The sequence below is a fragment of the Flavimobilis rhizosphaerae genome (genome assembly GCF_014852685.1).
In the GTDB taxonomy this organism is placed as follows: Bacteria; Actinomycetota; Actinomycetes; order Actinomycetales; family Cellulomonadaceae; genus Flavimobilis; species Flavimobilis rhizosphaerae.
The window spans coordinates 1-57,671 of record NZ_JACZDF010000006.1 but is presented as its reverse complement, the minus strand read 5'-3'; the positions used below and the strand labels follow the sequence as shown (position 1 = coordinate 57,671).

Genomic DNA, 57,671 nt, shown 5'->3' with positions numbered 1-57,671 from the left:
CTCGGCGGAGGACTCGTGACGATCGGCCGTCACGTCCTCGTCGGCCCGTCGGTGCGGATCTACACGCCCCAGCACGCGCTCGACGTCGACGACCGGCGCGACGGGTGGGAACGGGTCGAGCCCGTGACGATCGAGGACGACGTGTGGCTCGGCGGGAACGTCGTCGTCCTGCCGGGCGTGACCATCGGCGCCCGCTCGGTCGTCGGGGCGGGATCCGTCGTCGTCAAGGACGTGCCCTCGGACGTCGTCGTCGTCGGCAACCCCGCACGCGTCGTGCGCGAGCTCGCCTGACGACGGCCGTCGCAGCGTCCGCGGACACCGCGACGTCCGCGGCCCGGGGTAGCGTGGTCGACGTGACCGCCCACCACTCCCCCGCCACGTCCCCCGCCGCCCCCGAGACCTGCCGCGTCGGTGACTCGGGCCTCGCCGTCTCCGTCGTCGGGCTCGGCTGCAACAACCTCGGCCGCACCGGCACCGCAACCCTCACGCAGGAGGGAACCGACGCGGTCGTCCACGCTGCACTCGACGCCGGCATCACGTTCTTCGACACGGCGGACAACTACGGGCACGAGGGCGGGCTCTCCGAGCGCATGCTCGGCGCCGCACTCGGACGCCACCGCGCCGACGTCGTCGTCGCGACGAAGTTCGGCATGGCCAACGGCCACCTCTACGGCGACGACCGCGGCGCGCGCGGGTCGCGCCGCTACGTGCGTCGCGCGATCGAAGGCTCCCTCACGCGCCTCGGCACCGACTACATCGACCTCTTCCAGCTCCACACGCCCGACCCGCTGACGCCGGTCGAGGAGACGCTCAGCGCGCTCGACGACCTCGTACACGAGGGCAAGGTCCTCTACATCGGCCACTCCAACCGCGCGGGCTGGCAGATCGCCGACGCCGAGCACGTCGCACGCCGCACGGGGCTCACCCGGTTCGTCTCGTCGCAGAGCCACTACAACCTGCTCGACCGCCGCGCCGAGCTCGAGGTCGTCCCCGCGGCCCAGGCGTACGGCCTCGGCATCCTCCCCTACTTCCCCCTCGCCAACGGGCTGCTCTCGGGGAAGTACTCGCGCGGCACGACGCCGTCCGAGGGGCGGCTCTCGCACACGCGCCAGCACATGCTCGACGAGGCCCCGTGGGACGCGCTCGAGGCGCTCACCGAGCTCGGCCGTGCCCGCGGCCTCGGGCTGCTCGAGCTCGCGTTCTCGTGGCTCGCCGCGCAGCCGCAGGTCGCGAGCGTCATCGCGGGGGCGACCCGGCCCGAGCAGGTCCGGCAAAACGCTGCAGCCGTCCACCCGCTCACGGCCGACGAGCTCGCGCAGATCGACGCGCTCTTCCCGCCACCCGCGAAGGTGGCGCTCTTCTAGGCGCCGCTCTTCCAGGCACTGCTCGCTCGCCCCGGCAGCGCCGGCGGTCGCTAGGTGCGCGACGCCCGGGCCCGCGGCAGACGCACGCTCGCGTCCGTGCCGTGCTCACCGTCGGACTCGAGCCAGATCGTGCCGCCGTTGCGCTCGACGAGGTTGCGGACGAGCGCGAGCCCGAGGCCCACGCCCGGCACCTGCCGTTCCTCGGCGGTCGTGCTCCGGTAGAAGCGTTCGAACACCCGCTCAAGCTCGTCGGGGGCGATCCCGGGGCCCGTGTCAGAGACGCGGAGCACGACGGCGTCGCCGTCGGCCTCCACGCCGATCGTCACGGTGCCGTCCGGCGGCGTGAACTTCACCGCGTTCGAGACGAGGTTCGTGAGGATCCGCGTGAGATCGTCCCGCACGACGTGGGCCGAGAGCCCGGTTCGCTCGCCGACGACGAGGCGCACGCCGCGCGCCGACGCCTGCGGGACGTGCTCCTCGACCGTGTGCCGCACCACCTCGTCGAGCGCCGTGACGGCCGGTGTGACGGCGTCGTGACGACCGGCGCTCGCGCCGAGCTCGAGGAGGTCCTCGACGAGCACACCCAGACGCCGGGCGTTGCGCTCGACGACGTCGAGGTAGCGCCGTTGCTCGTCGTCGACGTCAGTGTCGTCGACGAGCAGCTCGGTGTACCCGACGATGCTCGTGATGGGGGTCCGCAGCTCGTGGCTCACCGCCGAGAGGAAGTCGTCCTTCTGCCGTCCGAGGTCGCGCAGCCGGGCGGCCGCGTCACGTTCGTCCGCGAGCGCACGCCGCATTGCTGCGTCCGCGAGATGACGCTGCGTGACGTCGATGAGCTGCGCCGTGACGATCGCCGGGCCCGAGGAGCGCTCGACACGCGTGAGGAAGACCTCCGCCCGGCGGAACCCCGCGACGTCGATCTCGTCGAACCACTCCCCGAGCGGGGAGTCGAGCGTCGCGAGGACGGCTCGGACGAACGGCGACGACTCGTCGAGCCCGAGGTGACGCCGCTCGGCCTCGTCGGTCGCGTCGACCGCGTCGTCGGTCGTCACGACGACCTCGCCCGCCAGCATCTCCGCCGCGCGCACGTTCGCCTCGACGACACGCAGGTCCCGCGGGCCGACCTGCTCGAGGACGACTAACCCGACCTGCGCGTCGATGAGTCCGCCGCGCAGGACCTGGTCCCTCTTGGCGAGGCGCATCGTCACCGCGACACGCTCGTCGCGCGCGACCGCGAACGCGAGGACGGTCGTTGCGTAAACGACGATGAAGAACTGCGCGGAGATCGTCGACGCCACCGGATCGGTGATCCGCGAGAACGGCCCTTCTCCCTGCGCAGTCGCGGTCGCGACGACGATAGCGACGAGGGCAAGCTCGGCTGCGACGAATCGCGTCGAGAACAGGAAGCCGGCCCAGATGAGCATGGGCATCGGCAGGAAGGTGATGGGAAGGTCCTTGCCCGGTCCGACGACAAGCGCGAGGACGACGACGAGCAGCACGACCTGCACGACGCGGTGCCACGTCGCCACCGCGACGCCGGACCGCGTCCCGGCGATCCCCAGGGGAATGATGACGAGCAGTGCCGAAGCGTGGCTCGTGAGCACCGTCGGCGCGATCTCGACGAACCGAGCCCCCGCCATCGACGCGGTGACGCCGACGATGACGGCGGCGGCCGCGGCACCCGCGAGCGACGCGACGAGCACCAGCGACATGTCGCGCAGCTGAGCGAGCCGCGCCCGTCGTCGTCCCCTCGTGAGCAGCCTCGCGACGATCACCGCCTCCACCGCGTTCGCGATGCCGTACCCGAACGCGACTGCGGCTGTCCGGCCCGCCAGGTAGTTCGCGACGAACATCCACACGGCGACGGAGAGCACCGCCCAGCCGTACCAGCGTCGCGGGACCGCGAGGAGCGCGAGGACGCACACCGCAACCGCCGGCCACCAGACCGCCACACCGTTGGAGGAGTGGACGAACGATCCCGCACCGCTGCCGAGCGCGAGCGCGATCGCCACGAGCGCGAGGTGCACGAGGAGGCCGCGGACCCAGCTGGGCACCCCCGGTTCTGTGACCTGCAACATCGACAACCTCCCACGGGCTCGACCAATGTCGGCACCTCATGATGAGGTTGACCGACAACATGCAACCATGCTGAGGCACATTCCGACACGACGTGCCCGCACGGTCGACCTGCTCGCCCCTGGGCAGCCGACGGGCGCGCTCGGGCACAACTTCTGGAGGGACCCCGGATGGCGAAGATCCTCGTGGTCGAGGACGACCCCGATATCTCGGCGCTCGTCGTCCACAAGCTGCGCGGGGCCGGTCACACGGTGCTCGACGCGTCCGACGGCGAGGCGGCGCTCGCGGCGATCCGCTCGGAGCAACCCGACCTCGTCGTCCTTGACTGGATGCTGCCCCGCATGAACGGGCTCGAGGTGTGCGAGGCCGTGCGCGCCGACGCGGCTCTCGACGGGACGCGGATCCTCATGCTCACCGCAAAGGCGCAGGAGGCCGACCTCGAGCGCGCGTTCGCCGCGGGCGCCGACGAGTACCTCCAGAAGCCCTTCAGCACGCGTGAGCTCGTCGTGCGCACCCAGGCGCTGCTCGCGCGCCCATGAGGTACGACGTCGCGGGGTGGGTGCTGGTCGCGGCGGCGGGCGCGACCGTCCTCCTCCTCGTCGTCATCACTGCGGTGCGTGCGTCGACGATCGTCGCGAACCGCCGCCACGAGCGTGAGCGTTCCGAGGTGCTCCCGCTCCTCCTCGAGATCACCGACGGTGCCGACGTCCCCCTGCCCGGCGACCGGCGTGCGGCACGGGCGCTCGGCACGAGCGCCGCCGCCCTCGTCCACAAGGTCCGGGGCGCGGACCGCGCCGACCTTGCCGGCTGGCTCCGGCGGAACGGTTTCCGCGAGGAGGCGCTGCGCGGTCTCCGCGCGCGGCGCCCGGCCCGGCGTGCCGCGGCCGCCGAGCTCTACCTCGCGCTCGACGACGACCCGGGCCCCGTGCTGCCCCTCCTGTCCGACACGCACGCACGCGTCCGCGCGACCGTCGTCCGCGCGCTCGGCGAAGCCGGCGCCGTGACCGCGATCCCCGCGATCGTCGAGGCCGCGGTCGCCCCGCGCGGCGTGTCGACGAGCACCGCTGCGATGGCCGTCGTCCAGGCCGGACCGAGCAGCGCCTCAGCGTTCGGTCCCGTGTGGGACTCCGCCGACCCGCGGGCGCGCCGGCTCGCCGCCGACGTCGCCGGGCACCTCGGGCTCGCCGACGCCCGGCCTCACCTCGAGCGGGCACTGCGCTCCGAGGACCAGACGCTGCGCACCCGCGCCGCCGTCGCGCTGGGACGCGTGGGCTCGCCCCTGTCCGTGGGTGCGCTCGAGACCGCGCTGGTCGGCGTCGTCCGCGGCTCCGTCGAGGAACGTGCGATCCTCGACGCGCTCGCGGCGCTCGACTCCCCCCGGGAGGCACGATGACCGTCCTCGAGAGCGTCGTGTGGTGGACGACCGCAGTCCTCGTCGTGTACTACCTCGCGTACAACGTCCTCTACATCCTGCTCGTCGCCCGGGCCGGACGTGCGATCACGTCCGAGCTCGCGTGGCCCGCGACGCTCACGCGCGACCTCACGTTCGCCAATCCCCTCTCGCCCGGCGTGTCCGTCCTCGTGCCGGCCCACAACGAGGAGGTGGGCATCCTCGCGGCCGTCACTGCGCTGCTCGACCTGCGCTACCCGACGGTCGAGATCGTCGTCGTCGACGACGGGTCGTCCGACCGCACCGCGCAGATCCTCACGGACGCGTTCGCCATGACCGACGTCGACCTCACGACCGACGACCGTGTCGAGCAGGAGGGGGCGACGTTCGCGACGCTGCGGTCCCGGAGCCACCCCGGGCTCGTCCTCGTCCGCAAGGCGTCCGTCGGTCGTCGGTCCGACGCGATCAACGCCGCGCTGCGCGTCGCGACGCAGGAGCTCGTCTGCATGATCGACGCCGACTCGCTCCTCGAGTCCGACGCGCTCCTCCACGTCGTGCAGCCGTTCATCGACGACGACCGCGTCGTCGCCGCAGGCGGCGTCGTCCTCCCCTCGAACGGTTCGCGCGTCCACCGCGGCCGCATCGTCTCGACGCGCATCCCGCGCAACCTCGTCGTCCGCACCCAGGTGCTCGAGTACCTCCGGGCGTTCCTCGTCGGACGCTCCGGCTGGTCGAGCATGAACGGGCTGCTCATCATCTCGGGAGCTTTCGGCCTCTTCAGGCGCGAGATCGTCGTCGAGCTCGGCGGGCTCGACCCGACGTCGCTCGCCGAGGACGCCGACCTCGTCGTCGGCATCCACCGCATGATGCGCGACCGCGGCGAGGACTTCCGGGTCGTGTTCCAGCCCGAGCCCGTCTGCTGGACCGAGGTGCCCGCAACCCTCGATGTCCTCGCGAAGCAGCGAAAGCGCTGGTCGCAGGGGCTCGGCGAACTGTTGTGGAAGTACCGGAAGATGATCGGCAATCCGCGCTACCGCACGCTCGGTGTGCTCACGCTGCCGTACTTCGTGCTCTTCGAGTTCATCGGACCGTTCATCGAGGTCGCCGGACTGGCCATCGTCGTCACGGGCTTCCTCTCGGGCACGCTGCCCTGGCAGATGGCCGCGATGTACGCGGGAGCGTCCGTCCTCCTCGCCGCGCTCGGTTCGCTCGCTGCGGTCCTCGTCGAGGAGGTGTCGTTCTCCCGGTACCCCCGACGGCGCGACGTGCTCTCGCTCGTGACGACCGCGCTCCTCGAACCGTTCTGGTTCCACTTCCTCCACTCGTGGTGGCGTGCCGTCGGGATGGTGCGCGCCCTGCGCGGCGCCGACTCCGGGTGGGGCGTCATGACGAGGGCGGGGCACGACGAGGAGTGACGCGGCCCCCCGCACGCTGCCGCACGACGGCACTGCGCACCGCAGGCCTGGCACGCTCCAGCACAGGTCGGGCACGCCCTTGCACGCAGGTCGGGCGCCCCGCAGGACCGCCAACGCAGGACGACGGCGCGCCCGGCCGCTACGCTCACCACCTGGCAGGCCTGACGTCGAAGGAGCACCGATGAGCGCCGCACCCACCCGCCGGCGTCCCGCATGAGGGCCGTCGGGCTCGTGCCCACCCTCGTCGGCATCGTCCTCGTCGTCGCCGCGGTCGTCGTCGCTCGCGTCGGGCGGCGCACGCCTGCCCGACGCGTCGTCGTCACCGGGCAGATCGTCCGGCAGGTCGGCTTCAGCCGGACCCCGCTCTACGAGGTCGCCTACCCGCTGCCCGACGGCACGTGGGCGACGACCGTGACGCGTGCGCCGCTGAGCCCGGGCGGGATCGCCACGCTCGGATGGTCGCAGGGCGCGCCGGTCCCCGTCCACGTCAACGTCGACGACCTGCGCGACGCGCGGCTCACTCCCGACGGCAGCCTCGGGGTGCCCGGATTCGTCGGCATCATCCTCGGGAGCGTCGGAGGCGTCTTCCTCGTCGTCGGGCTTGTGCTCTCCGCGGTGGCGCTCGTCGGGTAGCGCACGACCGTCGTAGGCTCTCTGCGTGCCCGCCACCGTCCTCCCCGCCGACGAGTGGCGCGCCCGCGCAGCCGTGCACGCGGAGCGGGCCGACTCGCTCACGGCGGGCCACCGCGCCCGCAGGGCCGCGGGCGAGACCCACGCGATCGAGGACTTTCTCCACACGTACTACGCGACGCGACCCGGCCAGCTCCGTCGCTGGCACCCCGGGGCGGACGTCACGCTCGAGGGCGCCGGAGCCGACGTCGACGAGCGCCTCACGTGGCGCTGGTACACGCCCGACGGTCACGGTGCCCGCGTCGACGTCGACGCGTTCCTCGCCGACCGCGGCCCAACCGTCCGGTTCGTCCGCGAGCTTCTCTCCCGCACCGCGCAGCGGCCCGCGAACGTCGGCTGCTTCGGGCTCCACGAGTGGGCGATGGTCTACCGCGCCGGCGACGGCATGCGGCACCCGCTGCCGCTGCGCCTCGGTGCCGCAGCGACCGACGCGGTCGTCGAGAGCCACCAGATCCGCTGCTCGCACATCGACGCCTTCCGGTTCTTCACGCCCGACGCCGTGCCGCTCAACCGCCTCCGGCCGACGCGCGAGACGCAGGCCGACATGGAGCAGCCGGGGTGCTTGCACGCCACCATGGACCTCTACAAATGGGCGCTCAAGCTCGGCCCCACGGTCGAGTCGTCGCTCGTCCTCGACTGCTTCGACCTCGCGCTCGACGTGCGCTACCTCGACATGCAGGCGAGCCCCTACGACGTGTCCTCGTACGGGCTCCCGGCCGTGGCGATCGAGACGCCCGAGGGGAAGGCCGAGTACTCGGCGCTTCAACGCTCGTTCGCCGGGCGGGCAGGCACGCTGCGTGCCGCGCTCGTCGCAGCGTGCGACACCGTGCTGGCACGAGACCTCGGCGCGCGGCCGGAGGCCGATCGGGGATGATGGTCCCCGCCGACCACCCTCCCGACCGGAACGACGATGCCGACCGAGACGCCCCGCAACAGCCACCCCCACCGCCCGGACCTGCGCGAGCACACGAGCTTCGTCCTCACGTTCCTGCCTGACGACTCCGGCCGCACGACGCCCGACGAGCTGGCGAACCTCCTGCGGCAGCGGTCGGTCGTCGCTGCCGTCGCCGACGGCGACGACCTCGGGACGCCCGGTGCGACCGTCGCGATCATCGCCGTCGACGACACCGGGCGGGTCCTCCTCGACGCGGACGGTCGCGTCGTGCCCGGGCAGCCCGTCGAGCACCTCGTCCCCGGGCTCGCGCACCTCACTGGCAGGCACGTCGTCGTCGACGACGAGCTCGTCGTCGCCCCCGACGGGAGCGAGTCCGAGCCCAACGAGGATGCCCTTGCCGCACGCACCGCGACGACGCTCGTCGCGTGGCGCGCATCGATGCAGTCGCCCGGGCTCGTCCGTCACATCGCGCACGGCGCTGGCGCGCCCGTCGAGCACGTCAACGTCGACGGCTGGACGCTCGTCGCGCTCCCGCGAGGGATCACCCTCGACGCCGAGACCTTCGCGAGCACGCTCGTAGGAGCGTCCGAGCGCCCCGTCGTCACGCTCCAGCGTGCCGGGGAGTCCCGGGCCGTCACGTGGCACCACCGCGATCGCCTCCGCGCGGTGACGGTCGAGCTCGCCGCACCACCGGCGACGACGCCGATCGTCCCCGAGGGCGCGCCGGGCAGCTCGGCCGCCATGCTCGCCGAGGCTCTCGGGGACGGCACGCTGCGCGTCGTGCCCGACACCCGACGCCTCGACGCCACGACCCTCGCGGCGCTCCGCGCGGTGCCCCTCGAGCGGGACACGCTCCTCGTCGGCGCTGCCGAGATCCTCGGTCTGCCCTCGGAGGTCGCGGCGCTCGTCGAGCGCAGCGGGACGGCCGCACCGTCGGGGTGGCTCGACCTGCCCGGGGCGACGACGCTCGCGCCCGACCCGAGCCAGCGCGCCGTGGTCGTGCGCGGAATCCTCGACTCGGTGCTCGACGAACCCGTCGGGGACCGTCCGTACGCACGCTTCCGCCGTTGGCTCTGGCACCGCCCCGTGGTTCTCGTCGCCCTCGCGCTGCTCGAGGCGCTCCTCGGCGTGGCGCTCGCAGTCTCGGCCGCGTCGGGCGGTGACATCCTCGGGCACGCATGGCCGCTCTGGACCGCGGCGGCGTTCCTCGTCATCGACGGGCTCTCCGACCTCGTCGCCGGGATCGTGCTGCTGCGCCGGCGGCGGCGCCCGCGGCGCTGAGGCTGTCGAGCGTTCCGGGCGGTTGGACAGACCGTGCTGGTGGGGCCGGTCTGGCTGCGGGCAGACCGGGCGTGGGGCGCCGACACCGAGCGACCGCCGGGGTGTCCTCCGCCGATGTCTGTCGCACCTGAGACGATGGACCCATCATGAGCACCCGCACCGCGTCACTTGCCGCAGCCCTGCCCGGATCCACCGACCCCGACGCCCTCTTCGAGGCGTTCGAGGAGTGGGCCGCCGGGCGCGACCTCGAGCTCTACCCGGCGCAGTCCGAGGCGCTCATGGAGCTCGTCTCGGGGCAGCACGTCATCCTCGCGACGCCGACGGGCTCGGGCAAGAGCCTCGTCGCGATGGGCGCGCACTTCGCGGCGCTCGCCGCGTTCCAGGCGGGGCGCGGCGGACGCACGTACTACACGGCCCCGCTCAAGGCACTGGTCTCGGAGAAGTTCTTCGCGCTCGTCGAGGTCTTCGGCTCGGAGAACGTCGGGATGATGACGGGAGACTCCTCGGTCAACCCTGGCGCGCCGATCATCTGCTGCACCGCGGAGATCCTCGCGAACGTCGCGCTGCGTGACGGCGGCTCCCGGACGGGTGCGGACGCGATCAGCCAGGTCGTCATGGACGAGTTCCACTTCTACGCGGACCCGCAGCGCGGCTGGGCGTGGCAGGTGCCGCTTCTCGAGCTGCCCGGCACGCAGTTCCTCCTCATGTCGGCGACGCTCGGCGACACGTCGTTCTTCACCGAGGATCTCGAGAAGCGCACGGGGCGTGACGTCGCGCTCGTCACGAGCGCGCAGCGCCCCGTTCCCCTGAACTTCGAGTACGTGCTCGAGCCGCTCGGGGAGGTCGTCGAGGACCTCGTCCACACGCATCGTGCGCCCGTGTACATCGTCCACTTCACGCAGAAGGACGCGGTCGACCGCGCGCAGTCGCTGCTGAGCATGAACGTCGCGACGCGCGAGGAGAAGGCCGCGATCGCCGACGAGCTCGGCGACTTCCGGTTCTCGTCAGGCTTCGGTCGTATGCTGTCGAAGTTCCTGCGCCACGGTGTCGGCGTCCACCACGCAGGCATGCTGCCGAAGTACCGGCGCGTCGTCGAGCGGCTCACGCAGCGCGGCCTGCTCAAGGTCGTCTGCGGCACCGACACACTCGGTGTCGGCATCAACGTGCCGATCCGCACAGTGCTCTTCACGTCGCTCGTCAAGTACGACGGTGAGCGCATGCGCCACCTCACGGCACGCGAGTTCCACCAGATCGCGGGGCGCGCGGGCCGCGCCGGCTTCGACACGGTTGGCGACGTGCTCGTCATGGCGCCGGAACACGTCATCGAGAACCGCAAGCTCGTCCAGAAGGCCGGTGACGACCCGAAGAAGCTCAAGAAGATCGTCCGCAAGAAGGCTCCCGAGGGCTCGGTCAACTGGACCGACAAGACCTTCGAGCGACTGCGCGACTCCGAGCCTGAGGCTCTCACGAGCCACTTCACCGTCAACCACGCGATGGTCCTCAACGTCCTCGCGCGCAGCGAGCACGGCGAGGACCCCGTCGGTGCGCTGCGGCACCTGCTCACGGCAAACCACGACAACGAGACCGCGAAGGCCAAGCACGTCAGGCAGGTGTTCCGCATCTACCGGTCGCTGCGCCAGGCGGGCATCGTCGAGAAGATCCGCGTGCGCGGGGACGACGGGATCGAGCGGCCGGGCGTGAGGCTCGTCGTCGACCTGCCGCGCGACTTCGCACTCAACCAGCCACTGTCACCGTTCGCGCTCGCTGCGCAGGAGCTCCTCGACGTCGAGAGCCCGACGCATGCGCTCGACGTCGTCTCGGTGCTCGAGGCGACGCTCGACGACCCGCGGCAGGTCCTCTACGCCCAGGAGCGGGCGGCCCGCGGCGAGGCGATCGGCGCGCTCAAGGCGGAGGGCTACGAGTACGAGGAACGCATGGCGATGCTCGAGGACGTCACGTGGCCCCGGCCGCTCGAGGAGCTCCTCACGCCCGCGTTCGAGTCGTACAAGCGCGGCAACCCGTGGGTGTCCGACCAGGAGCTCCGCCCCAAGGCTGTCGTGCGGGACATGGTCGAGCGCGCCTCGACGTTCTCCGAGTACGTGTCGCGCTACCAGCTCGACCGCACCGAGGGTGTCCTCCTGCGCTACCTCGCCGACGCCTACCGGGCGATGCGGCAGACAGTTGCCGCCGAGCACCGCACCGAGGAGGTCGAGGAGCTCACCGAATGGCTCGGCGAGCTCGTCAAGGGCACCGACTCGAGTCTGCTCGACGAGTGGGAGCGGCTCGCCAACCCGGTCGACGACGACGCTGACACGCTCGTCGGTGACGGTCCTCTCTCGGGGGCGGGCGCGAGCGAGCAGGTCCGGCCGGTCACGGGGTCGCTGCGCGCCTTCCGGGTTCTTGTGCGCAACGCGATGTTCCGCCGCGTCGAGCTTGCCTCGCGCGAGGCGTACACGGCGCTCGGCGCGCTCGATGCCGCCGACGGCTGGGATGCCGACGCGTGGGCCGACGCGCTCGACCCGATGTTCGAGGAGTACGGAGACGACGCGATCGGCATCACCGGCGCCGCTCGCTCTCCGCGGCTCGTCGAGATGGCCGAGCAGGTCGACGGCAACTCGCGGCGCTGGGCCGTGCGCCAAGTGCTCGACGACCCGGACGGTGATCACGCCTGGCACATCCGGGCCATCGTCGATCTTGACGCGAGCGACGAAGCTGGCGAGGTCGTGCTGCACATCACGGAGGTCGGCAGCCTGTAGGCCCCGCGCACCCCGTGCCCACGGCGGAACACCCAGCAGGCGCATCCGACCTGCGGGCAGTGTCGTGCGGGCACAGTCGTGAGGGCACAGCCGTGCGGGCACGGCCGTGCGGGACAGCCGTGCGGGTAAGGCTGTGCACGCAGGCCGCGCGGCCGCGCGCGGACGCGGGTCTCGGTGGCACTGACACGTGCGCTCGACCTCGCCATTGCGGCCCGGACGTCACCCATCGGGGTAGGGCTCCTCGTCGTCGATCTCGGGGAACCCTGGGTCCCACGGCCTGTCGTAGCCGCCCGGGTCGGAGAAGACCCAGCCGCCTCGCCACGCCATGGCGATGCGTTCGCGGTCGACGTGACGGTGATGGAACCAGCAGAGCAGCGCGGCGTTGTCGGTCGACGTACCGCCGCCGTCCGCCCAGTGGCGGCGGGCGTGGTGGATCTCGGAGATCTGGACGGGCGCCGAGCAGCTTGGCCAGACGCACCCCTGGTCGCGTGCGACGACCGCCTTACGGCGCGCCGACGTGAACGTCCGCTGCGACCTGCCGACGTCGAGCACTTCCGAGTCAGGCCCGAAGACGACGCGGGTGACGGCGCAGTCTGCCGCGATCGTCTCGAGCACCTGACGCGGGACGGGACCTGAGCCGTCGAGCCACGTCGGTCCGGGGCTGAGCAGCTCCGCGACGACATCCTCAGCATTGCGCTCGTCGACACCGGGTTCCGTGGCACCGTGCCCGGCGAGACCGACGAAGTCGCGCCACGGGACGAGCACCGTCAGGTGCGGCCGGACACCTGCTCCGGCTCCCCCGGCCTCCCCGCGTTCGAGGTATGACCGCACGACCCCTGCAAGGGCGATCGCGCGTCGTTGAGTCGGCCGCAGACCGTCATCCCTCGACGGCACGCCGATCGCAGCATCGAGCGCGGTCGTGAGCATCTGCCCGTGCTCCTCGGTCAGGAACCCCGAGAGGTGGTAGCCACCGAGCGTCCGGGAGAGGTCGAGATGCTCACGGTCCTGTGCGTGCCGGTAGCCTCGTTCGTCGGCCTCGGGGTCTGCGACCTGCGCGAAGCGCCGAGCGGCCTTGCCGAGGTCACGCAGGTCGAAGCGGGCCGCGACCCCGAGCATCGCCTGCTCGCCCGTGATCTCCGCCCGCTCGCACGTGCACCACCCGCGGTCGGCGGTGCATGACGGGTCGTGCGACGGGTCCGCCCAGGACACGCGACCGTCGGCTCCGACGCCCGTCACCGTGCCGTTCTCGGCCCGGGTATGGCGGTCTGAGGGGTCGGAGCCGTGGGCAGCCCCATCCACCGGATACTCAGCTGGCACGGGCTGTTGCGGATACGCCTGCGCGAGCGCGGCGCACCGCTCGTCCGACGTCGGCAGCGTGCGGCTGAGCACCTCGACCTGCGGTGCCGTGAGACGACCGGCCCGTGCGGACCTCAGGGTTGCGGGAAGATGGTCGCGCAGCCGGGCCGCTGCCGTCGCCTCTCGGCGAGCGATCGCGAGCGACCGATGGTCGTGCCACGCGATCCAGTACGGAAAGCTGCGCACCGTGTCGGCCCGCCACAGGCCGTCAGCCTCGATGCGCCCGAGCCATGCGAGACGCTGCGCACCGAGCTGATCGAGCACGGCGACCGTTCGCCGCGAGGCCTCTGCCGCAAGCGTGGCGGGACCGTCGTCGGGGGCGTGCGACGCGATGCGCGCCGCCAGCCTCTCGAGGAGCGAGATCTGACCGAGGAGATCCGTCGGCAGCATGCCGCTCGACGCGCACGCACAGGAGTCCTCCACCCGAGAGTTCTCCGCGCGCGCCTCCTCTACCTGACGGTTCTCCGCGCGCGCGTCCTCGACCCACGCGCTCTGCCCCTGGGAAGACTCGTTGGCGTCTGCCGCTGGTCGTTCCATCGCGGGATCAGCTGATGGTGTGTCCCCTGGCTCCACCGCTGAGGCCGCACCATGTGCGGGAGTGGTGCGAGACGCGGCACCAGGATGCGACGCGCCCCGACGATGGATGCGCGGCCTCGCAGAGGGAGCGGCGCCGGGCACGCTGCGGTCCATGAAGTCCATCGCCGTCACCCCCGTCAGCGCTGCATCCTGCGCATCGTCGTCTCGTCGCGTGTCAGCTCACGCCGCGTCGCTCACCTGGGGCGACATACCCAGAATATCGAACGCCTGTTCGATATCCTCGCCGGGATCGACATCTCACCTCCAGCTCACCCCGTGCGCGGAGGAAGACCGCTCCTGCGACGTGTCCGTGCCCGGGAGCCGCAGGAGAGCCACGTGCGCAGAGGAAAGTCCGTGCGCGGCGGGACGCCCCTGGGCGGCGGGACGCCCTTGCGCGAAGCGTGCCCCACACCACGGCGGGCGCCCACCGGCCATCTCCGTCGCCGGCACGCTCGAGCACGCTCGTCCCCGCGCACGCAGGGCACGCCCGCCGCGCACGCAGGGCACGCCCGCCACGCGCGCCGAGCACGCCGAGTCACGCACGCAGGGCACGCCGCGTCACGCACGCGACGCGTCGAAGTTGCTGCCGGCCTCCCCCTCGCGGTACACCTGCGCCGTGGCCAAGAAATCGACCCCGTCCGGCACGCCTGCCCTCGTCGCCCTCGATCGCGCACGCGTCACCCACACCGTCCACGCGTACGAGCACGATCCGTCGACCGAGGTCGGCTACGGCCTCGAGGCCGCCGCAGCGATCGGTGTCCCACCCGCACAGGTCTTCAAGACGCTTCTCGCGCTCGCCGACGGCCGCCTCACTGTCGGCGTCGTCCCCGTCGACGGTCGACTCGACCTCAAGGCGCTCGCACGCGCCGTCGGCGCGAAGAAGGCCGAGATGGCCGACCCCGCCGCTGCAGAGCGCGCAACCGGCTATGTCGTTGGCGGCATTAGCCCGCTCGGCCAGAAGCAGCGCCTGCGGACGGTCGTCGACGAGTCCGCGCTCGACCACGCGATCGTCTACGTCTCCGCCGGTCGCAGAGGCCTCGATGTCGGGCTCGCGCCCGCCGACCTCGTCGCGCTCACGGACGCGACGACGGCTGCCCTCAGTCGCGACTGACCTTCCCAGCGACGAGCTCCCGCACGAGCGCTGCCTCCAGCTGCGCCGGCAAACCTGACCGCCGCTCGCGGTCGAGGCCGCGCTGCACCTCGTCGTCGAGCACCCGCTCGACGGTCTCACGCATCGTCGTCCGCGGACCGTCGAGCTCGCGGAACCGCACTCCCGCGCGGCGCGCGAACCCCACAGCCTCGACGGGCAGCCAGAGGGGCAGCGACCGTGGTCCCGCCCACCAGCGCACGTCGTGCGCCAGCAGCCAGGCGTCGTCGGCCACCACCACCTCCCTCGCTGCGGCTCCGCCCGGCTCCGCCGTCGCACGCGCGTCGGCGACCTCACCCACGAGCCCGAGCACGTCGTCGAACGACCACGGCTCCCCGACCGCATCGACGACACCGACGACACCGCGTACGGCCGCACGCACGACGAACGCCGCGAGATCACGGACATCGACGACCTGCACCGCTCGTTGCCTCGTCTCCGGCACGAGCACGGTCCCTCCGCGTGCGAACCGCGCGGGCCAGTAGCCGAACCGGTCGCTGCCGTCGCCGGGCCCGACGATGAGCCCTGGCCGTACGACGAGGAGCCGATCGCTCAGCCTCTCGCACGTCGCACGCTCGGCGAGGACCTTGGCGTGCGCGTAGTCGGACGGGTCGGTCGGCTCGACGAGCGGGGCCGACTCGTCGTCCCCTGCCACGTCGTCGCGGGCGTACACGGAGACGCTCGAGACGAGCGTCCAGTGCCGGGCACTGTCCGCGAGCGCGTCGAGCGCGGGACCTACGAGCTCGGTTAGGTACGCGAGCTCGACGACCTCGTCCCACTCCTCCGACGCCACGGCGTCGTAGGCGCCGGCCTCGGTCCGGTCCGCGCGCACGAGCGTCGCGCCCTCGGGCACGTCGCCCGACGAGCCGCGCGCGAGGCACACGACGTCGGACCCTCCCGCGAGCAGCTCCGTGACGATGGCGCGACCGAGCCATGCCGTGCCCCCGAGGACGAGCACGCGGCGCGGCCTCTGCACGGCGTCCGTCACGCGAAGGCTCGGTCCGTCGGCACGATCTCCGCGCCGAGCGGCAGGAGCGACACGGGCACGAGCTTGAAGTTCGCGATGCCCAGGGGGATGCCGATGATCGTCACGCACAGCGCGATGCCCGTCGTGACGTGTCCGATCGCGAGCCAGATCCCGGCGACGAGCAACCACACGATGTTGCCGAGCGTCGACATCACCTGCGTGCCCGGCTTGCGCACGACCGTCCGCCCGAAGGGCCACAGCGCGTACGAGGCGATGCGGAACGACGCGATGCCCCACGGGATCGTCACGATGAGCACGCAGCAGATGACGCCCGCGACGGCGTAGCCGATGGCGAGCCAGAAGCCGGCGAGGACGAGCCAGATGACGTTGAGAAGCGTGCGCATGCGACCATCCTAGGAACAGCCCCCGACATCGGCTCCACGCTCCCGCCACGCCGACGCCCTGCGCCTGCCACGCCGAAGCCGACGCCGTGCGCCCGCCGCCTCAGCCGATGCGTCGCGCGACCGCGTACCCACCGTCGTCGAACGACGTCTCGTAGACGCCGCCGAAGCGTGAGGCCGCGTACGCGGCGACGTCGTCGGGCGGGTTCCCGCCCCAGCCGGACCACGTGCGGATCGCGACGTACTCGGGCTGGACGTCGGACTCGGTGCCGATCCAGTAGACGGTGCGGTCCGAGGTGAGGTGGACGATGAGCCCGAGGTCGCTCGCGACGCTCGCCCCGACCGGGATCGACGCGAGCGCGCGCTCGCCCGCCGCGACGTGGGCAGGGCGCTCGTAGGTCGCGGGGTCGACGAGGTCACCGAACGGGAAGCGGGGCACGAGCAGCGCCGCGACGACGACGGTGAGCGCGGGCACGGCTCGCGCGAACCCGCGTGCCGCGGCGTGCGACGAGGTGCGCAGGAGCCGCGTGCCGTCGATCGTCGCCGCGAAGATAATCGGCATGAGGATGAGCGAGTAGTGCCACGTCGAGCCCCAGTAGTACTCGGTGGACCCTGCGTACCGCCAGAGCATCGTCGGGACGATCATGAGCAGGAGCGGCGAGCGCAGCGCCGCGAACGCCGTGACGACGAGCAGCAGCAGCAGCGTCTCGATCTTCACCTCGGGGACGAGGAGGTTCGTGAAGATCCGCCACGCGCCGTCGACGAGCCCGGCGAGGCCCTGCGGAGCGCCTGCGGCACCCTCCTCGCCGAGCTTGCCCCAGTAGTCGTACCGGTTCCAGGGGTTGAAGATCGGGATGAGGACGAACAGCGTGAGCGCCATGCCGCCGAGCCCGGCAGTGACCATCTGCCATGCACGTCGTCGTTCGCCCCAGCACCACAGGACGACGCCGAAGCCCGCGACGGTGAGCCCCATGTCCTCCTTGACGCCGAGCAGCAGGAGGATCCACAGGCATGCGCGGCGCCACTTGCCGTCGAGCGCGGCGGCGAGCCCGAACGCGAGGATCGGGGCCGCGAGCGCGTACTCGTGGAACTGCACGTCGATCGCGGACTGCACGCCCCAGCTCGCCGCGTAGGCGACGCCGACGGCGAGACCCGCGGATCGTCCGAGCCAGCGCCTCGCGGCGTGCGTGAGGGGGACGACGGAGATCGCGACGAGCACCGCCTGGGCGACGAGGAGCGTCACGGGGCTCGGGAACATCCGGTAGAACGGCGCGATGACGACGAGGAGCGGTGACCAGTGGTCACCGAGCTGGATGTAGCCGTCACCCTTGATGTCGACGACGGGCCATCCGAGCCCGGCCCAGCCGCGGATCGCCTGCTCGAAGATCCCGTTGTCCCAGCTGGGCGTGTCCCAGCGGTGCCAGCGGGCGAGGCTCAGCGTGAGGTAGGCGGCGAGCGCGACGACGGCGACCGCGACCGCGGGCCACAGCGACGGGCGTTCGACGCGCGGATCGGCGCCTGCGCCCGTCTCGTCCAGGGCCGCCGTCTCGCGAGGAGCGGCCGTCTCGCCCGGAGTAGCCGTCTCGCCCGGAGCGGCGGCCTCGTCGACGAGGGTCGTCGCTCCCCCGCCGTCCAGGGCCGCCACATCGTCAGCAGAGCCGTCAACGGGGGTGTCCGCGGGGGCGTCCGGGGGTCGCACTGTCATGGCGCCTATCTTTGCGCACAGCCGCGGCGGCTTCGACCCGCGCGCTCGCGCCGAGCGACGACTATGCTCGCGCTCGCAGAGGGCGAGCGCGTCATGCTGGCTGCCGCCCGGTGCGGCCCAAGAACAGGTGGTGACCATGCCCGACGGGCAGACAGGCGGTCGGACGCCGCACGACGACGCGCAGGAGCAGTCGTCGTCGGTCGGCCGTGACGAGACGCGCGTCGAGCGTGCCGACCGCAACTGGGACGAGCTGCTCCAGGAGATGCGCATCGTGCAGACGGGCGTGCAGATCCTCACGGGGTTCCTCCTCACGCTGCCGTTCCAGGCGAGGTTCGACACGCTCGACGAGTACCAGCGGACGCTGTTCCTCGGGCTCGTCGTCGCGGCGGTGACGACGACGGGCGTGCTCGTGCTGCCGGTGCGCGCGCACCGCTCGTTGTTCCGGCAGGGGCAGAAGGAACGTCTCGTCGAGGCGGGTGACCGCATCGCGCGCGCGTGCCTCGTGCTCGTCGGGCTGCTCATGACGGGTGCCGCGGCGCTCGTGTTCGACGTCGTCCTGGGGCGCGTCGAGGGGCTCATGGCCGCGGGTGCGGTGCTCGTGGGGCTCTCGACGCTGTGGCTCGGAGTGCCCCGCTGGATCGCGCGCCGCTGACCGCACCGACCGCACCGACCGCACTAGGATGACCGGTCGTGAGCACCTGGGACATCGCCGCCGCCCTCGCCCGTCAGGTCGACCGTGTCGCGGCCGCCGCGGAGGCGGCCGGCCGGGCCGCGGACGAGGTGACGCTCGCCGTCGCGACGAAATCCGTCGACGTCGCCCGGACGCTCGAGACCGTCGCGGCCGGTGCACGTGTCCTCTGCGAGTCACGCGTCCAGGAGATCGTCGCGAAGGCACCTGCGCTCGAGGTGCTCGACGCCCCGCCCCAGGTTCACCTCATCGGCCCGCTGCAGTCGAACAAGATCAATGCGGCGCTGCGGCACGTCGCGTGCGTCGAGACAGTGCACACGACCTCGCTCGCGGCGGCGCTCGGCGCGCGCTGCGTGCGCGACGGCCGCACGCTCGACGTCCTCGTGCAGGTCAACGTGTCGGGCGAGCCGCAGAAGTCGGGCGTCTCCCCCGACGAGGCGCTCGACCTCGCGCTCGAGGTCGCCGCGACGGACGGCCTGCGGCTGCGTGGCCTCATGACGATCGGGCGCAACTCCCCCGTCGAGGCCGAGGTCCGGGCAGGTTACGCGCGCCTGCGCGCCCTGCGCGACGAGGTGGTCGCGCAGGGTGCGCAGGGCGCGACCGAGCTGTCGATGGGCATGAGCGGCGACCTGGAGTGGGCCGTCGCGGAAGGCGCGACGATCGTGCGCGTCGGCACGGCGATCGTCGGGCCGCGCGGCTGAAGCTCCCACGGCCTACCGCACCTCGCTCGGACGGGGCATGCGCGACCGGGTGGTGAGCCAGCCGGTGAGCCACGCGCCGACGGGCAGGAGGACGACGATCCCGACGACCTGCCACCACGGTGCGACGAGCGTCCAGGTGGGGTCGACGAGCCCGTCGTTCCGTCGGGCGGAGAGCGCGACGAACCCGGCGGCGCCGACGAGCCCGACGACCGACCCGAGTGCCGTGCCGATCGCGACGAGCACGCCGGCCTGGGCGGCGAGGAGGCGGCGCCGGGTCCGGGGGGCGGCTCCGACGGCGGAGAGGACCGCGAGGTCCGCTCGCGCCTCCCCGGCGACGAGCAGGAGCACGAGGCCCGCGGTGCCGATGCCGAGGACGAACGATGCTCCGAGGATCACCGCGGTGAGCGTGGGGTTGCCGCTCTCCGCGAAGTCCTCGACGTTCGTCCAGCCACGGCTCCCGGCCGCGCTCTTCGCGGCGCTCTCGACGGCTGCCGCTCGGTCCGGCGACGAAGGTCGCGTGAGGAGGCCGACAGGCACGCTCGCGAGGCCGAGGTCGGCGACGACGGCGGGCGGCAGGATCGTCCTGTAGCCGGTGCGTTCGAGCACGGGGACGTGGAGCGCGGGCACGGTCGTCCAGGCGCCGGCGTCAGGGCCGGCAACGCCGGTCCCATCGGTGTCGGTCCCTTCGGTGTCCGTGTCGTCGTCGGTGTCCGTGTCGTCGTCGGTCGCGGGGACGTAGCGCACCCGGATCGTGCCGTCGTCCTGGACGTTCGTACGGTCCGCGACGACGGCCCGGCCGGAGGCGAGCGCGGAGGCGATCACCTCGGAGTCCGCAAGCCCGGACGCACCGGTCCACGTGCCGTCGTCGACGAACGTCTGCGCCATCCATCCCGTGCCGTAGCGCTGCTCGATCCCGGGGGCGCAGCGAGGGTCCTCACGGACGAGGCGGTCGACCACGTCAGCGGCCATCTCAGCACCGGGCAGGTAGGCCGGGCAGACGAGGTCGACGTTGGGATCGACCTCGACGGAGCCGTCGTCCCACGAGAGCGGGACGGGTGCCTCGAAGCCTGGCCGCGTCGTCCCGATCGCGAGGACACGGTCGGTGCCGGCCCCGGGATCGGTGGCGCGGACGGCCTTCTCGACGTCAGCGAGCATCGGCGCGCCGTCGACGACCTCGTGCCCGAGGTACGTGACGACGACGCCGTGACCGGCGGCGAAGGTCCGGGCGGCCTGGTAGCGAGCGGTGTCGCTCGCGACGATGAGGCTCGCCCCGACGAGCGTCGCGGCGGCAGCCGTCACGGCGCAGACGGCCGCGACCGAGCGTGACCGGTGCCGGGCGGCGTCGCGCAGCGCGAGCCGAACGGGCAGCGACGTGCGCGGCGCGAGGATGCGCGCGGCGCCCGCGACGAGCCCGCCGGCGCACAGCAGGAGCCCGACGACGACGGCGGCCAGCGTGCCGACGACCGCGACGGCCGACGTGCTGAGGACCGCCCAGACGCCGAGCATGAGCCCCAGCGCGAGGAGGCCGAGGCCGACGAGCGGCGTGCGCCTGCGCGGAGGTGCCTCGCCACGTCGTCCGGCGAGGACGCGCACGACGTCGAGCCTGCTCGCGGTGCGGGCGGGGACGAGCGCCGCCGCAACGACGAGCAGCACGCTGAGGAGCGCGATCCCGGCGAGCTGCAGCCACGGGACGACGACCTCGACCGTGCTCCCGGTGAGGACGTTGGGTGCGACCTCCTGCAGGGTGAGGACGACGGCGAGCCCGAGCCCGATGCCGCAGACCGCGGCGACGAGCCCCTGGAGCGCGGCGCTGAGCAGGACGATCCAGCGCAGGGTGCGGGCGTCGGCGCCGGTCGCCGCGAGGAGGGCGTACGTGCGGGTCTGGCGGCGGACCCCGACGACCTGGGCGGGGCCGACGACGAGGACGATGAGGAGGAGGATCGCGGCGAGGCCGAGCGTGACGACCGCGAGGTCGGCGCCGTTCGAGGGCTCGTCGTAGGACCTGATGGTGTGCCCCTGGGCGAGGAAAGGGATGTCCGCGTCGGCCGGCGGATCGAGGAGCGCGGCGCGCGCGACCGCCACGAAACCCGCCTCGTTGAGCCGGACGACGTCGGCCCAGGTGACGGCCGGAGAGGTGAGCCTCACGGTGACGTCCTCGAGCGCGGGCGTCTTGCTGCTGGCGCCGACCCGGAGGTCTTCGTGGATCATGTAGGTACCCGGGTCGTACGTGCCGATGACGGTGAGCGGCACGGATGCCCCGTCGAGGACGAGATCGACGGTCGCGCCGATCTGCCACCGGCCACCTGCGGGCGCGAGCGCCTCGGTGGGTGTCGTCGGGGCACGGCCAGCAAGGACACCGCCACCCGCGCCGATCGGCAGGTAGGTGCATGTCGACACGTTCGTGCCGCCGCCGTTGCCGGGGACGTAGCCGCTCGCGCAACCACCGGTGGCCGACCCGCTGGCTGCGGGGAGAACGTCGAGGATCCGGACGAGGCCCTCCTCCCAGGTGAGAGCCTCGGGCTCTGTCGTGAGAGAGACGTCGTCGACGGGGTCGGGTCCGGACTGGAGGACAGGCCCACCTCGCCACTCCAGCTCTGCCTCGACGCCGGCGTCGAGGCGGTCCGCGGGGTCGGCGGGCTGCGACTGCGTGGCGTAGGAGACGAGCATGAGCGTCGAGAAGGCGAGCGGGAGCGCGAGGAGGCCTGCGACGAGGGCGGTGCGGCCGCGGCTGCGCCGGACGGTGCGGCGGGCGAGTCGCCCGGCGACGCGCCACGGGACCCGCGAGCGTCTCCCTCCGGCGGGATCTTCGGGGACGACAGGAGCGGGCCGCTCGGCGGTGAGCGTCACGCAGTGCCCCCGCGAGGCGAGGCGGCGAGCAGGCTCTCGGCGTCGGCACGACGCCCGGTCCCGTCGACGACGACGCCGTCGCGCAGGAAGATCGTGCGGTCGGCCCACGCGGCGAAGCGCGGCTCGTGGGTGACGAGGAGGCCTGCGGCGCCGGCGTCGACGCGGGCACGGAGGACGCCCATGACGGCCTCGCCCGTGACGGAGTCGAGGGCGCCCGTGGGCTCGTCGGCGAGGACGAGGCTGCGGCGGCCGACGAGGGCACGCGCGATCGCGACGCGCTGGCGCTGGCCGCCCGACATGTCGTCGGGGAAGCGGTCGGCGAGCTCGGGGATCTCGACCTCGCCGAGCGCGACGAGCGCTGCCTTGCGCGCGCGGCGCGCGGAGACGCCGTCGAGCTCGAGCGGCAGCGCGACGTTCTCGGCGGCCGTGAGCGCGGGCACGAGGTTGAAGTCCTGGAAGACGTAGCCGATCTCGCGGCGGCGCAGCGCGGCGCGCTGCTTGGGGCCGAGGCCGCTCATGGGGGTGCCGGCGATCTCGACGACGCCCGCGTCGGCGGTGTCGAGGCCGCCCGCGATGTTGAGGAGCGTCGACTTGCCGGAGCCCGAGGGCCCCATGACGGCGACGAGCTCGCCCGCACGGACGTCGAGGTCGACGCCGTCGAGCGCGTGGACGGCGTTCTCGCCCGCCCCGTGGGTGCGGGTGACAGCGCGCAGGGAGAGGACGGGAGTGGTCATCGGAGGCCTCCGGCCGTTGTGTCGCCGGTCGTGCGGGTGGGTGCGGCGGTGGTGTCCGACGGCGTCGCGGTGGTCGCGCCGTCCGCGGGCGTCGTGCGGCGGGCGTGCGCGGCTCGGGCGAGGCGGGCCTCGACGTGGTCGAGCCAGCGCATCTCGGCCTCCGCCTGGAAGACGAGGTTGTCGAGGACGAGCGAGAACGCGAGCTCGGCGGGGCCGTCGACCTGGGTCGCCGAGCGCAGGCGCGTGTAGTCGTGGAGACCGCGCATCGTCTCGGTGCGCTGGAGCTGGACGACGGCGCGGACGTCGACGCCGGGGACCGTCACGGCGAGCGCGAGCTTGATGGCGAGCTCGTCGCGGGCCGGTGCGCCACGGCGGACGGGGGTCGTCCACCAGGCGTCGGCCTCGGTGCGACCGGCGTCGGTGAGCTGGTACTCGACCGTCCCGGCGTCGTCCGCGGCGACCTCGTCAGCGCCGGCGTCCCCCTGCGGCACCGGCGTGACGAGGCCGTCGCGGACGAGCCTCTGGAGCGTCGTGTAGACCTGCCCGACGTTGAGGGGCCAGGTGCCCCCGGTGCGGCTCTCGAACTCCTGGCGGAGCTGGTAGCCGTGCATCGGTCGTTCGGCGAGAAGGGCCATGAGCCCGTGGCGGACGGACATCCGCACCCCCTGCATACTCGGTATGGTCGACGTGACAGGACTATAGATACCCGGTATGCAGGCGCTGCGTCAACCACGTCCCGCCTCGACGCCCGCACACATTGTCAAAGAGGCTTGACACCGCCTCACATGTCAAGCACGCTTGACCTATCAAGCAGCCTTGACACCGGAGGTCGTCATGTCCAGCCCCACCCCGCTGAGCCCCTGATGCGCAACGACGTCCGCACGCTCCGCGAGGCCACAGGCCTCTCCCAGGCCGCGCTCGGCGCCGAGCTCGGAGTCTCCCGCCAGACCGTCAACTCGATCGAGAACGGGAAGTACGACCCCTCGCTCCCCCTCGCGTTCGCGATCGCCCGCCACTTCCACCTCACGATCGAGGAGATCTTCCATGTCGACGACTGACCGCACGACGCTCGCCAAAGGAGCCGCTGGACTCACCGCCGGCCTCGCCGCCGCCGTGACCCTCGTCCTCGTCCTCGCCGTCAACGGCCAGGACTCGATGGCACGGGGTGCCGCGACCGGCGCTGGCGTCGTCCTCGTGCTCTTCTGCCTCACCGTCATCCGCGCGCTGCGCGACCCGTCGCGCCTCACCTCGGCCGAGCGTTCCCTCGTCGGCCAGGCCGACGAGCGCGACACGCGCCTCGCCGAGAGGTCCTTCGCCCTGACCGGCCTGCTCGCGATCCCAGCGACGAGCGTCGCGACGGTCGCGCTCGCGCTCGGCGCCCCGGTCGCCCCCGTGATGGCCGTGCTGATCTGGCTTCTCGTCGTCACCGCCGTCGTCTCGGGGGTCGTCCTCGCACGGCGCGGCTGAGGTCGCACTCGTGCCGGGAGCCCCGGGACCTTGCGAGGGCCCGGGGCTCCCGGTTCGCTCAGAACTGCTCGGCGATCCCCCGCAGGCGCGCGGAGTACGCGGGCCAGTCGATGTCGTCGGGCACGTTCCAGGCGTCGTCGCGGGCCAGGCCCACCGCCCCGTCGACGAGCTCGCGCACGACGTTCATCTGGCCGGCGTGCCGCAGCAGGTCCGTCACCGGGTGATCGAGGACCAGGCCGAGCGTCGTCGACGATCGCTCGGCGGGCCACCACGGGGCGGTTCCCGGAGCGTCCGGGCCACGCTCGAGCGTCGGCGCGACGTGCGCGTGGACGTCGCGGACGAACGCAACGACCGTCGCGGCCGGGACCGCGGCGGGCACCCACCAGTCAGCCTGCGGGTCGGCGTCGTACGCGTCGAGCGGCACGGCCACGGGCGACGGCTCGCCCGGCCACGGTCGGCCGAAGCAGTCCCCCAGGTAGCCGAGCTCGATGTTCGCGCAGTGCCGCAGCGCCCCGAGCAGCGTGAAGCCCGTCGGTGTCATGGGCGTGCGCAGCTCGCGCTCCGTGAGGCCCTCGGTCTTCCAGACGAGCGAGTCGACGACCCGGTCGAGTCGCGCCCGCGCGCGTCCGAACGCGTCGTCGGACGTCACGGGACGCGCGCGGTCCACTCCTCCGTCGAGAACTTCGTCTCCGCAAGCTCGGCGGCGCGAGCACGCTCGGCGTCGGTCACCACGCCCGGCACGGTGTCGTAGCGGCTCGCGAAGTAGGCCTTGAACGCCTCGATGACGTCCGCACGGGCCATGCCGGACTGCGAGCGCAGCGGGTCGACGCGCTTGTTGGCGCTCTTCGTACCCTTGTCGCTCATCTTCTCGCGGCCGATGCGCAGGACCTCGAGCATCTTGTCCGCGTCGATGTCGTAGGCCATCGTCACGTGGTGGAGCACCGCTCCCCCGACGAGCCGCTTCTGCGCGGCGCCCGCGATCTTGCCGGCAGGGGACGCGATGTCGTTGAGCGGCTTGTACGTCGCCTCGATGCCGAGGGAGCCGAGCGCGCCGAGCACCCAGTCGTCGAGGAACGCGTAGGACTGCTCGAAGCTCAGGCCCTCGACGAGCGAGCTCGGGACCGTGAGCGAGTACGTGATGGTGTTGCCGGGCTCGATGAACATCGCGCCGCCGCCCGAGATCCGGCGGACGACGGTGATGCCGTGCTTCTCCGCACCCTCGGGGTCGACCTCGTTGCGCAACGACTGGAACGAGCCGATGACGACCGCAGGTGCGCCCCACTCCCAGATCCGCAGCGTCGGGCGTCGCTCGCCGCGGTCGACGCTCTCGGAGATCGCCTGGTCGAGCGCCATGTGCATCGCGGGGCTCTGCGGGCCCTCGTGGACGATCTCGAACGTGTGGTCGTGCCAGCCCGTCGCGTGGCCGAGCGCGCGGCGCACCGCGATCGCGACGGCCTCGGCGGAGAACCCGACCATCGTCACCGAGTCGTCGAGCACCCCCTCGACCGCGCGCGCGAGCTGGGCGACCGAGGCGGTCGCCGGCATGCCGACGAGCGCCGCGTCGATGTCCTCGAGAGCCGTGTCCGGCTCGAGGAAGAAGTCGCCCGAGACCGCGACGCGCGCGAGCCTCTCACCTGCCTCGTCGGTCTCGACGTCGACCGCCACGAGCTTGCCACCGGGAACCTTGTATTCGCCTCTCACAAGGCCCCACACTACGTCCGCGCGAGGACGCCCGTGCCGTGGCGTGGGTCACGCCCGGTGCTCCGCCGGGCGCTCCCGCCCGGTCGTCCCGCCTGCGGCGGGACGTCGGCGTTCCCGGAACCGGGCGCGCCGCGCGACCTGTGGCCAGGGTGGGCCAGGTCGCGCGGCGCGCGGTGCCCCGGGACGCGGTGGTGGGCGTCCGGGGCTACGTGCCGGCGGGGTGGTGCGGCACGTGGTCCAGCAGCGTGCGGGTCAGCGGGGTTCGACGCCCGCCTTGAGGAGGCCGTAGACGGCCGAGTCGGTGAGGGCCTCCCACGAGGCCTCGATGAGGTTGGGGCCGACGCCGACGGTCGACCACGACGTCTCGCCGTCGGTCGTCTCGATGAGCACGCGCGTGATGGCGTCGGTGCCGAGGGAGTTGTCGAGGATGCGGACCTTGAAGTCGATGAGCTCGAACTCCTCGAGCTCGGGGTAGACGCGCAGGAGCGCCTGGCGCAGCGCGTGGTCGAGCGCGTTGACGGGGCCGTTGCCCTCGCCGGTCGAGACGATGCGCTCGCCGCCCGCAGTGAGCTTGACGGTCGCTTCCGAGGACGTGTCGGCCCCGCGCGAGCCGTGACGCTCGACGATCGAGCGCCACGACTCGACCGTGAAGTAGCTGAGGCGCGTGCCGGAGACCTCCTCGCGCAGGAGGAGCTCGAAGGAGGCGTCGGCCGCGTCGAACGTGTAGCCCTGCGCCTCGGCGTCCTTGACACGGTGTGTGACGCGGCCGAGCAGCTCACTTTGGCCCGCGAGGTCGAAGCCGAGCTCACGTCCCTTGAGCTCGATCGACGCACGCCCCGCCATGTCGGAGACGAGCATGCGCATGTCGTTGCCGACGAGGCGCGGGTCGATGTGCTGGTAAAGGTCGGCGTCGACCTTGATCGCGCTCGCGTGGAGTCCGGCCTTGTGCGCGAAGGCGCTCGCCCCGACGTAGGGCTGGCGGCCGTAGGGAGAGATGTTCGTGTGCTCGGAGATTGCGTGCGCGATACGGCTCGCCTCGGTGAGCCCGTCGCCCGCGAGGACGTGGCGGCCGAGCTTGAGCTCGAGGTTGGCGACGACGGTGAGGAGGTCGGCGTTGCCGGTGCGCTCGCCGTAGCCGTTGACGGTGCCCTGGATGTGCTCAGCGCCAGCGTTGACGGCCGCGATCGTGTTGGCGACGGCGCAGCCGGAGTCGTTGTGGGCGTGCATGCCGAGGCGCACGTCGGGTCCGAGGGCGTCGCGCACCGCGCCGACGATCTCGGTGACCTGGTCGGGGAGCATGCCGCCGTTCGTGTCGCACAGGACGACGGCCTCGGCGCCCGCGTCGGCGGCGGCGCGGGCGGCGTCGAGCGCGAAGGCGGGGTCGAAGAGGTAGCCGTCGAAGAAGTGCTCGGCGTCGACGAAGACGCGGCGTCCCTCGCTGACGAGGAATGCGACGGTGTCGGCGATCATGGCGAGGCCCTCGACGCGGTCGGTGCGAAGCGCGCGCTCGACGTGGCGGATGTCGGACTTCGCGACGAGCGTGACGACGGGTGCGCCCGAGTCGAGCAGCGCGCGCACCTGCGGGTCCTGCGACGCGACGACGCCCGCCTTGCGGGTCGCTCCGAACGCCGCGAGCACCGCGTGGCGCAGCTCGAGCTCCTTGGCGGCTCGGGCGAAGAACTCGGTGTCCTTGGGCACGGCGCCCGGCCAGCCACCCTCGATGTAGCCGACGCCGAGCTCGTCGAGCAGCGGGGCGATCGCGAGCTTGTCCGCGACGGACAGGTTCATGCCCTCCTGCTGGGCACCGTCGCGCAGCGTGGTGTCGTAGACGTCGAAGCCCATCGGGACTCTCCTCGTGTCGGTGGTCGGGGTCGACCGTGGTGTCGTGACCAACAAAAAGACCCCCCGGAAGGTACGGGAGGTCTGCGCGCCGGGCCGGGGCCGGGCGCGCTACGCAATGATGAGGGTGAAGCAGGTCACAGAGTGATGATGCCATACCCCAGAGCCCGAGACACGGGTGCCCACCTGGTGGACCTGCGCCCTTCGACGCCGGGCGGAGGCCGCCTGTCCCACGATGTGACCCTTAACCCGTTCAACGCGCGCACCCGAGCGTTCTGCCCTAGGTTTGCCCTGCACGTGCCATTCGCGCGCCCGCACGGGCGCGCCGCATCACACCAGGGGACACATTGAAGACCTTCACCAAGCGCGCCGCGACGACGCTCGCGACGCTCGCCCTCGCCGCCTCGGGCGCGCTCGTCGCGACCGTCCCGGCGCACGCTGCGCCCGCTACGTTCACAGGCGCGTCCATCTCGGGCCTCAAGTCGAAGTACGCCACGTCGACTGCCACGTACCCCGGCCGCAGCTACTCGTTCACGGTCGACGTCGCGGGCTCGGCGGACGACGGCAGCTACACCGACATCACCGGCGACGGCGTCGGCGCCTGGTACCAGACCTACGACCCGAAGGCGGTCAAGGGCTCCCACGTCGTCAAGGTCAAGACCCGCGTCTCGCAGGTCAGCCTGCCCCGCATCGAGAACCCGAGCAAGGTCACGACAGGCAAGAACACGTACAAGCTGGTCGTCAACCGCTACACGACACCGGGTGTCTACGAGCTCCGCATCCCCATCACGCAGCGCTCCTACGACCCGGCCACGCGCGAGTACACAGACACAGTCCGCTACGCGACGAAGCGCGTGACGATCAACGCGAGCACGAAGGTCTCGTTCAGCGACTCGTCCTTCCGCAACTACGGCTGGACCGTCGGCAAGACCGCGACCTTCTACGTCACGACCCCGGCCTACCAGCACGGCGCCAAGGTCACGCTGTACTACAAGAAGAAGGGTGCCAAGAAGTACTCGAAGATCACGTCGAAGACTCTCAAGGCAAAGAAGGGTTCCTACTCCGCCAGGGCGGAGCTGAAGACCAAGAAGCTCACGAAGGCGGGCCACCTCTACTTCAAGGTCTCGGGCGTCGCATACGCGCCCGGCTACAAGACACCGAAGATCAAGGTCACCGTCAAGCGTCGCTGACCTCGGCCTCGCGGTGCCGCGACCCGCACGGCTGGGGTCGCGCTCGACGCCGAAGGCCCGGTTCCCCCTCGAGGGGAACCGGGCCTTTCTCCTTGCGACGTCGCGCGACGACCACCGCATCAGGCGCGCCGGTGCGTTCACTCGCGCCGATCAGCCTGCCGGCCATTCTGGATGTCGGCCGCATCGGCACGACTTCACCGCCTTCGACGCGCGCAAACACTTCCGATGCCCTATGGTGCGGAACACACGTCACGACTCGCGGGCGCCTGCGCCCACCGGACCGACTCAGGGGAACCATGAACATCTTCACTCGGCGCGCCACGACCGCGGTCGCAGCGCTTGCCCTCACTTTGTCAGGCGCATTCGTCGCCGTCGCGCCCGCTCAGGCGACGACGACGCCACCGGCCGAGACCACGACTCCACTGGCTCAGGCCACGTTCACGAGTCTGACGATCTCGGGCCTCAAGTCGAAGTACGCGCTCTCTGCGAAGGGCAAGGAGTATAAGTTTGTCGTCAACGTCACGGGGACGGAAGCAGACACGAGCTATACGGACACGAACGGTGACGGACTGAAAGTCAGGTATACCCCGTATGGCGACTCGCCGTCTTACCCCTCCGTGACAGTTGTGAAGTCACTGGTCAAGAACCCGTACAAGCCCTCGATCTCGTATCCCTACACGTTGGCTGCGGGCAAGAATGTTCTCGTCCTCAAGGTCTCGAAATATGTTTCCCCGGGCGTCTACAAGATCACTGTCCCCGTCAAACAGACGGACTCAACGACGTTGCCGTTCGTGTACACCGTGAAGTACGTGACCAAGAAGGTCACGATCAACGCCAGCCCAAAGCTCAGCACCAAAGCGACGTCTCTCAGCGCGCCGTCGTGGAAGGCCGGGAAGACCGCGAAACTCACGATCACGGCGCCGGAATACCAGCGGGGTGCGCTCGTCACCCTGTACGTGAAGAAGAAGGGCGCAAAGAAGTACGTCAAGCACACCTCGGGCAAACTCAAGGTGAAGTTCACCCGCTCAAAGGTCTTGCTCAAGGGTAAGAACCTCCGAGTTGGCGACAAGATCTACTTCAAGATCGCCAAGGCAAAGTACGCCCCTGCGTACAAGACCAAGGTCGTTCCGATCAAGAAGGTCTGAGCAATCCCGCTCCTCACCTCACGGCTGAAGGCCCGGTTCCCTCAAGGGGAACCGGGCCTTCGCGTGTCATGTCCACATCGAGTGGGGCGTTCCGTCGTGCGAGGAACTCCGCGTCAGACGAGCCGATGCATCCACCCGTGCCGGTCGGGCCGGCGGCCGTTCTGGATGTCGGTGAGCTCCTCGCGGATCGACATCGTGAGCGCGCCCGACGTGCCGTCACCGACGGTGAGGTCGAAGTCGGCGCCCGCGAGCCTGCCGATGGGCGTGAGCACGGCGGCCGTACCGCACGCGAAGATCTCGGCAATCGAGCCGTCGCGCAGTCCTGACTGCACCTCGGCGAGGGAAATTGCACGCTCGGAGACTTCGATGCCGCGGTCGGCAACGAGCTGCAAGATTGAGCGGCGGGTCACGCCTTCGAGGATCGAGCCGGTGAGCGACGGTGTCGACACCGAGCCGTCGGCGGCAACGACGAAGATGTTCATCCCGCCGAGCTCTTCGAGCGTCGTGTTCGTCGCGGCGTCGAGGAAGGCGACCTGGTCGCAGCCGTTCGCGTAGGCCTCCTGCTGCGGGAGCAGGCTCGCGGCGTAGTTGCCGCCGCACTTGGCGGCGCCCGTGCCGCCGGCGCCGACGCGATGGTAGTTCTGCGACACCCAGATGGAGACGGGGTTGACCCCCTTGGCGAAGTACGGGCCGACAGGCGAGGCGATGACGAGGTACTCGGCCTCAAGCGTCGAACGCACGCCGATGAACTTCTCCGACGCGTACATGAAGGGACGCAGGTAGAGGCTCGCCTCCTCGCCCGTGGGGATCCACTCGCGGTCGACGCGCACGAGCGCTTCGATCGAGGCGAGGAAGTCCTCGACGGGGAGCTCGGGCAGCGCGAGCCGGCGGGCCGAGGCGGTGAAGCGTTCGGCGTTGGCCTCGGGCCGGAAGGTCCACACGGAGCCGTCGGCGTGCTGGTACGCCTTGAGACCCTCGAAGATCTCCTGGGCGTAGTGGAGGACCGCGGTCGCGGGGTCGAGCTGGAGCGGGCCGTACTTCTCGACGCGGCGCTCGGCCCAGCCGCCGTCGGCGGTCCAGCGGGCACGGGCCATGTGGTCGGAGAAGACGGTGCCGAAGCGGGGCGCGGCGAGGGCCGCTGCCCGCTCGTCGTGGGGCGTCGGCGTGTCCGTGAGGGTCACGTCGTAGGCCGCGGCGAGGTCGGAGATCTGCGTGGGGGTGGTGCTGTCGTTCATGAGGGTGGCCTTTCACCGGGCGGGCGCGCGGGACGCGCGCCCGCCACCAACGGACGTTACCGGGTGAGGACGGCCGAGGGCACGGGACCCGCTGGGGTCACTCGGCCACGCGCTGTGCGAGGTCGGTGCCGATCTCGGCCGTCGACCGTACTCGGGTGCCGCGCTCGACGAGGTCGGCCGCGACCGCGGCCGTGACCTTCGCCGACTCGGCTGCGTAGCCGAGGTGGTCGAGCAGCATCGCGACGGAGAGGACGGTCGCGGTGGGGTCGGCCTTGCCCTGGCCGGCGATGTCGGGCGCGGAGCCGTGGACCGGCTCGAACATCGAGGGGGCGGTGCGGTCCGGGTTGATGTTCGCGGACGCCGCGAGACCGATGCCGCCCGTGATGGCGGCGGCCTGGTCGGTGAGGATGTCGCCGAAGAGGTTGTCGGTGACGATGACGTCGAACCGCGAGGGGTTCGTCGTGAGGAAGATCGTCGCGGCGTCGACGTGGAGGTAGTCGGTCGTCACGTCGGGGAACTCGGCATTGACTGCCTCGACGGTGCGGCGCCACAGATGGCCCGCGTGGACGAGGACGTTGTGCTTGTGGACGAGGGTGAGGTGCTTGCGCTGGCGCGCGGCGGCGCGCGCGAAGGCGTCGCGGACGACGCGCTCGACGCCGAAGGCGGTGTTGACGGAGACCTCGTTGGCGACCTCGTGGGGCGTGCCGGTGCGGATCGAGCCGCCGTTGCCGACGTACGGGCCCTCGGTGCCCTCGCGGACGACAACGAAGTCGATCTCGCCGGGCTCGGCGAGCGGCGAGCGCACGCCCGCGAAGAGCTTCGCCGGGCGGAGGTTGACGTAGTGGTCAAGCGCGAAGCGCAGCTTGAGGAGGAGGCCGCGCTCGAGGACGCCCGACGGCACCGTGGGGTCGCCGATCGCGCCGAGGAGGATCGCGTCGTGGCCGCGGATCGCGTCGAGGTCGGCGTCGGTGAGGGTCTCACCGGTCGCGTGCCAGCGCTGCGCGCCGAGGTTGAAGGCCGTCTGCGAGACCGTCGCGTCGGTGCCCTTGAGGGCTGCCTCGAGGACCGCGAGGCCCTGCTCGACGACCTCGATGCCGATACCGTCGCCCGCGACGACCGCCAGGTTGATGTTGCTCGTCATGCAGGGGATCCTAGGACGTTCCGTCCGCACTCCGACGCGTCGTCTCACCGCATGGTGAGACGGTGACGGTCACACCTCGAGATGCCGGCTCATCCCCAGACCCGCGGGCACGCAGGTGCAAGCACCCGGCCCTCGGCGACACATGCACGGCGACACCACCACTCGAGAGGAACCCTCGTGAGCACCACCATCTCCCGCTCGACCCGCCGCGCGTGTCTCCCGGTCGCCGTGCTCGCTCCAACAGCTCTCCTGCTCGCCGCGTGCGCGAACCCGGACGTCCCCGGTTCGCAGGCGCCCGCCGACGCCACCTATGCTCCGCTCACCGACGCCCGCGAGGCCGTCGGCACCTGGACCGTCGGCGACGCCGCCGCGGACAACGGCGCCGTCCTCCAGATCAGCGCGGGCATGAACCTGTGGCTCGACTGCGGACTCGTCGACGTCTCCTACCTCGTCGGCACCGACGGTGCGCTCCTCACCGACGCGTGGTCCGGATCGGGCGCGTGCGACCTCCCAGGCGTCCCGGCGTGGCTCGGCGACGCGACGAGCATCGCGACCGCGGGCGACGACCTCGTCCTTCTCGCCGCGGACGGCACTCCGACGGCGACGCTCACTGCGGGCGGCACCCCGAAGGTTCCCGCCGACGTGTCCGCCGAACTCGCGCAGGACCCCGTCCTCGACGACGTGCTCCGCGCCGCTCTCGACCCCACCTCCCCCACTCTTCCGTCGGGAGTGACGGCGGCGACGATGAACGAGCTCGTCGGCCACTGGCTCCCCGCGACGCCCGTCGGCGAGCCGGAGGCGTCCTACCTCGCTCTCGCCGCCGACGGCACGTGGACCGGGTCTGACGGCTGCAACGGGGCGCAGGGCCTGTGGCTCTCGGACAAGGGCTCGTGGCGTGCCACGTCGGGCCCGCAGACGTTGATCTACTGCGAGGGCGTCCAGATGCCCATGTTCGCGTCGACCGCGCGCGCGGCGGGCCTCGGCGCCGACGGCTCGCTCGTCCTCGTCGACGCGGAGGGCGCCGAGCTCGTCCGCCTCGTCAAGAAGGCCTGACGCCACACCTACGCCAACGGCCCGCCCGCACCAACCGGTGCGGGCGGGCCGCTCGTCGTCGTGCGAGGATCAGCGTGCGGCCGAGCCCTCGGTGTAATCAGCGTCCTGCTGCTTCCACGCGAAGAGAGAGCGGAGCTCGCGACCCACGGTCTCGATGGGGTGCTGGGCACCCTTCTCGCGCAGCGCGTGGAACTCGGGGGCACCCGCGTCCTGGTCGCCGATGAAGCGCTCCGCGAAGGCACCCGACTGGATGTCCGCGAGGACGGCCTTCATGTTCTCCTTGACCTCGGGCGTGATGACGCGCGGGCCCGAGACGTAGTCGCCGTACTCGGCCGTGTCGGAGACCGACCAGCGCTGCTTGGCGATGCCGCCCTCCCACATGAGGTCGACGATGAGCTTGAGCTCGTGAAGGACCTCGAAGTAGGCGATCTGCGGCTGGTAGCCGGCCTCGGTGAGGACCTCGAAGCCGTACTGGACGAGCTGCGACGTGCCGCCGCAGAGCACTGCCTGCTCGCCGAAGAGGTCCGTCTCGGTCTCCTCGGTGAACGTCGTCTTGATGACGCCCGCACGCGTGCCGCCGATCGCCTTCGCGTACGACAGAGCCGTGGCCCACGCCGTGCCCGTCGCGTCCTTCTCGACCGCGATGATGTCCGGGATGCCACGGCCGGCGACGAACTCGCGGCGCACCGTGTGGCCCGGCGCCTTGGGCGCGACGAGGATGACGTCGACGCCCTCGGGGACCGCGATGTAGCCGAAGCGCACGTTGAAGCCGTGCGCGAACGCGAGCGTCTTGCCCTCGGTGAGGTGCGGGGCGATCGACTCGGCGTAGATCGCACGCTGGTGCTGGTCCGGCGCGAGGATCATGATGAGGTCCGCCCAGGCCGCGGCCTCGGCAACGGTCTTGACCTCGAAGCCCTCGTCGGTCGCCTTGGCGATCGACTTCGAGCCCTCCTTGAGCGCGATGACGACCTCGACGCCCGAGTCACGCAGGTTCTGCGCGTGGGCGTGGCCCTGCGAGCCGTAGCCGACGATCGCGACCTTCTTGCCCTGGATGATCGACAGGTCGGCGTCGTCGTCGTAGAAAAGCTCTGCCACGGTGGTTCTCCTCGTTCTGTGTGCGGTGTGAAGTTTGGGTCGGCGACCGACCGTCCGGAGCAAGTCAACCCCACGACGGCCGTCCGCCGCAGGATCAGGCGCTGCGTGAGACGCGGTCGAGCGCGCGGTCGGTGATCGAGCGGGAGCCGCGACCGATGCCGATCGCGCCGGACTTGACGATCTCGCGCACCCCGTACGGCTCGAGCGCCGCGAGCAGCGCACGCAGCTTGCCGGGATTGCCGGTCGCCTCGATCGTCACGGCGTCGACGGCGACGTCGACGACGTGCGCGCGGAAGAGCTCGACGACCTCGAGCACCGCCGAGCGGGTGCCGGCCTCGGCCTTGACCTTGACGAGCAGGAGCTCGCGCTGGACGGACGACTCGTCGTCGAGCTCGACGATCTTGATGACGTTGATGAGCTTGTTGAGCTGCTTCGTCACCTGCTCGAGCGGGAGCTCGTCGACGTCGACGACGATCGTCATGCGGGAGATGCCCTCGTGCTCGGTCGGCCCGACCGCGAGGGAGTGGATGTTGAACGAGCGGCGCGCGAAGAGGGCCGCGACGCGGGTGAGGGCGCCGGGCTTGTTCTCGAGCAGCACGGCGAGGGTGTGACGGGTCATGGTGCCGGGTCCTCTCAGTCCTCGCGGTCCCACGCCGGGGAGATCCCCTGCGCGTACTGGATGTCGTCGTTGCTCACGCCCGCGGCGACCATGGGCCACACCATCGCGTCGCGCGAGACGTTGAAGTCGATGAGCACGGGCTGGTCGTTGATCTCCCGCGCCTTCTTGATCGTCGCCTCGACGTCGCTCGCGTGCTCGACGCGCAGACCGACGCAGCCGTACGCGTCGGCGAGCTTGACGAAGTCAGGGACACGCGCGGTGCCGTGGCCCGTGTGGAGGTCGGTGTTCGAGTAGCGCTCGTCGTAGAAGAGCGTCTGCCACTGCCGGACCATGCCGAGGGAGGAGTTGTTGATGAGCGCGACCTTGATGGGGATGTCGTTGATCGTGCAGGTCGCGAGCTCCTGGTTGGTCATCTGGAAGCAACCGTCACCGTCGATCGCCCAGACCTCGCGGTCGGGGTCGCCGACCTTCGCGCCCATCGCGGCGGGGATCGAGTAGCCCATCGTGCCGAGGCCGCCCGAGTTGAGCCATGCCGCGGGACGTTCGTAGCGGATGAACTGCGCGGCCCACATCTGGTGCTGGCCGACGCCCGCGACGTAGACGGCCTCGGGGCCCGCCATCTCGCCGAGCGTCTGGATGACGTGCTGCGGGGACAGGAGCCCGTCCGCGGTCGGCGCGTAGCCGAGCGGGTACGTCTCGCGCCAGTCGTCGATCGTCGCCCACCAGCCTGCGAGGTCGGGCAGCCCGTTCTTCGCGTGCTCGTCGGCGAGCGCCGGCACGAGCTCGGAGATCGTCTCGCGCAGGTCGCCGACGATGGGGACGTCGACGGCGCGGTTCTTGCCGATCTCGGCCGGGTCGATGTCCGCGTGGATGATCGCGGCGCCCGGTGCGAACGACGAGAGCTTGCCGGTGACGCGGTCGTCGAAGCGCGCGCCGAGCGAGACGACGAGGTCGGCGCGCTGGAGCGCCGCGACGGCAGGGACGGTGCCGTGCATGCCGGGCATGCCGAGGTTCTGCGGGTGAGAGTCCGGGACGGCGCCGCGCGCCATGAGCGTCGTGACGACGGGCGCGCCCGAGAGGTCGACGAGCTTGCGCAGGACGTCGGCCGCACCCGAGCGGATCGCGCCACCGCCGACGTAGAGCACGGGCCGGCGGGCGGTCGCGAGGAGCTTCGCGGCCTCACGGATCTGCTTGGAGTGAGGCTTCGTCACGGGGTGGTAGCCGGGCAGGTGGATGTCCGTGGGCCACTCGAAGACGGTGCGGGACTGCAGCGCGGACTTCGCGACGTCAACGAGCACGGGGCCGGGGCGGCCGGTGCGCGCGATGTGGAAGGCCTCGGCGACGACGCGCGGGATGTCGGCGGGGTCGGTGACGAGGAAGTTGTGCTTCGAGACGGGCATCGTGATGCCGACGATGTCGGCCTCCTGGAACGCGTCCGTCCCGATGAACGACGCGCCCACCTGACCGGTGATCGCGACGAGCGGGACCGAGTCCATGTTGGCGTCCGCGATGGGCGTGACGAGGTTCGTCGCGCCGGGGCCCGACGTCGCCATGCACACGCCGACCTTGCCGGACGTCTGGGCGTAGCCCTGCGCTGCGTGGCCCGCGCCCTGCTCGTGGCGCACGAGGATGTGCCGGAGCTGGGTCGAGTCCATGAGCGGGTCGTACGCCGGGAGGATCGCTCCGCCCGGGATGCCGAAGACGGTGTCGACGCCCGCGGCCTCGAGCGAGCGGATGAGCGACTGCGCGCCGGTCATCTCCTCGCGCTGCGGTACGGACGCGCGGGCGCGCTCGGCCGCGGCGGCGGCTGCGTGGGCGGGGCTGGGCGCCGGCCTGGGCGTCGTGGACGCCTGGTCGGCTGCGGGGTGACCCTGGGCCATGGTCTTCTCCCTGGCTGCGATGCTGGGACTGCTCGGACTGCTGGCGGGGCCTTCGCCGGATGCGGCTGCGGCCCCGGTCTCACGGTGGTGAGAGTCGATCCTCGGGTGGCGCCGCTGAGGGTTCAGCGGCAAGAAAAAACCCCTCGAGCCCGGGTGGGGGCCATGCGAGGGGAGAGCGCGCGTCGACGACCGGGATGTGGCCGGTCAGGCCGCGCGCCCGGGAAGTACTACGAGGATCGTCTGCACGGGGCCAGCGTACGCCGGAGGGTCCCGTCGTGTCACATACGGGTCGCCCTGGTCTCAGGGGGCGGGACCGTGTGGTCCACGTCACGACCCAGGATCGTGCGCAGCGACGCGCCGGGCCCCGTCCGCAGGCGGGGGCCGGCTTCCTCCTCACGACGGTGGTCGGCCCCCTGCCGCACCCGGGAGGATGAGTGCCATGACGCCCGCCGCTCCCCCGGACCCGCCCGCCACACCGGCCCGCACCCGCCGCCCGGGCGTCCCCGAGTCGATCCTCGCAGCGCTCGTCGCGTTCCACGGGATCGTCCTTCTCCCCGCTCTGTGGCGGGACACCCTGGCTGCCTCGATCGAGGGCTCCCCCGACTGGGCTCCGTGGTGGTGGACCTTCGCGAACCCGGCGAGGCTCCTCCTGAGCCCGGCGCTTCTCGTCGTCCTCGCTGCCCTGCTCGTCGCCGTCCTCGCGGTGCTCCTCGCCCGGCGCGCCCCGCGCTTCGCGGCGTGGGGCTCCGTGACGGTCGCCGTCGCGACCGTGCCCCTCGTGTGGCTCACCGGCAGGTACGTCGCTGCATACGACGCGACGTGGTGGTTCGCGCTCGCGGCCGTCGGCGCGCTCCAGGCTGCCGACAGGCGGGGTTGGGGACCGACCGCCGTCGCCGTCGGGACCGTGCTCACGCTCGGCGTCAGCGGCATGCCGGTCGCTCTCCTCAGCACGGACGGTCCGACGACGTTCCTCCTCGGCGCCGACGACATCAACAGGACCGTCAAGGACCGCACGACCGTCGTCGTCGTCGTCCTCATCGCCATCGTGCTCGCGATCCTCACAGCCCGGACGCTCGCTGCCGCAGCCGGACGTCACGAGCGTCGGCGCGAAGCACTCGACGAAGCTCTCAGGCTCCGCGCTGAGGCCGGCGTCGAGCACGACGCTGCGCGTCGTCTCTCCGCGACTGTGACGGAGCGCTCGCGCGTCGCGCGCGATCTCCACGACGTCGTCGCACATCACGTCTCGCTCGTCGCGGTGCGCGCCGAGAGCGCCCGCTACGCGACGCCCGACCTCGCCCCCGCGACGACCGAGGCGCTCAGCCTCATCGCCGACGACGCGCGCGCGGCGCTCACCGAGCTGCGCGCCGTGCTCGCGGTCCTCGCGCGCACCGAGCACGAGACGTCTGAGCTCCGGCCTCAGCCGTCGGCCGCGCAGCTCGGCACGCTCCTTGACGTGGCCCGTTCGGCCGGCCAGGACGTCACGGTGCGTCCGGACGGCCCCGCGCTCGAGGCGCTCGTGCGCACCGTCCCGTCGCAGAGCGGCTACGTCCTCTATCGCGTGCTCCAGGAGGCGCTCACGAACGCGCGCCGGCACGCCCCCGGAGAGCGCGTCGACGTGACGATCACGCGGGAGCCCTCGTCGACCTCGCTCGTCGCTCGCAACGCGGCACCGGCCGACGGTCACACGCCGGGGATCGGGCTCACTGGTCTCGCCGAGCGCGTCGCGCTCGTCGCCGGGACGAGCGACGTCACGGTCGCCGACGGCACGTTCACGCTCCGGGTGACGCTGCCGGACCCGGACGACGTCACCGACGCACGTGACGATCCCGGGCTGGCAGGATGAACGCCGTGACACCCCCGGAACCGTCCGCGCCGGCACCTGCCTCCTCGCCTGCACCGCCCTCGGCGGACGCGGCACCTGTGCGCGTCGTCCTCGCGGACGACCAGCCCGTCATCCTTCACGGGCTCGCCGCGATCCTCGCGGCGACACCCGGCATCGAGGTCGTCGGCACGGCGGCCGACGGCGCAGAGCTCGTGCGGCTCGTCGAGCGCATGTCTCCCGACGTCGCGCTCGTCGACGTCCGTATGCCGCGCGTCGACGGCATCGAGGCGACCCGCCGCGTCACGGCGTCGGGCGCGGGCACGCGCGTTGTCATCCTCACGACCTTCGACCTCGACGAGTACGTGTATGACGCGCTGCGTGCCGGGGCAAGCGGCTTCCTCCTCAAGGACGTCACGGCCGAACGGCTCGTCGAGGCGGTGCGGCTCGTCGCCGAGGGGTCGATGCTCCTCGGGCCCGGTGTCACGCGACGCCTCGTCAAAGACGTCGCGGCTCGCCGCGCGGCGCCGCGCGTCGTCCCCGGACTCGACGAGCTCACGCCCCGCGAACGCGAGGTGTTCGCAGCCGTCGCGCGCGGTCTGTCGAACGCGGAGATCGCGGCCGAGCAGTGGGTGAGCGAGCCGACCGTGAAGTCGCATGTCTCGGAGATCCTCCGCAAGACGGGGTGCCGTGACCGCGTGCAGCTCGTCGTCGCGGCCTACGAGTCGGGGACGGTCACGTCCGGCTGACCCCGCCCGGTCCTGACTCGTAGGTCTCCAGCACCGTTCGACAGTGTTCCAGGACTACGAGCTGCCGCTCACCAGGTCTCGGCGCCCTCGAGCGTCGTCGCAGGCGGCTCGACGCCGAGCCATGTGCGCAGGCGCGTGAGGTCGAGCGTCCGCTCGACCGCGAGGTGGCTGAGCGCGTAGCGGCTGAGGCGCGAGCGCGGCAGACCGAACGCGGCGGCACCGTCGAGCGCGGCCGCGAGTGCGTACGCGAGGCGCGGCGGGACCTCGGCGACGCGCAGCGGTCCGCCGTCCGGACCACGGTGCCCGCGCCTGCCGAGCAGCTCGAGAACTGCGCGGCGCAGCGGCCACGGTTCGGCGTCGGCGACGTTGACGACGCCCGTGACGTCGCGCGCGAGCCCGGCTCGGACGGCCTCGACGAACGTGTCGACGTGCGTGAACGAGTGGAGCGCGGAGCCGTCGCCGACGAGCGGCACGCGGCCGCGCCGCACGAGCCCCTCGACACGCGGCAGCAGCGTCGTGTCCCCCGGCCCGTAGACCGCGTGCGGCCGCAGGACGAGCACGGGACCGAGGTCCGTGCCCGCGAGGTAGCGCTCGGCAGCAGCCTTCGTCGCACCGTACGCGTTGAGGTGGCGGCCGGGCAGGGGCGTGTCCTCGCGCCCGGCGACGGTCGGCACGCGCGGGTCGTAGACGCTCGCCGAGGACACGTGGATCATCCGTGCGCCGCGGAACGTCTCGCGGACCGCGCGCGTGCCGTCGACGTTGATCCGTGCGGCGGCGGCGCGCTTGCCGCCGTCGGCGACGGCTGCGCCGACGTGGACGACGGCGTCGACCTCGGGCGGGTCCGCGAGCGCGCCGTCGGCGAGGTCCCATACCCGCCACGTCCCGACATGCGCGGGGCGGCGCGAGAACGTGCGGACGTCGTGCCCGTCGGTGGCCAGCGCTCGGGCGACAGCGCCACCGACGAAGCCCGAGGCCCCGGTCACCGCGACGCGCACGTGGAGCCCTCCCCTGCGGCTGCGTTGACGAGCGCGGCGACCTCGCGCGCGAGCGCCTGTCGGTCGGGCTTGCGGCTGCGGCCCGCGACGGGAACCGCTGGCGCGACGAGGACGACGTCGGGCAGCGCGCCGTGGTCGAGGACCTCGGCGAGCCGCGGCCGCACCTCCTCGGCGAGCGGGTGGTCGCACGTGAGCCGCGGCGGACGCTCAGCGGCGTCCGACGGGACGAGGACGAGCGCGACCCGCTCGTCGCCGTCCTCCTGCGGCAGCCCGACGAGGACGGCCTCGCCGACGCCCTCGAGCGCAGCGAGCCGCGGTTCGAAGAGGCCCGGGTAGATGTTGACCGTGCCGCGGATGATCATGTCGCGCGTCCGCCCGAGGAGGACGACGGAGCCGTCGGACGCGAGTCGGGCGAGGTCGCCCGTGCGGTGCTCGGCCACCCGGACGACGTCGCCGTCGGTGTCGAGCAGGCCGAGCATGAGCGCGGGACCTGAGACGACGAGCTCGCCGGACGCGGCATCGTCGGGCGCAGCATCGTCGGACGCGGCGTCCCCGGACGCTGTCGCTCGCGGAGCAGCGCCGTCCGGACCGGCTCCGTCGGGCGCGGTGCCGTCCGGAGCCGCGGAAAGGATCTGCACGTCGACGGTGCTCACGGGTGTCCCGACGAGGTCGCCGTCCCCCGTGTGCGCGAGCTTCGTCGCGGCCTCGACGGACGCGACGGGCAGGCACTCGGTCATGCCGTAGATCCCGACCCAGCGGGTCGTCGGCACGAGCCGCGTCGCGCGCTCGAGGAGCGCGCGGGTGACGGGTGCTCCTCCGACGAGGACGGTCGCGGCCGTGCGGGCGGGCACGGTGCCAGCCTCGACGGCGTCGAGCAGCGCGGTGACGTCGGCGGGCACGAGGAACGTCGCGTCGGCTCCCGCCATGAGACGACCCGCCGTGACGACGTCGCGGGCGGGCGCGACGACGGGCACGGTCCAGGTCGCCCCCGCGAGGAGCGCGGGCACGCCGAGGAGCATCTGGTCCGTGACGACGTCCTCCCCGGGACTCATCGCAACGATCTCGCCGAGCGCACGCGTCGCGGCCGCGAGGGTCGCGCCCGAGTGGACGACCGCGCGCGGGGCCGCGGTCGTGCCCGACGTGAAGACGACGAGCATCTCGCGCGCCCCGTCGAGCGGGGGCAGTGATGCCCTGTCGCGCGGCAGCCCCGCAGCGGCCCGGCTCGACGCCGCACGGTCAGGCTCCGCGCCGCGCGTGGTCGCGAGGGCGTCCCGCACGAGCCGTCGCACGGGCACGGATCCCCGCGGCACCCCCGGCAGCCACGGTCCGGAGTGCACGTGAGTGACGAGCAGCTCGGCGTACCCGGGCAGGAGCAGGCCGCGCCGACGCGCGAGGGCGCGCAGCGGTCCGCGGGAGAGCGCGTGGAGGAGCGACTCGGTCGCGGCGTGCGTCGGCCGGGCAGCAGCGACGCGCGCAGCGAAGAGCTCGGGCGTCGAGCCGGGGTCGACGAAGACGACGGTGCCGCCCGCTCGTGCGATGCCGAGCGCGGTGACGATTCCGTCGAGCCGCGGCCGGATCGAGAAGAGCACCCGTCCGCCGGGCTCGAGCCCGTGCGCGCGGAGACCCGCGGCGACGGCCTCGATGCGTGTCGCGAGCTCGCGGAAGGTGAGCGCACCGAAGCGCTGGGGGCGGCCCGGACGGGTGCGGCGCGGGACGCGCAGCGCGACGGCGTCGGGCGTGCGCGCGCACGCGTCGAGCACGAGGGCGACGAGGTGTGCGTCCTCCGGGGTCCCGGGCCCGCTCACGCCGTCACCACGAGCTCGCGGTACGCGGGGATGAGGACGCGTCGGGCGACGCGTCGGCGGACGACGCTCACCGGCCGGCCCGCGGCCGCGACGGGAGCGAGGGCCGCGAGCGCGGAGTCGATCTGCGCCATGGCGAGCGGCATGCCGAGGCAGAAGTGCGGTCCTGCGCCGAACCACAGGTGACGGACGGCCGGGTCCGCCTCGCGGCCTGGGTCGAACGGCCCCGCACCGCGGCAGCAGGAGATCGTCACGATGACGACGCGGTCGCCCGGCCGCACCCGCACGCCCGCGACCTCACGTTCGGCGGTCACGGAACGGAGCATGACGGGCGTCGGCACGGCGGTGCGCAGCGCCTCCTCGACGACGCGACCGCGCCAGCGGTCGGAGGGCGGCGTCAAGAGCAGCCGGTCGAGCACGCCCGCGTCGTGCGTGATCGCGACGAGCCGCGGCACGAACGACTGGACGGTCTCGGTGCCCGTGAGGACGAACGCACCGACCGCCCCCATCGCCTCCCGCTCGGAGAGGCCGAGCTCGCGCATGCGCCCCGGGACGGTCTGCGTCCCGCCGTCGCGGTAGGCGGCGCGCGCGGGCTCGCTCAGCTCGTCGAGCACCGCGCGGGCGCGGGCAACCTGCGAGCGCGTGAGCCCGCGTCGGTGGAGGCGGACGAGCCCGACGATCTCCTGGGCGCGCCGCAGCTGGTCCCGCACCGTGTCGCCGGTGTCGCCGAGGCCGACGAGGTGGCAGATGAGCGAGCCGGCGAGGTCGCCGACGACGGGCACGAGGTCGACGTTCTCCCCCGCGAGAAGCCTCGCGGCTAGCCTGTCGAGCCGCTCGGAGCGCGTCGCGGTGAGGGCCCTGACGGACGACGGCGTGAAGAGCGGCGTGAGCGTGCGGCGCAGCGCGGCGTGCTCGGCGCCCTCCATGTTGAGCAGCACGGAGGGTCCGAGCACGGGCGTCCACAGGTCGGCGGGCGAGCCCGGCCCGATCTTCGAGAAGCACTCTGTGTCGAGGAGCACCTCGCGGGCGGTCGCGGCGTCGGAGACGACGACGCCGAGGCCGGGGACCCGTACGGCCGGGCGGTTGCGGAGGGCGCGCAGCGCAGGGTACGCGAGCGGGTGGGCACCGCGTTGGACGCGCTCCTCGTGGTGGAGCACCTCGTCGTCGGCCACGGAGGGGTCGTGCACGGCGTGCGCGGCGCGCGCGACGTCGTCGACCGTCACCGGATGTCCACGTGCGCGGGCCGGTAGCGGTGGTCGGCGTACCAGCCGAGGGTCCGCACGAGCCCCCAGGCGGCGACGCGCCGGGTCGAGCCACGCACGAGGACGTCGTCGTACGTCGCGTAGCGCGTCGTGAGGCGGCGCACGGCGTTGACGAGCGCACGGTCCTCGTGGACGTCCTCGATCGCGGTGCGCGGGAATCCGCCGGCGCGGAGGTAGAGGTCGGCGGTGACTGCCATGTTGCAGCCGGCGGACATCATGTAGGGCCCGAGGTAGCCGTCGTCCTGATTGCCGGGTCGTACCCTGCCGAACGCGCCCGCGAGCGCGACCGCGCCGTTGAGCAGGGCTGTGCGTGGCCGCGAGACCGGCAGGTCGTCGGTGCGGGGCACGAGCCTGCCCGCGACGAGCTCGGACAGTGCGAGCGCGCGGCGCACGGCCGCGGTCCAGCCGGGGTCGGGCAGGCAGTCGGCGTCGGTGCGTGCGAGGAGCGCGGCGCCCGCGGCCGCGGCCTCGCGCATGCCCGTGTCGGCGGCGGCCCCCGTCCCCTTCTGCTCCTCCGTGACGACGCGCCAGCGCGACAGGCCGTGCCTCGCGGCGTACTCGCGGACGACGTCACCCGTCCCGTCGGAGGACCCGTTGTCGACGACGACGAGGTCGAAGTCGGTGTCCGTCTGCGCGCGCAGCGCGTCGAGCGTCGCCGTGATGCCCGCGGCCTCGTCCCGCGCGGGCACGACGACGCCGAGCCGGCCGGGCGCGGGGTGCGTGCCCGCGGTCGAGCGCACGCGTCCCCCGGGACGTGGCGGCCTCACAGGCGCACCAGCGTCGCGCCGATCGAGATGCCGCCCGCGAGCCCGAGCAGCAGGACGACGTCACCGTCACGGACCCGCCCGGACTCGCGTGCGCGCACGAGCTGGAGCGGGAGCGTCACCGAGGCGACGTTGCCGTGGTCGGCGACCGTGACGAGCGTGCGGTCGCGCGGCAGGCCGAGCGCGTCGTGGACGTCGTCGAGATAGGCGACCGCGACCTGGTGGACGGCGACGAGCGTGACGTCGTCGATCGTGAGCCCTGCCCGCTCGAGCGCCTCCTCGACGACGCCGGGGCCGAGCGCGCAGAACGCGTCGCGCAGGCGTCCGCCGTCGATCTCGAAGTAGGTGCGCTCGACGTCGCGCGGGTGCGCGGTCCCGCCGCCCGGGAGCATGCCGACGTCCCAGTGCTCGGAGCGCGCGGAGAACGCGCTCGCGAGGATGCCGCGCGGCGCCTGCCCCGGGGCGACGGCGGGCGGGCGACCGACGAGCACGGCAGCGCCCGCGTCGGACATCGTGTAGCCCGGCGCGGAAAGCGCGTACGTCGCCCGGTCGGGCACGTCGTGACGGACGGCGCGCGAAGGTGCCTCCCCCGAGGCGACGAGCACCGTCCCGTACCGCCCTGTCGCAACGAGCGCCTCGGCGACCTCAATGCCGTTGAGCACGGAGTTGCAGGCGTTCTTGACGTCCATGACGGGCACGGAGTCGAGCCCGAGCTTGTGCGCGACGATGTGCGACGTCGCGGGCTCGACCATGTCCTGGCTCGCGGAGGCGAAGATCAGCAGGTCGACGGTCGTGCCGGGGTGCTCGGCGAGGAGCGTCCGCGCGGCCGCGACGGCGAGGTCGGACGCGTCCTCACCGTCGGGGAGCACGTGCACCCGCTGCACCCCCGTGAGCCGGGTGACGAGCGGCGTGCGGGGCACGACGCCGGGGTTGCGTCGGGCGAGCGCCCGCTCGACGTCCGCGACCTCACGGACGTCGTCGGGCAGGTGCACGGCGACGCCGAGGATCGCGGCGGCGGGGGCCGGACGCGCGGGGGCAACGACGACGGCCGGGGCGTGGAGCGGCTGGAGCATGGCGGTCAGCGTAGCGGTCGGTCCCCGCGGCCGCCCGCACGCTCCGGATGTCGTCCGCCGAACACCCATCTGTGGACAACCTGGTCGTGCCGTGCCGCGTCCGGCAGACTTCCGCGGGTGACGACACGCTCCGAGCTCGCGCTCCTCGCCCGCGCCCGTCCCGCGATGGCCGCGGTCCTCCTCGGTGGGCGCGCCCTGCGCCGCCCGCTCGTCAGGGTCCCCGGCCTCGGCTGGGTGACGTCGGACCCCGTCGTGAGCCGCGAGATCCTCAAGGACGGACGCGCGTTCACGATCCTCGACGAGGGCGGCGTCGGGCACCTGTGGGGTCAGATCCTCGGCGACTGGGTGTTCGACCTCTTCGACGGGCCGGGTCACCATGACCTGCGCACGCGCGCCCGCGACCTCTTCACGAAGGCGACGGCGACCGAGATCGTCGACGATGCATGGGGGCCGTCGCTCGCCGCAGCGCGTGCGACGCTCGACGCGGGCGGGACGCTCGACGTCGGTCCGCTGTCACGCACGCTCGTCGGCCGCATGATGACGACGATCCTTGGCATCGTGCCACCTGCGGGACGAACGCAGGACGCCCCGTGGCCGACCGACGCCGAGGCTCTCGCGATCTTCCGCACGGGCGAACGACTCGCGTCGGTCGCGCTCGGCACGGGCTCCTCGACGCACCTGTCGGACGCGCAGGTCGTCACGGCCCGCGGGATCGTCGCGGAGCTGACGTCGGGCGTGCCCGACGGCTGGGCGCACGCGCCCGGGCACCTGCTGCTCGGCCGCTGCCGCGAGCTCGGGCTGAGCCTCGAGGAGACGACGGGCATCGCGAGCCTCCTCATGGTCGCGGGCACGGAGACGTCCGCGAGCGCGATGGCACGCACGACCGCGCTGCTCGTCGACACGGGCGAGCAGCACCGCCTGCTCGCGGCGCTCGCCCGTGGCGAGGACCCGTGGGACGACGTGGTCCGCGAGGGCCTGCGCGTCACAAGCCCTGCGTCCGTCATCGGGCGGGGCGTCGCGGCCGACGTCAAGGTCGCGGGCCGCACGCTGCGCGCGGGCGAGCGAGTGATGATGCTCGTGTGGAGCGCCAACACGGCGCCCGGCCCGTTCCGGATCGAACGACCGTACGTCGCGGACAACCGCCAGCTGTGGTTCGGCGCGGGCCGTCACCTGTGCCTCGGTGCGGCGCTCGCGCGCGCCGAGCTCGAGCACCTGCTCCGCACGCTGTTCGAGGGCGGTCCGCTCGAGATCGTGCGGCGTCGCGCGCAGCCGAAGGTGCTCGTGCCGACGTACCGCACGCTCGAGGTCCGCCGCGCCCGCTGAGTGCCTCGGACGAGTGCCCCACCGCGACCACCACCCAGAGCGACTCGTAGCGCCCCAGCACCATCGACGTGTGCTGATGCCCTTCGAGTCGCAGGGTTGGTCAGCTGAGGACCGCGCCCTGCGACGCTGAGCCGACGAGCTTCTGGTAGCGACCGAGCACGCCGCGCGTGAAACGTGGGGGCAGCGGCTCCCAGCCCTCGCGGCGCACCGCGAGCTCCGCCTCGTCGACGAGGAGGTCGAGCGTGCCGGCGGCGACGTCGAGTCGCACGCGGTCGCCGTCGCGCACGAACGCGACAGGCCCTCCGTCGACGGCCTCGGGTGCGACGTGCCCGACGCACAACCCCGTCGTTCCGCCCGAGAAGCGCCCGTCGGTGAGCAGCAGGACGTCCTTGCCGAGACCCGCACCCTTGATCGCGCCCGTGATCGCGAGCATCTCGCGCATGCCGGGCCCGCCCTTGGGCCCCTCGTAGCGGATGACGACGACGTCGCCGGCCGTGATCGTGCCGTCCTCGAGCGCGTCCATCGCGGCACGCTCGCGCTCGAAGACGCGCGCGGTGCCCTCGAAGACGTCGGAGTCGAAGCCCGCGGACTTCACGACGGCCCCCTCGGGCGCGAGGGTCCCGCGGAGGATCGTGATGCCGCCCGTGCGGTGGATCGGGCGGTCGAGGGCGCGCAGGATCTTGCCGTCGGGGTCGGGCGGCGCAATCTCGGCGAGGTTCTCCGCGACCGTGCGGCCCGTGACGGTGAGGCAGTCGCCGTGGAGCAGTCCCGCGTCGAGCAGGGCCTTCATGACGACGGGCACTCCCCCGACGCGGTCGACGTCCGCCATGACGTACCGGCCGAACGGCTTGAGGTCGCCGAGGTGCGGGACGCGCGCCGCGACGCGACGGAAGTCGTCGAGCGTGAGGTCGACCTCGGCCTCGTGCGCGATCGCGAGGAGGTGGAGGACCGCGTTCGTCGAGCCGCCGAACGCCATGACGACGGCGATCGCGTTCTCGAGCGCCTCCTTCGTCATGATGTCGCGCGCCGTGATGCCGCGGCGCAGCAGATTGACGACGGCCTCGCCAGAGCGCTGCGCGAACTGGTCGCGCCTGCGGTCCGCGGACGGCGGCGCGGCCGAGCCGGGCAGTGACATGCCCATGGCCTCGGCGACCGACGCCATGGTGTTCGCGGTGTACATGCCGCCGCACGCGCCCTCGCCCGGGCAGATCGCGCGCTCGATGCGGTCGACGTCCTCGACGCTCATGAGTCCGCGCGCGCACGCGCCGACGGCCTCGAACGCGTCGATGAGCGTGACGTCCTTCTCGGTGCCGTCGGAGAGCTTGACCCAGCCGGGCATGATCGAGCCCGCGTAGAGGAACACGGCCGCGAGGTCGAGGCGCGCGGCGGCCATGAGCATGCCCGGCAGCGACTTGTCGCAGCCCGCGAGGAGAACCGACCCGTCGAGCCGCTCCGCCATCATCACCGTCTCGACGGAGTCAGCGATGACGTCGCGCGACACGAGCGAGTAGTGCATGCCCTCGTGGCCCATGGAGATGCCGTCGGACACGGAGATCGTCCCGAACTCGAGCGGGTAGCCGCCCGCGGCATGGACGCCGTTCTTCACGGCCGCGCCGAGGCGCTGCAGCGAGAGGTTGCACGGCGTGATCTCGTTCCACGAGCTCGCGACGCCGATCTGCGGCTTGGCCCAGTCGTCGTCGCCCATGCCGACGGCGCGCAGCATGCCGCGCGACGCCGTGGCCTCGAGGCCGTCGGTCACCTGGCGCGAACGGGGCTTGAGGTCGATCTCTGAGGCGTCCATACCCGAGTATTACCCCATGTCCGTGACCTGGGCCACAGCCGGGGCCGTTCGGTGCCGTCGGGACGTGCGGGACCGCAGGCTTCCGTGAGCGCAGCGGGGACACGGACGGGCCCGCTCCCCCGTGGGGAGCGGGCCCGTCGCGTACGAGGTGCGGGTGGTTCAGCGGCGCGTGATGAGCGAGACGTCGCGCACCGCACCGCGGTCTGCGGACGTCGCCATCGCGGCGTACGCGCGCAGCGCCGGGGAGACGTAGCGGTCGCGGTCGACGGGCTGCCACGGGTTCTCCCGCGCCTCCATCTTGGCGCGGCGCTCCGCGAGGACGTCGTCCGGGACGTCGAGGTGGACGCGGCGCGTGTCGACGTCGATCTCGATGCGGTCGCCGTCCTCGACGAGGCCGATGAGCCCGCCGGCCGCGGCCTCGGGCGAGACGTGCCCGATCGAGATGCCCGAGGACCCGCCCGAGAAGCGTCCGTCCGTGATGAGGGCGACGGACTTGCCGAGGCCGCGTCCCTTGATGAACGACGTCGGGTAGAGCATCTCCTGCATGCCGGGGCCGCCCGCGGGGCCCTCGTAGCGCACGACGAGGACGTGCCCCGGCTGGACCTGCTTCGTGAGGATCTTCTCGACGGCCTCGTCCTGGGACTCGACGACGAGCGCCGTCCCGACGAAGTGGAAGACGTCCGGGTCGACGCCCGCCGTCTTGAAGACCGCGCCGTCCTCGGCGAGGTTGCCGCGGAGCACCGCAAGCCCGCCCTCGACCGTGTACGCGTGCTCGAGGTCGCGGATGCAGCCGTTCGCCGCGTCGGTATCGAGGGACTCCCAGACGTTCGACGTCGAGAACGCCTGCGTCGTGCGGACCCCGCCGGGGGCGGCGAGGAAGAGCTTCTTCGCGGTGTCGGTGGCCTTGCCGCCGCGGATGTCCCAGTCGTCGAGCCACGCGCGCAGCGTCGGCGTGTGGACGCTCGTGACGTCGTGATCGAGCAGGCCCGCGCGGTCGAGCTCACCGAGGAGCGCGGGGATGCCACCGGCGCGGTGGACATCCTCCATGTGATAGTTCGGGTGGTTGGGTGCCACCTTCGAGAGGCACGGCACGCGACGCGAGATCTCCTCGATGTCGGTGAGCGTGAAGTCGATCTCGGCCTCCTGCGCGGCCGCGAGGATGTGAAGGACCGTGTTCGTCGAGCCGCCCATCGCGACGTCGAGCGTCATAGCGTTGGCGAACGCGGCCTTCGACGCGATCGAGCGCGGGGCGGCTGAGTCGTCGCCCTCGTCGTAGAAGCGGCGTGCGAGCTTGACGATCGTGCGCCCGGCCTCGAGGAAGAGCTCCTTGCGGGCCGTGTGCGTCGCGAGCGTCGAGCCGTTGCCGGGCAGCGAGAGGCCGAGCGCCTCGGTGAGGCAGTTCATCGAGTTCGCGGTGAACATGCCCGAGCACGAGCCACACGTCGGGCACGCCGACTCCTCGACCTTCGCGAGCGCCTCGTCGGAGACCGCGTCGTCGGCCGCGTAGTTGATCGCGTTGACGAGGTTGAGGTGCGTCTTCGCGACGCCGTCGGCGACGACCGCCTTGCCGGCCTCCATGGGCCCGCCGGACACGAAGATCACCGGGATGTTGAGGCGCAGTGCGGCGTTGAGCATGCCGGGGGTGATCTTGTCGCAGTTCGAGATGCAGACGATCGCGTCGGCGCAGTGCGCGTTGACCATGTACTCGACCGAGTCGGCGATGAGGTCGCGGCTCGGCAGCGAGTAGAGCATGCCGCCGTGACCCATCGCGATGCCGTCGTCGACCGCGATCGTGTTGAACTCCTTGGCGACGCCGCCGGCCTCACGGATCGCGGACGCGACGAGGTCGCCCATGTCCTTGAGGTGGACGTGGCCCGGGACGAACTGTGTGTAGGAGTTCGCGATCGCGATGATCGGCTTGCCGAAGTCCTCCGACGTCATGCCGGTCGCACGCCACAGGGCGCGGGCCCCCGACATGTTGCGGCCGTGGGTGGAGGTGCGGGAGCGCAGCGGGCGGCTCATCGGTCATGCTCCTTCGACGCAGTCGTGCGGCGAGAGGCGCCGCCGCACCACAGTACGTCGCGCGCGCCGGGGCGCGGCGAAGGCGTCCGGAGCGTGGTCGGGCCGCGGCACCGGCGCTCCGCCGGTGCCGTCGTCGTGCTACTCCCCCGTCGCGACCTCGACGCCGTGCTCGCGCACGAGCTCGGTGAGCTCGAGCGCGAGGTCGACGTCGGCGCTCGTGAGCGCGTCGACCTCGTGCGTGAGGAGACGCAGCTCGACCCACGGGTACGTGAGCGTGACGTCAGGGTGGTGGTTCGCGGCCTCGGCCGCGCCCGCGACAAGCTCGACGAGCCGGACCCCGGCGACGAAGCTGCCGGTCGCGTACCGGACGACGAGCTGTCCGTCGACGACCTCCCAGCCGGTCCCGGCGACAGCCTGCTCGACACGTGCGATCTCGAGAGGTTCCATGCGTCCCAGCCAACCACCGCAGCGCCGCCACCACCAGCGGTCGTGCACCCAAGTACGCCTTCCGGGGGCTCGCCCAGCCCCGGAGTGCGTGACGCTGTGGCTCCGGGTGACCGTGGCGTCCCTCGGGGAACGGGAGACCGACGTTCTTCCGGGCACGAGGCCGACCTACCTCCGTGCACGGGACGACGACGGCGCCGCAACCCCGAAGGGTGCGGCGCCGTGCGTGGAACCACTGTCAGGCGGCGTCGCTGTCGGTCTCCCACTCGTGCTCGAGGATGCTCATGACGATCGCGTCCGTCCAGCGGTCACCGTCACGGTAGACCTCGCGAAGCCGTCCCTCGACGGTGAAGCCGATGGACTCGTAGAGCATCTGCGCGCGCGGGTTGATGTCGAGCACGTCGAGCGAGACGCGGTGCAGCCCGAGCCCGTCGGCTGCGAATGCGTGTCCGAGCACGAGGCGGATGGCCTCGCGCCCGTAGCCACGCCCACGGTAGTTGGGCAGCATGTTGAGCCGCAGGTTCGCGGACAGGGCGTCGTCGTCGAGGTCGTTGAGGACGATCTCGCCGAGCATCTCGTCGCTCACGAGCTCGCCGTCGCGCCGGACACCGCTCGTGATCGCCCAGTCGTAGCGACCCGGACGCTCGGGAACATCACGCACCCACGCGGCGATCTGTTCGCGCGTGAACGACGCGGTTGTCCCCGTGAGCCGGAGCCCCTCCGTGTCCTGGACGAGCTCCCACGCCCGTTCGGCGTCGGACTCGACGAACGGCCGCAGCCGGACGAGCTCGCCCGCGAGCTCTGGTCCGCGAACCATGTCAGCCGATCCTCTCCATGATGAGCTCGCGCACGCGGCCCGCGTCCGCCTGTCCGCGCGTGGCCTTCATGACGCCGCCGATGATCGCGCCGATCGGGCCCATGTTGCCGCCCTTGATCTTCTCGACGATGTCGGGCTGCGCGGCGAGGACGTCGTCGATCGCGGCGAGCAGCGGGCCGTCGTCAGAGACGACCTCGAGGCCCTTGGCCGTGACGATCTCCTCCGCCGTGCCCTCACCCGCGAGCATGGCCTCGAGCACCTGGCGCGCGATCTTGTCGTTGATACGTCCGGAGTCGACGAGCGACTGAAGCTCGACGACGCCCGCGGGCGTGATCGGCAGGGCGTCGAGCTCGACCTCGTCGGCCTTCGCGCGGCGCGCTAGTTCGCCCATCCACCACTTGCGGGCTGCGGCGGCGGACGTACCCGCGGCGACGGTCGCCTCGATGAGGTCGAGGGCGCCCGCGTTGACGACGTCGCGCATCTCGGCGTCGGCGTAGCCCCAGGCCTCCTGGAGCCGGCGGCGGCGGGCTGCTGGCATCTCGGGGAGCGCGGCCCGGATCTGCTCGACCCACTCCCGCGACGGCGCGACGGGCACGAGGTCCGGCTCGGGGAAGTAGCGGTAGTCCTCGGCGTCGGACTTCACGCGGCCCGACGTCGTGATCGATGTGTCCTCGTGCCAGTGACGGGTCTCCTGGATGACCTTCTCCCCCGCGTCAAGGACGGCCGCCTGTCGCGAGACTTCGTAGCGCACGGCCCGCTCGATGGACCGGAACGAGTTGACGTTCTTCGTCTCGGTTCGCGTGCCGAGCGGGCTCTCGGGCGTCGGACGCAGCGAGAGGTTGACGTCGGCGCGAACGTTGCCTCGCTCCATGCGTGCCTCGGAGACGTCGAGCGCACGGAAGATGTCACGCAGCGTCTGGACGTAGGCGCGCGCGACCTCGGGAGCTCGCTCGCCCGCGCCCTCGATGGGCCGCGTGACGATCTCGACGAGCGGGATACCCGCACGGTTGTAGTCAACGAGCGAGTACTCGGCACCGTGGATGCGTCCCGTGGAACCGCCGACGTGCGTGTTCTTGCCGGCGTCCTCCTCCATGTGCGCACGCTCGATCTCGACGCGGAAGATCGTGCCGTCATCGAGCTCGACGTCGAGGTAGCCGTCGAACGCGATGGGCTCGTCGTACTGGGACGTCTGGAAGTTCTTGGGGACGTCCGGGTAGAAGTAGTTCTTCCGCGCGAAGCGGCAGGACTCCGCGATCGAGCAGTTGAGCGCGAGACCGATGCGGATCGCGTACTCGACGGCCGTCGCGTTGACGACCGGGAGCGCACCCGGCAGGCCGAGCGAGACGGGCGTCGTCTGCGTGTTGGGCTCGCCGCCGAACTCGACCTCGGCCGCGCAGAACATCTTCGTGCGCGTGCCGAGCTCGACGTGCACCTCGATGCCGAGGACGGGGTCGTAGCGGCGGATCGCGTCGTCGTAGTCGACGAGGTCGACGGTGGTGGCGCTCATCGTGCGATCTCCAGTTCCGGGGCCTGCGCGAGCAGCGGCGCGCCCCACACGTTCTCGAGGGCTGCCTCCAGGGCGGCGCCGACGCGGTAGAGCCGGTCGTCAGCCTTCGCGGGCGCGAGGATCTGGAAGCCGACGGGCAGACCGTCGTCGGACAGGCCGTTCGGCACCGAGATGCCGGGGACGCCGGCGAGGTTGGCCGGGATGGTCGCGATGTCGTTGAGGTACATCGCGAGCGGGTCGTCGAGCTTCTCGCCGAGCTTGAACGCCGTCGTCGGCGCTGTCGGCGAGACGAGGACGTCGGCCTGCGTGAACGCGGCGTCAAAGTCACGCTGGATGAGCGTGCGGACCTTCTGCGCGCTGCCGTAGTACGCGTCGTAGTAGCCCGCGGAGAGCGCGTACGTGCCGAGGATGATGCGACGCTTGACCTCGTCGCCGAAGCCGGCGCCGCGGGTCGCGGACATGACGCGCTCGGCGGTGACGGGGCCGTCGGTGGGCTCGACGCGCAGGCCGAAGCGCATACCGTCGAACTTCGCGAGGTTCGAGGACGCCTCGGACGGCATGATGAGGTAGTACGCGCCGAGAGCGTAACGGAAGTTCGGGCAGGAGACCTCGACGAGGGTCGCGCCGGCCTTCTCGAGCAGCTCGAGGGACTCGGCGAAGCGCGCGGAGACGCCCGCCTGGTAGCCGTCGCCCGAGAGCTCGGTGACGACGCCGACGCGGACGCCGGTGAGGTCGCCGAGCGCGCCCTGGCGCGCGGCGTCGACGAGCGCCGGGAGCGGCTCGTCGATCGACGTCGAGTCGCGTGCGTCGTGCCCGCCGATGAGCTCGTGGAGGAGTGCGGAGTCGAGGACCGTGCGCGTCACGGGGCCTGCCTGGTCGAGCGAGGACGCCATGGCGATGAGTCCGTAGCGGGACACCGAGCCGTAGGTGGGCTTGACGCCGACGGTGCCGGTGACGGCGCCGGGCTGGCGGATCGAGCCGCCAGTGTCGGTGCCGATGGCGAGCGGTGCCTCGAAGGCTGCGACGGCTGCGGCGGAACCGCCTCCCGAGCCTCCGGGGATGCGCTCGAGGTCCCACGGGTTGTGCGTGTTGCCGTACGCCGAGTGCTCGGTCGAGGACCCCATGGCGAACTCGTCCATGTTCGTCTTCCCGAGGATCGGCAGGCCGGCAGCCTTGAGGCGCTCGACGAGCGTCGCGTCGTACGGCGGGACCCAGCCCTCGAGGATCTTCGAGCCGGCGGTCGTCGGCATGCCCTCGGTGACGACGACGTCCTTGACGGCGATCGGCACGCCCGCGAGCGGGTGGAGGGACTGTCCGGCGGCGCGGCGCGCGTCGACGTCGGCGGCGGTCGCGAGCGCGACGTCGTCCGAGACGTGGAGGAACGCGTGGACGGCGCCCTCGACCGCGTCGATGCGGTCGAGGTGGGCCTGGGTGACCTCGACCGAGGTCACCTCACCTGCCGTGAGCTTCTCCGAGAGCGCTGCTGCGCTCAGTCGTGTGAGGTCCATCGTCACTCCTCCCCGAGGATCTGCGGGACGAGGAAGCGGCCGTCCTCCTGGGCCGGGGCACCCGAGAGCGCCTGCTCCTGCGTGAGCGGCGCGACGGGCTCGTCGGCGCGCATGACGTTCGTGAGCGGAAGCGGGTGGCTCGTCGCGGGGACGTCGGAGGTCGCGACCTCGCTCACCTGAGCGATCGCATCGACGATGACGTCGAGGTCGGCGGCGAACCGGTCCACTTGGTCGGGGGTGAGGTCGATGCGCGCCAGAGCGGCGACGCGCGACACCTCGTCGCGTGAGATGGAGGACATGGGACCAGTCTAGGTGCTGCGACGGACGCCGGGCGGCGCATCCGCGGGCTGCGCTCGTTCCGGTCGCACAATCCAGACTTAAGCGCTTCACTAGTGCTGTCGCGCGCACCGATGCCCGCGACCCGTCGCCCCCACGGGGGTGCCACGCCCACCGGCGGGCGACGACGCCCGCCGCCGACGAAGGGACACTCCCCCATGAGAAGGCTCCTCACCCGCGCCGCAGCGCTGCTCGGCGCGGTGACGCTCGCTGTCGCCCTGCTACCCGCGACGCACAACGCCGTGGCCGCGTCCGACGGGTTTACCGTCTCGGGCGGGCGGATCTACGACGCCCGCGGCGTCGAGTTCGTGCCCCAGGGCATCAACCACGCCCACGCCTGGTACCCGTCGCAGACCGGCTCCTTCGCCGACATCCGCGCCGCCGGCGCCAACGCTGTGCGGGTCGTGCTCTCGGGCGGACGCTACACGCCCAGCACCGTCTCCGATGTCGCCGACGTCGTCGCCCGGTGCCGCGCCAACCAGCTCGTGTGCATCCTCGAGAACCACGACACGACCGGTTACGGCGAGGACGGCAGCGCTCGCTCGCTCGCGCAGGCAGCGCAGTTCTGGACGCAGGTCCGCAGCGCTCTCGTGGGCCAGGAGGCCTACGTGATGATCAACATCGGCAACGAGCCGTTCGGCAACAGCGGCTACCAGTCGTGGGCGTCCGACACGATCTCGGCGATCAGCGCGCTGCGCTCCGCCGGGTTGCGACACACGCTCGTCGTCGATGCACCCAACTGGGGCCAGGACTGGTCCGGGACGATGAAGGCCGAGGCACCCCGCGTAGCGGCCGCCGACGGCAACACCGTGTTCTCCATCCACATGTACGGCGTCTACGACACGGCGGCCAAGGTGACGACGTACATCGACTCCTTCCGAAGCCGAGGCCTGGCCCTCATGGTCGGCGAGTTCGGCGACGCTCACTCGGACGGCAACCCCGACGAGGCGACGATCATGCAGTACACGCGCGCCACGGGTGTCGGCATGCTCGGCTGGTCGTGGTCGGGCAACGGCGGCGGCGTCGAGTACCTCGACATGGCGACGGGGTTCGACTCCGGCCGCCTCACGTCGTGGGGACAGCGCTTCATCAACGGCGCCGACGGGCTCAAGGCGCGCGCCCCCAGGGTCGCCTCCGTCTACTCGGGCGGCCCCGTCGACCCGACGACCCCGCCGACCGAGTCGGGCGGTACCGCACCGAACGGGTACCCGTACTGCGCCGGCAGCTCGAGCGACCCGGACGGCGATGGCTGGGGCTGGGAGAACAACCGCTCCTGCGTCGTCCGAGGATCGGCGCCAGACGCTGGCTCCAACGGCGGCGGGACCGCGCCGAACGGGTACCCATACTGCGCTGCCAGCTCGAGCGACCCGGACGGCGATGGCTGGGGCTGGGAGAACAACCGCTCCTGCGTCGTCCGTGGGTCGGCGGCAGACCACTGAGCCAGTCGCCCGCGACAGCCTCACGGAGACCGACGACTCCAGGCGCGTGAGCTGACTCGCGCCTTACACGAAGGCCCGCTCCACTCCGAGGAGTGGGCCTTCGTCAGTTCAGCGAGCAGTCCGCCACCGACCCGGGTCACGGCACATCGCCGGGGCGGCAACAGAACCGTTGTAAAGGCACTCTGGTGTGCCGTTGGGCTTGTGTGTCGGCGCTCCCGCGGCCGGTGCGCGCGCCCGGGGCAACGCAGAAGGCCCACCCCGAAACGGGGTGGGCCTTCGCGAAAGAATGTCCGGCAGCGTCCTACTCTCCCACCCCGTCACCAGGGCAGTACCATCGGCGCTGTGAGGCTTAGCTTCCGGGTTCGGAATGGGACCGGGCGTTTCCCTCACGCTATGACTGCCGTAACTCTATAGGGTTATCAACACACCGGTGATGACCCGGGAACCGCACAGTGGACGCAAGCAAAACTGTTGTATCAAGTCATCGGCTATTAGTACCGGTCAGCTCCACGAGTCTTTCGTCCTCGCTTCCACATCCGGCCTATCCACCCAGTGGTCTGCTGGGAGCCTCACACCCTCAAGGGACAAGGAAATCTCATCTTGAAGCAGGCTTCCCGCTTAGATGCTTTCAGCGGTTATCCCTTCCCAACGTAGCC

Annotated in this window: 49 protein-coding genes and 2 rRNA genes (1 of these 51 running past the window's edge); 21 read left to right on the top strand and 30 right to left on the bottom strand. The window is 72.0% G+C overall.

Annotation, left to right across the window (positions count from 1 at the left end; genetic code table 11):
• Nucleotides 1-291, top strand: partial view of a sugar O-acetyltransferase gene (locus IGS67_RS10915; RefSeq protein WP_215905452.1) — the 3' end only. Its footprint begins 303 nt before the window's first position; 291 of the gene's 594 nt are visible here — the last part of the coding sequence; its start codon lies beyond the left edge, outside the window; the stop codon is at nt 289-291.
• Between the two features lie 62 nt (nt 292-353).
• On the top strand, nt 354-1,364 hold the full coding sequence (locus IGS67_RS10910) for an aldo/keto reductase (RefSeq protein WP_192280862.1): 1,011 nt from the start codon (nt 354-356) through the stop codon (nt 1,362-1,364).
• A 50-nt stretch (nt 1,365-1,414) separates the two neighbouring features.
• On the opposite strand, the gene IGS67_RS10905 is transcribed toward IGS67_RS10910, so the two are convergent.
• On the bottom strand, nt 1,415-3,418 hold the full coding sequence (locus IGS67_RS10905; protein WP_192280859.1) for an ATP-binding protein: 2,004 nt from the start codon (nt 3,416-3,418) through the stop codon (nt 1,415-1,417).
• 192 nt (nt 3,419-3,610) lie between these two features.
• Between IGS67_RS10905 and IGS67_RS10900 the strand changes: the two genes are divergently transcribed.
• From IGS67_RS10900 to IGS67_RS10870, 7 genes are all read left to right on the top strand, one after another.
• A complete protein-coding gene (locus tag IGS67_RS10900; protein ID WP_192280856.1) occupies nt 3,611-3,979 on the top strand; it encodes a response regulator transcription factor in 369 nt (122 codons plus the stop codon).
• Complete coding sequence (locus IGS67_RS10895; RefSeq protein WP_192280853.1) at nt 3,976-4,833, top strand: HEAT repeat domain-containing protein; 858 nt, start codon at nt 3,976-3,978, stop codon at nt 4,831-4,833. The genes IGS67_RS10900 and IGS67_RS10895 overlap by 4 nt, the downstream gene beginning before the upstream one ends.
• Entirely contained in the window at nt 4,830-6,245 is a 1,416-nt protein-coding gene (locus tag IGS67_RS10890) for a glycosyltransferase family 2 protein (protein ID WP_192280849.1), read from the top strand. The genes IGS67_RS10895 and IGS67_RS10890 overlap by 4 nt, the downstream gene beginning before the upstream one ends.
• Before the next feature lie 213 nt (nt 6,246-6,458).
• On the top strand, nt 6,459-6,878 hold the full coding sequence (locus IGS67_RS10885) for a hypothetical protein (RefSeq protein ID WP_192280846.1): 420 nt from the start codon (nt 6,459-6,461) through the stop codon (nt 6,876-6,878).
• Nucleotides 6,879-6,903: 25 nt separating this feature from the next.
• Nucleotides 6,904-7,809 (top strand): 3-methyladenine DNA glycosylase, encoded by a 906-nt coding sequence (locus tag IGS67_RS10880; protein WP_192280843.1) that lies wholly within the window; start codon nt 6,904-6,906, stop codon nt 7,807-7,809.
• Nucleotides 7,810-7,845: 36 nt separating this feature from the next.
• Nucleotides 7,846-9,111 carry a hypothetical protein gene (locus tag IGS67_RS10875; RefSeq protein ID WP_192280840.1) on the top strand — a complete coding sequence of 422 codons (1,266 nt, stop codon included), beginning with the start codon at nt 7,846-7,848 and terminating at the stop codon, nt 9,109-9,111.
• A gap of 146 nt (nt 9,112-9,257) precedes the next feature.
• Complete coding sequence (locus tag IGS67_RS10870; protein ID WP_192280837.1) at nt 9,258-11,867, top strand: DEAD/DEAH box helicase; 2,610 nt, start codon at nt 9,258-9,260, stop codon at nt 11,865-11,867.
• Nucleotides 11,868-12,086: 219 nt separating this feature from the next.
• Here IGS67_RS10870 and IGS67_RS14430 read toward each other — a convergent pair whose 3' ends face one another.
• Nucleotides 12,087-13,646, bottom strand: coding sequence for an HNH endonuclease signature motif containing protein (locus IGS67_RS14430; protein ID WP_192280834.1), 1,560 nt, complete (start codon nt 13,644-13,646; stop codon nt 12,087-12,089).
• Between the two features lie 769 nt (nt 13,647-14,415).
• Between IGS67_RS14430 and ybaK the strand changes: the two genes are divergently transcribed.
• A complete protein-coding gene (gene ybaK, locus IGS67_RS14025) occupies nt 14,416-14,910 on the top strand; it encodes a Cys-tRNA(Pro) deacylase (protein ID WP_328742452.1) in 495 nt (164 codons plus the stop codon).
• On the opposite strand, the gene IGS67_RS10855 is transcribed toward ybaK, so the two are convergent.
• The 3 genes from IGS67_RS10855 to IGS67_RS10845 all read right to left on the bottom strand — a co-directional run bounded on the left by IGS67_RS10855 (nt 14,897) and on the right by IGS67_RS10845 (nt 18,019).
• Nucleotides 14,897-15,934, bottom strand: coding sequence for an NAD-dependent epimerase/dehydratase family protein (locus IGS67_RS10855; RefSeq protein WP_192280828.1), 1,038 nt, complete (start codon nt 15,932-15,934; stop codon nt 14,897-14,899). The two genes, ybaK and IGS67_RS10855, sit on opposite strands and share 14 nt — an antisense overlap.
• Nucleotides 15,931-16,317, bottom strand: coding sequence for a YccF domain-containing protein (locus IGS67_RS10850; protein WP_192280825.1), 387 nt, complete (start codon nt 16,315-16,317; stop codon nt 15,931-15,933). The genes IGS67_RS10855 and IGS67_RS10850 overlap by 4 nt, the downstream gene beginning before the upstream one ends.
• A gap of 100 nt (nt 16,318-16,417) precedes the next feature.
• Complete coding sequence (locus IGS67_RS10845) at nt 16,418-18,019, bottom strand: DUF2079 domain-containing protein (protein ID WP_192280822.1); 1,602 nt, start codon at nt 18,017-18,019, stop codon at nt 16,418-16,420.
• A 136-nt stretch (nt 18,020-18,155) separates the two neighbouring features.
• Here IGS67_RS10845 and IGS67_RS10840 point away from each other — a divergent pair, with 136 nt between their 5' ends.
• Both IGS67_RS10840 and IGS67_RS10835 read left to right on the top strand, forming a co-directional pair.
• A complete protein-coding gene (locus IGS67_RS10840) occupies nt 18,156-18,671 on the top strand; it encodes a DUF6328 family protein (protein WP_192280819.1) in 516 nt (171 codons plus the stop codon).
• A gap of 38 nt (nt 18,672-18,709) precedes the next feature.
• A complete protein-coding gene (locus IGS67_RS10835) occupies nt 18,710-19,408 on the top strand; it encodes a YggS family pyridoxal phosphate-dependent enzyme (protein WP_192280816.1) in 699 nt (232 codons plus the stop codon).
• Nucleotides 19,409-19,420: 12 nt separating this feature from the next.
• Here the strand turns inward: IGS67_RS10835 and IGS67_RS10830 are convergent, their stop codons facing one another.
• Genes IGS67_RS10830 through IGS67_RS10820 form a run of 3 tightly spaced genes read right to left on the bottom strand, consistent with a single transcriptional unit; the run spans nt 19,421 to nt 23,645 of the window.
• A complete protein-coding gene (locus IGS67_RS10830; protein WP_192280813.1) occupies nt 19,421-22,255 on the bottom strand; it encodes an FtsX-like permease family protein in 2,835 nt (944 codons plus the stop codon).
• Nucleotides 22,252-22,989 (bottom strand): ABC transporter ATP-binding protein, encoded by a 738-nt coding sequence (locus IGS67_RS10825; protein WP_192280809.1) that lies wholly within the window; start codon nt 22,987-22,989, stop codon nt 22,252-22,254. Before IGS67_RS10825 ends, IGS67_RS10830 begins: the two co-directional genes overlap by 4 nt.
• Entirely contained in the window at nt 22,986-23,645 is a 660-nt protein-coding gene (locus tag IGS67_RS10820) for a PadR family transcriptional regulator (RefSeq protein WP_192280806.1), read from the bottom strand. Before IGS67_RS10820 ends, IGS67_RS10825 begins: the two co-directional genes overlap by 4 nt.
• A gap of 207 nt (nt 23,646-23,852) precedes the next feature.
• Between IGS67_RS10820 and IGS67_RS10815 the strand changes: the two genes are divergently transcribed.
• Nucleotides 23,853-24,047: a helix-turn-helix transcriptional regulator gene (locus IGS67_RS10815; RefSeq protein ID WP_192280801.1), complete on the top strand. Its 195-nt coding sequence runs from the start codon at nt 23,853-23,855 to the stop codon at nt 24,045-24,047.
• Nucleotides 24,034-24,456, top strand: coding sequence for a hypothetical protein (locus IGS67_RS10810; RefSeq protein WP_192280797.1), 423 nt, complete (start codon nt 24,034-24,036; stop codon nt 24,454-24,456). The genes IGS67_RS10815 and IGS67_RS10810 overlap by 14 nt, the downstream gene beginning before the upstream one ends.
• A 58-nt stretch (nt 24,457-24,514) precedes the next feature.
• On the opposite strand, the gene IGS67_RS10805 is transcribed toward IGS67_RS10810, so the two are convergent.
• The 3 genes from IGS67_RS10805 to cimA all read right to left on the bottom strand — a co-directional run bounded on the left by IGS67_RS10805 (nt 24,515) and on the right by cimA (nt 27,999).
• Nucleotides 24,515-25,105 carry a mycothiol transferase gene (locus IGS67_RS10805; protein ID WP_192280794.1) on the bottom strand — a complete coding sequence of 197 codons (591 nt, stop codon included), beginning with the start codon at nt 25,103-25,105 and terminating at the stop codon, nt 24,515-24,517.
• A complete protein-coding gene (locus IGS67_RS10800) occupies nt 25,102-26,157 on the bottom strand; it encodes a lipoate--protein ligase family protein (RefSeq protein ID WP_192280792.1) in 1,056 nt (351 codons plus the stop codon). The genes IGS67_RS10805 and IGS67_RS10800 overlap by 4 nt, the downstream gene beginning before the upstream one ends.
• A gap of 252 nt (nt 26,158-26,409) precedes the next feature.
• The gene (gene cimA, locus IGS67_RS10795) at nt 26,410-27,999 is read right to left on the bottom strand and encodes a citramalate synthase (protein ID WP_192280789.1); all 1,590 of its coding nucleotides are present in this window, start codon (nt 27,997-27,999) and stop codon (nt 26,410-26,412) included.
• Nucleotides 28,000-28,343: 344 nt separating this feature from the next.
• Here cimA and IGS67_RS10790 point away from each other — a divergent pair, with 344 nt between their 5' ends.
• The gene (locus tag IGS67_RS10790) at nt 28,344-29,186 is read left to right on the top strand and encodes a hypothetical protein (RefSeq protein ID WP_192280786.1); all 843 of its coding nucleotides are present in this window, start codon (nt 28,344-28,346) and stop codon (nt 29,184-29,186) included.
• Nucleotides 29,187-29,482: 296 nt separating this feature from the next.
• The gene (locus tag IGS67_RS10785; RefSeq protein WP_192280783.1) at nt 29,483-30,331 is read left to right on the top strand and encodes a hypothetical protein; all 849 of its coding nucleotides are present in this window, start codon (nt 29,483-29,485) and stop codon (nt 30,329-30,331) included.
• 113 nt (nt 30,332-30,444) lie between these two features.
• Here IGS67_RS10785 and IGS67_RS10780 read toward each other — a convergent pair whose 3' ends face one another.
• Both IGS67_RS10780 and IGS67_RS10775 read right to left on the bottom strand, forming a co-directional pair.
• On the bottom strand, nt 30,445-31,566 hold the full coding sequence (locus tag IGS67_RS10780; protein ID WP_192280780.1) for a branched-chain amino acid aminotransferase: 1,122 nt from the start codon (nt 31,564-31,566) through the stop codon (nt 30,445-30,447).
• A 97-nt stretch (nt 31,567-31,663) separates the two neighbouring features.
• Nucleotides 31,664-32,707: a 3-isopropylmalate dehydrogenase gene (locus IGS67_RS10775; protein WP_192280777.1), complete on the bottom strand. Its 1,044-nt coding sequence runs from the start codon at nt 32,705-32,707 to the stop codon at nt 31,664-31,666.
• Nucleotides 32,708-32,884: 177 nt separating this feature from the next.
• On the opposite strand from IGS67_RS10775, the gene IGS67_RS10770 reads away from it, so the two are divergent.
• Nucleotides 32,885-33,760 (top strand): META domain-containing protein, encoded by an 876-nt coding sequence (locus tag IGS67_RS10770; RefSeq protein ID WP_192280774.1) that lies wholly within the window; start codon nt 32,885-32,887, stop codon nt 33,758-33,760.
• Nucleotides 33,761-33,829: 69 nt separating this feature from the next.
• Here the strand turns inward: IGS67_RS10770 and ilvC are convergent, their stop codons facing one another.
• The 3 genes from ilvC to IGS67_RS10755 form a co-directional block, all read right to left on the bottom strand.
• Nucleotides 33,830-34,855, bottom strand: coding sequence for a ketol-acid reductoisomerase (gene ilvC, locus IGS67_RS10765; protein WP_192280771.1), 1,026 nt, complete (start codon nt 34,853-34,855; stop codon nt 33,830-33,832).
• Between the two features lie 94 nt (nt 34,856-34,949).
• On the bottom strand, nt 34,950-35,474 hold the full coding sequence (gene ilvN, locus IGS67_RS10760; RefSeq protein ID WP_102507761.1) for an acetolactate synthase small subunit: 525 nt from the start codon (nt 35,472-35,474) through the stop codon (nt 34,950-34,952).
• A gap of 14 nt (nt 35,475-35,488) precedes the next feature.
• Nucleotides 35,489-37,354, bottom strand: coding sequence for an acetolactate synthase large subunit (locus tag IGS67_RS10755; protein WP_192280768.1), 1,866 nt, complete (start codon nt 37,352-37,354; stop codon nt 35,489-35,491).
• A 439-nt stretch (nt 37,355-37,793) separates the two neighbouring features.
• On the opposite strand from IGS67_RS10755, the gene IGS67_RS10750 reads away from it, so the two are divergent.
• The gene (locus IGS67_RS10750) at nt 37,794-39,197 is read left to right on the top strand and encodes a sensor histidine kinase (protein WP_192280765.1); all 1,404 of its coding nucleotides are present in this window, start codon (nt 37,794-37,796) and stop codon (nt 39,195-39,197) included.
• A 77-nt stretch (nt 39,198-39,274) separates the two neighbouring features.
• Nucleotides 39,275-39,922: a response regulator transcription factor gene (locus tag IGS67_RS10745; protein ID WP_328742543.1), complete on the top strand. Its 648-nt coding sequence runs from the start codon at nt 39,275-39,277 to the stop codon at nt 39,920-39,922.
• A gap of 68 nt (nt 39,923-39,990) precedes the next feature.
• Here IGS67_RS10745 and IGS67_RS10740 read toward each other — a convergent pair whose 3' ends face one another.
• From IGS67_RS10740 to IGS67_RS10720, 5 genes are read right to left on the bottom strand one after another with little or no spacing between them, the layout of a single operon-like run.
• Nucleotides 39,991-40,917 carry an NAD-dependent epimerase/dehydratase family protein gene (locus IGS67_RS10740; protein WP_192280759.1) on the bottom strand — a complete coding sequence of 309 codons (927 nt, stop codon included), beginning with the start codon at nt 40,915-40,917 and terminating at the stop codon, nt 39,991-39,993.
• Nucleotides 40,902-42,722 (bottom strand): class I adenylate-forming enzyme family protein, encoded by a 1,821-nt coding sequence (locus tag IGS67_RS10735; protein ID WP_192280756.1) that lies wholly within the window; start codon nt 42,720-42,722, stop codon nt 40,902-40,904. Before IGS67_RS10735 ends, IGS67_RS10740 begins: the two co-directional genes overlap by 16 nt.
• A complete protein-coding gene (locus tag IGS67_RS14425) occupies nt 42,719-43,942 on the bottom strand; it encodes a cytochrome P450 (RefSeq protein WP_328742440.1) in 1,224 nt (407 codons plus the stop codon). The genes IGS67_RS10735 and IGS67_RS14425 overlap by 4 nt, the downstream gene beginning before the upstream one ends.
• Entirely contained in the window at nt 43,939-44,721 is a 783-nt protein-coding gene (locus tag IGS67_RS10725; protein ID WP_192280753.1) for a glycosyltransferase family A protein, read from the bottom strand. Before IGS67_RS10725 ends, IGS67_RS14425 begins: the two co-directional genes overlap by 4 nt.
• A 23-nt stretch (nt 44,722-44,744) precedes the next feature.
• Entirely contained in the window at nt 44,745-45,818 is a 1,074-nt protein-coding gene (locus IGS67_RS10720; RefSeq protein ID WP_192280750.1) for a 3-oxoacyl-ACP synthase III family protein, read from the bottom strand.
• 117 nt (nt 45,819-45,935) lie between these two features.
• Here IGS67_RS10720 and IGS67_RS10715 point away from each other — a divergent pair, with 117 nt between their 5' ends.
• Nucleotides 45,936-47,141 (top strand): cytochrome P450, encoded by a 1,206-nt coding sequence (locus IGS67_RS10715; RefSeq protein ID WP_328742438.1) that lies wholly within the window; start codon nt 45,936-45,938, stop codon nt 47,139-47,141.
• Between the two features lie 100 nt (nt 47,142-47,241).
• On the opposite strand, the gene ilvD (IGS67_RS10710) is transcribed toward IGS67_RS10715, so the two are convergent.
• The 7 genes from ilvD (IGS67_RS10710) to gatC form a co-directional block, all read right to left on the bottom strand.
• Nucleotides 47,242-48,942, bottom strand: coding sequence for a dihydroxy-acid dehydratase (gene ilvD / locus IGS67_RS10710; protein ID WP_192280748.1), 1,701 nt, complete (start codon nt 48,940-48,942; stop codon nt 47,242-47,244).
• Nucleotides 48,943-49,101: 159 nt separating this feature from the next.
• Nucleotides 49,102-50,964 (bottom strand): dihydroxy-acid dehydratase, encoded by a 1,863-nt coding sequence (gene ilvD, locus IGS67_RS10705; protein ID WP_192280745.1) that lies wholly within the window; start codon nt 50,962-50,964, stop codon nt 49,102-49,104.
• Nucleotides 50,965-51,102: 138 nt separating this feature from the next.
• The gene (locus IGS67_RS10700) at nt 51,103-51,411 is read right to left on the bottom strand and encodes a 4a-hydroxytetrahydrobiopterin dehydratase (protein ID WP_192280742.1); all 309 of its coding nucleotides are present in this window, start codon (nt 51,409-51,411) and stop codon (nt 51,103-51,105) included.
• Between the two features lie 235 nt (nt 51,412-51,646).
• Nucleotides 51,647-52,225 carry a GNAT family N-acetyltransferase gene (locus IGS67_RS10695; RefSeq protein ID WP_192280739.1) on the bottom strand — a complete coding sequence of 193 codons (579 nt, stop codon included), beginning with the start codon at nt 52,223-52,225 and terminating at the stop codon, nt 51,647-51,649.
• A gap of 1 nt (nt 52,226) precedes the next feature.
• Nucleotides 52,227-53,732, bottom strand: a complete 1,506-nt coding sequence (gene gatB / locus IGS67_RS10690) for an Asp-tRNA(Asn)/Glu-tRNA(Gln) amidotransferase subunit GatB (protein WP_192280736.1) — start codon at nt 53,730-53,732, stop codon at nt 52,227-52,229.
• Complete coding sequence (gene gatA / locus IGS67_RS10685; RefSeq protein WP_192280733.1) at nt 53,729-55,240, bottom strand: Asp-tRNA(Asn)/Glu-tRNA(Gln) amidotransferase subunit GatA; 1,512 nt, start codon at nt 55,238-55,240, stop codon at nt 53,729-53,731. Before gatA ends, gatB begins: the two co-directional genes overlap by 4 nt.
• Before the next feature lie 2 nt (nt 55,241-55,242).
• Nucleotides 55,243-55,539, bottom strand: coding sequence for an Asp-tRNA(Asn)/Glu-tRNA(Gln) amidotransferase subunit GatC (gene gatC / locus IGS67_RS10680; RefSeq protein ID WP_192280730.1), 297 nt, complete (start codon nt 55,537-55,539; stop codon nt 55,243-55,245).
• Between the two features lie 195 nt (nt 55,540-55,734).
• Between gatC and IGS67_RS10675 the strand changes: the two genes are divergently transcribed.
• Entirely contained in the window at nt 55,735-57,015 is a 1,281-nt protein-coding gene (locus IGS67_RS10675; protein WP_192280727.1) for a cellulase family glycosylhydrolase, read from the top strand.
• Between the two features lie 288 nt (nt 57,016-57,303).
• Here the strand turns inward: IGS67_RS10675 and rrf are convergent.
• Both rrf and IGS67_RS10665 read right to left on the bottom strand, forming a co-directional pair.
• A 5S ribosomal RNA gene (gene rrf / locus IGS67_RS10670) occupies nt 57,304-57,420 on the bottom strand.
• 67 nt (nt 57,421-57,487) lie between these two features.
• Nucleotides 57,488-57,671: ribosomal RNA gene (locus tag IGS67_RS10665) — 23S ribosomal RNA — on the bottom strand; the annotation flags it as partial.

Bases quoted from the DNA above. Each gene is read 5' to 3' on its own strand.
- IGS67_RS10900 (WP_192280856.1), top strand. From the start codon at position 3,611: ATGGCGAAGATCCTCGTGGTCGAGGACGACCCCGATATCTCGGCGCTC.
- IGS67_RS10895 (WP_192280853.1), top strand. From the start codon at position 3,976: ATGAGGTACGACGTCGCGGGGTGGGTGCTGGTCGCGGCGGCGGGCGCG.
- IGS67_RS10890 (WP_192280849.1), top strand. From the start codon at position 4,830: ATGACCGTCCTCGAGAGCGTCGTGTGGTGGACGACCGCAGTCCTCGTC.
- IGS67_RS10885 (WP_192280846.1), top strand. From the start codon at position 6,459: ATGAGGGCCGTCGGGCTCGTGCCCACCCTCGTCGGCATCGTCCTCGTC.
- IGS67_RS10875 (WP_192280840.1), top strand. From the start codon at position 7,846: ATGCCGACCGAGACGCCCCGCAACAGCCACCCCCACCGCCCGGACCTG.
- IGS67_RS10870 (WP_192280837.1), top strand. From the start codon at position 9,258: ATGAGCACCCGCACCGCGTCACTTGCCGCAGCCCTGCCCGGATCCACC.
- IGS67_RS10850 (WP_192280825.1), bottom strand. From the start codon at position 16,317: ATGCGCACGCTTCTCAACGTCATCTGGCTCGTCCTCGCCGGCTTCTGG.
- IGS67_RS10845 (WP_192280822.1), bottom strand. From the start codon at position 18,019: ATGACAGTGCGACCCCCGGACGCCCCCGCGGACACCCCCGTTGACGGC.
- IGS67_RS10840 (WP_192280819.1), top strand. From the start codon at position 18,156: ATGCCCGACGGGCAGACAGGCGGTCGGACGCCGCACGACGACGCGCAG.
- IGS67_RS10825 (WP_192280809.1), bottom strand. From the start codon at position 22,989: ATGACCACTCCCGTCCTCTCCCTGCGCGCTGTCACCCGCACCCACGGG.
- IGS67_RS10820 (WP_192280806.1), bottom strand. From the start codon at position 23,645: ATGTCCGTCCGCCACGGGCTCATGGCCCTTCTCGCCGAACGACCGATG.
- IGS67_RS10815 (WP_192280801.1), top strand. From the start codon at position 23,853: ATGCGCAACGACGTCCGCACGCTCCGCGAGGCCACAGGCCTCTCCCAG.
- IGS67_RS10810 (WP_192280797.1), top strand. From the start codon at position 24,034: ATGTCGACGACTGACCGCACGACGCTCGCCAAAGGAGCCGCTGGACTC.
- cimA (WP_192280789.1), bottom strand. From the start codon at position 27,999: ATGGGCTTCGACGTCTACGACACCACGCTGCGCGACGGTGCCCAGCAG.
- IGS67_RS10785 (WP_192280783.1), top strand. From the start codon at position 29,483: ATGAACATCTTCACTCGGCGCGCCACGACCGCGGTCGCAGCGCTTGCC.
- IGS67_RS10780 (WP_192280780.1), bottom strand. From the start codon at position 31,566: ATGAACGACAGCACCACCCCCACGCAGATCTCCGACCTCGCCGCGGCC.
- IGS67_RS10775 (WP_192280777.1), bottom strand. From the start codon at position 32,707: ATGACGAGCAACATCAACCTGGCGGTCGTCGCGGGCGACGGTATCGGC.
- ilvN (WP_102507761.1), bottom strand. From the start codon at position 35,474: ATGACCCGTCACACCCTCGCCGTGCTGCTCGAGAACAAGCCCGGCGCC.
- IGS67_RS10755 (WP_192280768.1), bottom strand. From the start codon at position 37,354: ATGGCCCAGGGTCACCCCGCAGCCGACCAGGCGTCCACGACGCCCAGG.
- IGS67_RS10750 (WP_192280765.1), top strand. From the start codon at position 37,794: ATGACGCCCGCCGCTCCCCCGGACCCGCCCGCCACACCGGCCCGCACC.
- IGS67_RS10720 (WP_192280750.1), bottom strand. From the start codon at position 45,818: ATGCTCCAGCCGCTCCACGCCCCGGCCGTCGTCGTTGCCCCCGCGCGT.
- ilvD (WP_192280748.1), bottom strand. From the start codon at position 48,942: ATGGACGCCTCAGAGATCGACCTCAAGCCCCGTTCGCGCCAGGTGACC.
- ilvD (WP_192280745.1), bottom strand. From the start codon at position 50,964: ATGAGCCGCCCGCTGCGCTCCCGCACCTCCACCCACGGCCGCAACATG.
- IGS67_RS10700 (WP_192280742.1), bottom strand. From the start codon at position 51,411: ATGGAACCTCTCGAGATCGCACGTGTCGAGCAGGCTGTCGCCGGGACC.
- IGS67_RS10695 (WP_192280739.1), bottom strand. From the start codon at position 52,225: ATGGTTCGCGGACCAGAGCTCGCGGGCGAGCTCGTCCGGCTGCGGCCG.
- gatB (WP_192280736.1), bottom strand. From the start codon at position 53,732: ATGAGCGCCACCACCGTCGACCTCGTCGACTACGACGACGCGATCCGC.
- gatA (WP_192280733.1), bottom strand. From the start codon at position 55,240: ATGGACCTCACACGACTGAGCGCAGCAGCGCTCTCGGAGAAGCTCACG.
- gatC (WP_192280730.1), bottom strand. From the start codon at position 55,539: ATGTCCTCCATCTCACGCGACGAGGTGTCGCGCGTCGCCGCTCTGGCG.
- IGS67_RS10675 (WP_192280727.1), top strand. From the start codon at position 55,735: ATGAGAAGGCTCCTCACCCGCGCCGCAGCGCTGCTCGGCGCGGTGACG.